Origin of the sequence: Pseudomonas sp. WSY_20, assembly GCF_043104335.1 — a bacterium.
Lineage (GTDB): Bacteria > Pseudomonadota > Gammaproteobacteria > Pseudomonadales > Pseudomonadaceae > Aquipseudomonas > Aquipseudomonas parafulva_B.
Genome location: NZ_JBICKP010000018.1, coordinates 112,891 through 167,905 on the forward strand (window position 1 = coordinate 112,891; position 55,015 = coordinate 167,905).

Annotated in this window: 56 protein-coding genes (2 of these 56 running past the window's edge); 20 read left to right on the top strand and 36 right to left on the bottom strand. The window is 62.2% G+C overall.

The window, feature by feature from the left end:
* The 4 genes from ACF8E5_RS04860 to ACF8E5_RS04875 all read left to right on the top strand — a co-directional run.
* Nucleotides 1–326: the final stretch of a LysR substrate-binding domain-containing protein gene (locus ACF8E5_RS04860; RefSeq protein WP_058603856.1), read on the top strand. It extends 595 nt beyond the left edge of the window; 326 of the gene's 921 nt are visible here — the last part of the coding sequence; its start codon lies beyond the left edge, outside the window; it ends in the stop codon at nt 324–326.
* 157 nt (nt 327–483) lie between these two features.
* The gene (locus ACF8E5_RS04865; protein ID WP_078478771.1) at nt 484–2,844 is read left to right on the top strand and encodes a DNA polymerase II; all 2,361 of its coding nucleotides are present in this window, start codon (nt 484–486) and stop codon (nt 2,842–2,844) included.
* 83 nt (nt 2,845–2,927) lie between these two features.
* Complete coding sequence (locus ACF8E5_RS04870) at nt 2,928–7,406, top strand: NEL-type E3 ubiquitin ligase domain-containing protein (RefSeq protein ID WP_392474968.1); 4,479 nt, start codon at nt 2,928–2,930, stop codon at nt 7,404–7,406.
* 210 nt (nt 7,407–7,616) lie between these two features.
* The gene (locus tag ACF8E5_RS04875) at nt 7,617–8,168 is read left to right on the top strand and encodes a DUF4174 domain-containing protein (RefSeq protein ID WP_145255305.1); all 552 of its coding nucleotides are present in this window, start codon (nt 7,617–7,619) and stop codon (nt 8,166–8,168) included.
* Nucleotides 8,169–8,248: 80 nt separating this feature from the next.
* Here ACF8E5_RS04875 and ACF8E5_RS04880 read toward each other — a convergent pair whose 3' ends face one another.
* The 3 genes from ACF8E5_RS04880 to ACF8E5_RS04890 form a co-directional block, all read right to left on the bottom strand.
* Complete coding sequence (locus ACF8E5_RS04880; protein WP_078479434.1) at nt 8,249–9,586, bottom strand: MFS transporter; 1,338 nt, start codon at nt 9,584–9,586, stop codon at nt 8,249–8,251.
* Nucleotides 9,587–9,744: 158 nt separating this feature from the next.
* On the bottom strand, nt 9,745–11,310 hold the full coding sequence (locus ACF8E5_RS04885; protein WP_197843956.1) for a sensor domain-containing diguanylate cyclase: 1,566 nt from the start codon (nt 11,308–11,310) through the stop codon (nt 9,745–9,747).
* A gap of 72 nt (nt 11,311–11,382) precedes the next feature.
* Nucleotides 11,383–11,862, bottom strand: a complete 480-nt coding sequence (locus tag ACF8E5_RS04890) for a hypothetical protein (RefSeq protein ID WP_058637347.1) — start codon at nt 11,860–11,862, stop codon at nt 11,383–11,385.
* 128 nt (nt 11,863–11,990) lie between these two features.
* On the opposite strand from ACF8E5_RS04890, the gene ACF8E5_RS04895 reads away from it, so the two are divergent.
* Both ACF8E5_RS04895 and ACF8E5_RS04900 read left to right on the top strand, forming a co-directional pair.
* Nucleotides 11,991–12,488 (top strand): GNAT family N-acetyltransferase, encoded by a 498-nt coding sequence (locus tag ACF8E5_RS04895; protein WP_145255302.1) that lies wholly within the window; start codon nt 11,991–11,993, stop codon nt 12,486–12,488.
* Nucleotides 12,489–12,610: 122 nt separating this feature from the next.
* Nucleotides 12,611–12,931: a hypothetical protein gene (locus ACF8E5_RS04900; protein WP_392474969.1), complete on the top strand. Its 321-nt coding sequence runs from the start codon at nt 12,611–12,613 to the stop codon at nt 12,929–12,931.
* 105 nt (nt 12,932–13,036) lie between these two features.
* Here the strand turns inward: ACF8E5_RS04900 and ACF8E5_RS04905 are convergent, their stop codons facing one another.
* The 6 genes from ACF8E5_RS04905 to lpxO form a co-directional block, all read right to left on the bottom strand.
* Complete coding sequence (locus ACF8E5_RS04905) at nt 13,037–13,816, bottom strand: ABC transporter ATP-binding protein (protein ID WP_058637429.1); 780 nt, start codon at nt 13,814–13,816, stop codon at nt 13,037–13,039.
* Nucleotides 13,817–13,821: 5 nt separating this feature from the next.
* On the bottom strand, nt 13,822–14,838 hold the full coding sequence (locus tag ACF8E5_RS04910) for an iron ABC transporter permease (protein ID WP_078478765.1): 1,017 nt from the start codon (nt 14,836–14,838) through the stop codon (nt 13,822–13,824).
* The gene (locus tag ACF8E5_RS04915) at nt 14,835–15,845 is read right to left on the bottom strand and encodes an ABC transporter substrate-binding protein (protein WP_197843955.1); all 1,011 of its coding nucleotides are present in this window, start codon (nt 15,843–15,845) and stop codon (nt 14,835–14,837) included. The genes ACF8E5_RS04910 and ACF8E5_RS04915 overlap by 4 nt, the downstream gene beginning before the upstream one ends.
* A 147-nt stretch (nt 15,846–15,992) precedes the next feature.
* Nucleotides 15,993–17,159, bottom strand: a complete 1,167-nt coding sequence (locus tag ACF8E5_RS04920; RefSeq protein WP_078479433.1) for a DUF1624 domain-containing protein — start codon at nt 17,157–17,159, stop codon at nt 15,993–15,995.
* A 140-nt stretch (nt 17,160–17,299) separates the two neighbouring features.
* Entirely contained in the window at nt 17,300–17,869 is a 570-nt protein-coding gene (locus ACF8E5_RS04925; RefSeq protein WP_058637342.1) for a GNAT family N-acetyltransferase, read from the bottom strand.
* 8 nt (nt 17,870–17,877) lie between these two features.
* Complete coding sequence (gene lpxO / locus ACF8E5_RS04930) at nt 17,878–18,777, bottom strand: lipid A hydroxylase LpxO (protein WP_023536108.1); 900 nt, start codon at nt 18,775–18,777, stop codon at nt 17,878–17,880.
* Nucleotides 18,778–18,935: 158 nt separating this feature from the next.
* Here lpxO and thpR point away from each other — a divergent pair, with 158 nt between their 5' ends.
* Entirely contained in the window at nt 18,936–19,517 is a 582-nt protein-coding gene (gene thpR, locus ACF8E5_RS04935; protein ID WP_058637341.1) for an RNA 2',3'-cyclic phosphodiesterase, read from the top strand.
* Here thpR and ACF8E5_RS04940 read toward each other — a convergent pair.
* On the bottom strand, nt 19,506–20,411 hold the full coding sequence (locus ACF8E5_RS04940) for an AraC family transcriptional regulator N-terminal domain-containing protein (RefSeq protein WP_392474970.1): 906 nt from the start codon (nt 20,409–20,411) through the stop codon (nt 19,506–19,508). The two genes, thpR and ACF8E5_RS04940, sit on opposite strands and share 12 nt — an antisense overlap.
* A 178-nt stretch (nt 20,412–20,589) precedes the next feature.
* On the opposite strand from ACF8E5_RS04940, the gene calA reads away from it, so the two are divergent.
* Nucleotides 20,590–21,642, top strand: coding sequence for a vanillin reductase (gene calA, locus ACF8E5_RS04945; RefSeq protein ID WP_027914670.1), 1,053 nt, complete (start codon nt 20,590–20,592; stop codon nt 21,640–21,642).
* Between the two features lie 51 nt (nt 21,643–21,693).
* Here the strand turns inward: calA and ACF8E5_RS04950 are convergent, their stop codons facing one another.
* A complete protein-coding gene (locus tag ACF8E5_RS04950) occupies nt 21,694–23,010 on the bottom strand; it encodes a hypothetical protein (protein WP_058637340.1) in 1,317 nt (438 codons plus the stop codon).
* 198 nt (nt 23,011–23,208) lie between these two features.
* Between ACF8E5_RS04950 and ACF8E5_RS04955 the strand changes: the two genes are divergently transcribed.
* Complete coding sequence (locus ACF8E5_RS04955) at nt 23,209–24,408, top strand: sugar transporter (protein WP_392474971.1); 1,200 nt, start codon at nt 23,209–23,211, stop codon at nt 24,406–24,408.
* A gap of 27 nt (nt 24,409–24,435) precedes the next feature.
* Here the strand turns inward: ACF8E5_RS04955 and ACF8E5_RS04960 are convergent, their stop codons facing one another.
* The 3 genes from ACF8E5_RS04960 to ACF8E5_RS04970 are packed head-to-tail and all read right to left on the bottom strand — an operon-like array spanning nt 24,436 to nt 26,888.
* Entirely contained in the window at nt 24,436–25,020 is a 585-nt protein-coding gene (locus tag ACF8E5_RS04960; RefSeq protein WP_058603872.1) for a LysE family translocator, read from the bottom strand.
* A 50-nt stretch (nt 25,021–25,070) separates the two neighbouring features.
* Complete coding sequence (locus ACF8E5_RS04965) at nt 25,071–25,901, bottom strand: AraC family transcriptional regulator (protein WP_145255292.1); 831 nt, start codon at nt 25,899–25,901, stop codon at nt 25,071–25,073.
* Between the two features lie 45 nt (nt 25,902–25,946).
* Nucleotides 25,947–26,888, bottom strand: a complete 942-nt coding sequence (locus ACF8E5_RS04970) for a LysR family transcriptional regulator (protein WP_145255289.1) — start codon at nt 26,886–26,888, stop codon at nt 25,947–25,949.
* Between the two features lie 102 nt (nt 26,889–26,990).
* On the opposite strand from ACF8E5_RS04970, the gene nfsB reads away from it, so the two are divergent.
* Nucleotides 26,991–27,644 (top strand): oxygen-insensitive NAD(P)H nitroreductase, encoded by a 654-nt coding sequence (gene nfsB, locus ACF8E5_RS04975; RefSeq protein ID WP_058637335.1) that lies wholly within the window; start codon nt 26,991–26,993, stop codon nt 27,642–27,644.
* 22 nt (nt 27,645–27,666) lie between these two features.
* On the opposite strand, the gene ACF8E5_RS04980 is transcribed toward nfsB, so the two are convergent.
* Together ACF8E5_RS04980 and ACF8E5_RS04985 are read right to left on the bottom strand one after the other, a co-directional pair.
* The gene (locus ACF8E5_RS04980; protein WP_058637334.1) at nt 27,667–28,821 is read right to left on the bottom strand and encodes a cysteine desulfurase family protein; all 1,155 of its coding nucleotides are present in this window, start codon (nt 28,819–28,821) and stop codon (nt 27,667–27,669) included.
* A gap of 173 nt (nt 28,822–28,994) precedes the next feature.
* A complete protein-coding gene (locus tag ACF8E5_RS04985) occupies nt 28,995–29,921 on the bottom strand; it encodes a LysR family transcriptional regulator (RefSeq protein WP_058637333.1) in 927 nt (308 codons plus the stop codon).
* Nucleotides 29,922–30,061: 140 nt separating this feature from the next.
* Between ACF8E5_RS04985 and ACF8E5_RS04990 the strand changes: the two genes are divergently transcribed.
* Nucleotides 30,062–31,291 (top strand): acyl-CoA dehydrogenase, encoded by a 1,230-nt coding sequence (locus ACF8E5_RS04990; RefSeq protein ID WP_078478761.1) that lies wholly within the window; start codon nt 30,062–30,064, stop codon nt 31,289–31,291.
* 23 nt (nt 31,292–31,314) lie between these two features.
* Here ACF8E5_RS04990 and ACF8E5_RS04995 read toward each other — a convergent pair whose 3' ends face one another.
* Nucleotides 31,315–32,112, bottom strand: a complete 798-nt coding sequence (locus tag ACF8E5_RS04995) for an OBAP family protein (RefSeq protein WP_392474972.1) — start codon at nt 32,110–32,112, stop codon at nt 31,315–31,317.
* 177 nt (nt 32,113–32,289) lie between these two features.
* Between ACF8E5_RS04995 and ACF8E5_RS05000 the strand changes: the two genes are divergently transcribed.
* Nucleotides 32,290–32,658 (top strand): histone-like nucleoid-structuring protein, MvaT/MvaU family, encoded by a 369-nt coding sequence (locus tag ACF8E5_RS05000; RefSeq protein ID WP_058603880.1) that lies wholly within the window; start codon nt 32,290–32,292, stop codon nt 32,656–32,658.
* Nucleotides 32,658–32,990 carry a hypothetical protein gene (locus ACF8E5_RS05005; RefSeq protein WP_078478760.1) on the top strand — a complete coding sequence of 111 codons (333 nt, stop codon included), beginning with the start codon at nt 32,658–32,660 and terminating at the stop codon, nt 32,988–32,990. The genes ACF8E5_RS05000 and ACF8E5_RS05005 overlap by 1 nt, the downstream gene beginning before the upstream one ends.
* On the opposite strand, the gene ACF8E5_RS05010 is transcribed toward ACF8E5_RS05005, so the two are convergent.
* The 7 genes from ACF8E5_RS05010 to ribBA form a co-directional block, all read right to left on the bottom strand.
* Nucleotides 32,941–33,975, bottom strand: coding sequence for a TerC family protein (locus tag ACF8E5_RS05010; protein ID WP_058637330.1), 1,035 nt, complete (start codon nt 33,973–33,975; stop codon nt 32,941–32,943). The two genes, ACF8E5_RS05005 and ACF8E5_RS05010, sit on opposite strands and share 50 nt — an antisense overlap.
* A gap of 198 nt (nt 33,976–34,173) precedes the next feature.
* A complete protein-coding gene (locus ACF8E5_RS05015; RefSeq protein WP_058637329.1) occupies nt 34,174–35,481 on the bottom strand; it encodes a substrate-binding domain-containing protein in 1,308 nt (435 codons plus the stop codon).
* Nucleotides 35,482–35,611: 130 nt separating this feature from the next.
* The gene (locus ACF8E5_RS05020) at nt 35,612–36,760 is read right to left on the bottom strand and encodes an ABC transporter ATP-binding protein (protein ID WP_078478758.1); all 1,149 of its coding nucleotides are present in this window, start codon (nt 36,758–36,760) and stop codon (nt 35,612–35,614) included.
* An 18-nt stretch (nt 36,761–36,778) separates the two neighbouring features.
* A complete protein-coding gene (locus ACF8E5_RS05025) occupies nt 36,779–37,588 on the bottom strand; it encodes an ABC transporter permease (RefSeq protein WP_023536057.1) in 810 nt (269 codons plus the stop codon).
* Nucleotides 37,589–37,593: 5 nt separating this feature from the next.
* A complete protein-coding gene (locus ACF8E5_RS05030) occupies nt 37,594–38,511 on the bottom strand; it encodes an ABC transporter permease (RefSeq protein WP_058603884.1) in 918 nt (305 codons plus the stop codon).
* Nucleotides 38,508–39,533 (bottom strand): ABC transporter substrate-binding protein, encoded by a 1,026-nt coding sequence (locus tag ACF8E5_RS05035; RefSeq protein WP_392474973.1) that lies wholly within the window; start codon nt 39,531–39,533, stop codon nt 38,508–38,510. The genes ACF8E5_RS05030 and ACF8E5_RS05035 overlap by 4 nt, the downstream gene beginning before the upstream one ends.
* A 185-nt stretch (nt 39,534–39,718) precedes the next feature.
* Entirely contained in the window at nt 39,719–40,837 is a 1,119-nt protein-coding gene (gene ribBA, locus ACF8E5_RS05040; protein WP_058637326.1) for a bifunctional 3,4-dihydroxy-2-butanone-4-phosphate synthase/GTP cyclohydrolase II, read from the bottom strand.
* 75 nt (nt 40,838–40,912) lie between these two features.
* On the opposite strand from ribBA, the gene ACF8E5_RS05045 reads away from it, so the two are divergent.
* The 5 genes from ACF8E5_RS05045 to ACF8E5_RS05065 all read left to right on the top strand — a co-directional run bounded on the left by ACF8E5_RS05045 (nt 40,913) and on the right by ACF8E5_RS05065 (nt 43,887).
* A complete protein-coding gene (locus ACF8E5_RS05045) occupies nt 40,913–41,206 on the top strand; it encodes a DUF1330 domain-containing protein (RefSeq protein WP_078478755.1) in 294 nt (97 codons plus the stop codon).
* Between the two features lie 48 nt (nt 41,207–41,254).
* Complete coding sequence (locus ACF8E5_RS05050; RefSeq protein ID WP_078478754.1) at nt 41,255–41,656, top strand: hypothetical protein; 402 nt, start codon at nt 41,255–41,257, stop codon at nt 41,654–41,656.
* Nucleotides 41,657–41,766: 110 nt separating this feature from the next.
* Nucleotides 41,767–41,988 (top strand): MbtH family protein, encoded by a 222-nt coding sequence (locus ACF8E5_RS05055; protein WP_028686977.1) that lies wholly within the window; start codon nt 41,767–41,769, stop codon nt 41,986–41,988.
* Nucleotides 41,985–42,704 carry a thioesterase II family protein gene (locus tag ACF8E5_RS05060; protein WP_058637325.1) on the top strand — a complete coding sequence of 240 codons (720 nt, stop codon included), beginning with the start codon at nt 41,985–41,987 and terminating at the stop codon, nt 42,702–42,704. Before ACF8E5_RS05055 ends, ACF8E5_RS05060 begins: the two co-directional genes overlap by 4 nt.
* A gap of 112 nt (nt 42,705–42,816) precedes the next feature.
* Nucleotides 42,817–43,887 (top strand): DUF1615 domain-containing protein, encoded by a 1,071-nt coding sequence (locus ACF8E5_RS05065; RefSeq protein WP_372239217.1) that lies wholly within the window; start codon nt 42,817–42,819, stop codon nt 43,885–43,887.
* 292 nt (nt 43,888–44,179) lie between these two features.
* On the opposite strand, the gene ACF8E5_RS05070 is transcribed toward ACF8E5_RS05065, so the two are convergent.
* The 9 genes from ACF8E5_RS05070 to ACF8E5_RS05110 all read right to left on the bottom strand — a co-directional run bounded on the left by ACF8E5_RS05070 (nt 44,180) and on the right by ACF8E5_RS05110 (nt 51,713).
* The gene (locus tag ACF8E5_RS05070) at nt 44,180–45,043 is read right to left on the bottom strand and encodes a metal ABC transporter solute-binding protein, Zn/Mn family (protein WP_392474975.1); all 864 of its coding nucleotides are present in this window, start codon (nt 45,041–45,043) and stop codon (nt 44,180–44,182) included.
* Nucleotides 45,040–45,939: a metal ABC transporter permease gene (locus tag ACF8E5_RS05075; protein ID WP_058637323.1), complete on the bottom strand. Its 900-nt coding sequence runs from the start codon at nt 45,937–45,939 to the stop codon at nt 45,040–45,042. The genes ACF8E5_RS05070 and ACF8E5_RS05075 overlap by 4 nt, the downstream gene beginning before the upstream one ends.
* The gene (locus tag ACF8E5_RS05080) at nt 45,939–46,685 is read right to left on the bottom strand and encodes a metal ABC transporter ATP-binding protein (RefSeq protein WP_058637322.1); all 747 of its coding nucleotides are present in this window, start codon (nt 46,683–46,685) and stop codon (nt 45,939–45,941) included. The genes ACF8E5_RS05075 and ACF8E5_RS05080 overlap by 1 nt, the downstream gene beginning before the upstream one ends.
* Nucleotides 46,682–47,584, bottom strand: coding sequence for a metal ABC transporter substrate-binding protein (locus ACF8E5_RS05085; protein ID WP_058637321.1), 903 nt, complete (start codon nt 47,582–47,584; stop codon nt 46,682–46,684). The genes ACF8E5_RS05080 and ACF8E5_RS05085 overlap by 4 nt, the downstream gene beginning before the upstream one ends.
* 15 nt (nt 47,585–47,599) lie before the next feature.
* Nucleotides 47,600–48,169: a DUF6162 family protein gene (locus ACF8E5_RS05090; protein ID WP_182139504.1), complete on the bottom strand. Its 570-nt coding sequence runs from the start codon at nt 48,167–48,169 to the stop codon at nt 47,600–47,602.
* On the bottom strand, nt 48,166–48,486 hold the full coding sequence (locus ACF8E5_RS05095; protein ID WP_058603896.1) for a hypothetical protein: 321 nt from the start codon (nt 48,484–48,486) through the stop codon (nt 48,166–48,168). The genes ACF8E5_RS05090 and ACF8E5_RS05095 overlap by 4 nt, the downstream gene beginning before the upstream one ends.
* Nucleotides 48,483–49,022, bottom strand: coding sequence for a hypothetical protein (locus tag ACF8E5_RS05100; protein ID WP_058637319.1), 540 nt, complete (start codon nt 49,020–49,022; stop codon nt 48,483–48,485). The genes ACF8E5_RS05095 and ACF8E5_RS05100 overlap by 4 nt, the downstream gene beginning before the upstream one ends.
* Nucleotides 49,019–50,212 carry a PepSY-associated TM helix domain-containing protein gene (locus tag ACF8E5_RS05105; RefSeq protein WP_392474976.1) on the bottom strand — a complete coding sequence of 398 codons (1,194 nt, stop codon included), beginning with the start codon at nt 50,210–50,212 and terminating at the stop codon, nt 49,019–49,021. Before ACF8E5_RS05105 ends, ACF8E5_RS05100 begins: the two co-directional genes overlap by 4 nt.
* A 166-nt stretch (nt 50,213–50,378) precedes the next feature.
* Complete coding sequence (locus tag ACF8E5_RS05110; protein ID WP_058637318.1) at nt 50,379–51,713, bottom strand: lysine N(6)-hydroxylase/L-ornithine N(5)-oxygenase family protein; 1,335 nt, start codon at nt 51,711–51,713, stop codon at nt 50,379–50,381.
* Nucleotides 51,714–51,878: 165 nt separating this feature from the next.
* Here ACF8E5_RS05110 and ACF8E5_RS05115 point away from each other — a divergent pair, with 165 nt between their 5' ends.
* Nucleotides 51,879–52,325 carry a hypothetical protein gene (locus tag ACF8E5_RS05115; protein WP_326384432.1) on the top strand — a complete coding sequence of 149 codons (447 nt, stop codon included), beginning with the start codon at nt 51,879–51,881 and terminating at the stop codon, nt 52,323–52,325.
* A 24-nt stretch (nt 52,326–52,349) separates the two neighbouring features.
* Here ACF8E5_RS05115 and pbpG read toward each other — a convergent pair whose 3' ends face one another.
* Nucleotides 52,350–53,276 (bottom strand): D-alanyl-D-alanine endopeptidase, encoded by a 927-nt coding sequence (pbpG, locus tag ACF8E5_RS05120; protein ID WP_058637316.1) that lies wholly within the window; start codon nt 53,274–53,276, stop codon nt 52,350–52,352.
* Between the two features lie 290 nt (nt 53,277–53,566).
* Between pbpG and ACF8E5_RS05125 the strand changes: the two genes are divergently transcribed.
* Nucleotides 53,567–53,755 (top strand): hypothetical protein, encoded by a 189-nt coding sequence (locus ACF8E5_RS05125; RefSeq protein ID WP_058637315.1) that lies wholly within the window; start codon nt 53,567–53,569, stop codon nt 53,753–53,755.
* A gap of 72 nt (nt 53,756–53,827) precedes the next feature.
* On the opposite strand, the gene ACF8E5_RS05130 is transcribed toward ACF8E5_RS05125, so the two are convergent.
* The gene (locus ACF8E5_RS05130) at nt 53,828–54,613 is read right to left on the bottom strand and encodes a DMT family transporter (protein WP_392474977.1); all 786 of its coding nucleotides are present in this window, start codon (nt 54,611–54,613) and stop codon (nt 53,828–53,830) included.
* Between the two features lie 233 nt (nt 54,614–54,846).
* Nucleotides 54,847–55,015: the final stretch of a response regulator gene (locus ACF8E5_RS05135; protein WP_196127601.1), read on the bottom strand. It continues 206 nt past the right edge of the window; only the last 169 of its 375 coding nucleotides appear in the window; the start codon falls outside the window, past its right edge — the gene reads right to left on this strand; it ends in the stop codon at nt 54,847–54,849.

Genomic DNA, 55,015 nt, shown 5'->3' on the forward strand with positions numbered 1-55,015 from the left:
GCGACTGGCGGCGCTGGTTGGCGCGCATGGATGCCCTCGATGTCAGCATCGACCAGGGCCAGGTGTTCGACACGCTCGATCAAGGTATCTCTGCCGCTCAGCAGGGCCTGGGCATCTCCGTGGTCGATCTGGTGTTGGCCAGTGCCGACCTGGCAGCCGGGCGCCTGGTCACGCCGTTCAAACAGGCCGTGGCAACTGGGGATGGCTACTACATGACCTGGCTGAAAAACAGCCCCAAGGCCCGTCAGATGCAAAAATTGCGAGATTTTCTCCTCGGTCAGGTGCCTCCCTTGGTGCTCAAGGACATCAACTACCTGTACAGCTGAGCCCGCTGTACCGCACACGGCAAGCGCAGCCACTTCACCGACGGTGGGCACCGTGGGTTTGGATGCCGGAGCATCTTGTCGTCTCACAGGCCAGGCCCGGTGCGCCGGGGGCCACCCGTTACACTTGTTATCATCAACGAATGCAGAGGGCGCGGCAGTGGATTTGCAGCAGGGCTTCGTCCTGACCCGGCACTGGTACGACACGCAGGCAGGCACGTGCGTGGAGCTGTGGTTGGCCACCGATCAGGGCCCTCGGCAAGTGAGACTGGCGCCCCAGGTCAACGTGGCGTTCGTCCCGCAGGCGCAACAAGCGCACGCGCAGCTGCTGCTGGCCGACGAGCCAGATGCAGAGCTGCGCCCGCTTGGGTTGAAGACGTTCGATCAACGCCCAGTGGTAGGGCTGTACTGCCGGCACTACCGGCAGCTGTTGCAGCTGGAACAACGGCTGCGTACCGCAGGTATCGACGTCTACGAGGCCGATGTCAGGCCACCGGAGCGCTACCTGATGGAGCGCTTCATTACAGCCCCTGTGCAGTTCGCTGGACGCCTGGACGAGCGGGGCGTGCTCTGCGATGCCCAGCTCAAGCCGCACGGCAGCTACCGTCCCTCGCTGCGCCTGGTGTCGCTGGACATCGAAACTACCGAGCGGGGAGAGTTGTACAGCATTGCCCTGGAAGGCTGCGGACAGCGCCAGGTGTACATGCTTGGCCCAGCCAACGGCGACGCCAGTGAGGTTGACTTCGACCTGCACTACTGCGCCGATCGCAGTGCGTTGCTGCACTGCCTGAACCACTGGATAGCGCGCCACGACCCGGACGCGATCATCGGCTGGAACGTGGTGCAGTTCGATCTGCGCCTGCTGCATGAACACGGCAAAAAGCTACAAGTGGCCATGGACCTGGGCAGGGGCGGGGCGCCCATGACTCTGCGCGCGTCAGGTAGCGGTGGCCATGTCTTCATCGATGTGCCCGGCAGGTTAGTGATCGACGGCGTCGAAGCGCTGCGCTCGGCAACGTGGAGTTTTCCATCGTTCAGCCTTGAGAATGTTGCGCAAACCCTCTTGGGTGACGGCAAGGCCATCAGCACTCCTTACCAGCGCATGGATGAAATCAATCGCATGTTCGCCGAGGACAAGCCTGCGCTGGCCCGCTACAACCTCAAGGACTGTGAACTGGTCACACGCATCTTTGCCCACACCCGGTTGCTGGAGTTTCTGCTTGAGCGTGCTTCGGTCACGGGCCTGGCGGCAGACCGCAGCGGTGGCTCGGTGGCTGCCTTCTGCCACTTGTACATGCCGCACATGCACCGCCAGGGCTACGTCGCGCCCAACCTGGGCAGCCGCCCCGAAGAAGCCAGCCCCGGCGGGTTCGTCATGGATTCCCGACCTGGGCTATACGATTCGGTGCTGGTGCTGGACTACAAGAGCCTGTACCCCTCGATCATCCGCACATTTCTGATTGACCCTGTCGGCCTCGCCGAAGGGCTGCAACAGCCAGATGACGCGCGTTCGGTCGAGGGTTTCAGAGGGGCGCGTTTCTCCCGCACACGTCACTGTCTACCGGCGATCGTCGAACGTGTGTGGCGCGCCAGGGAACAAGCCAAGCAGGATTGCAATGCGCCATTGTCACAGGCGCTGAAAATCATCATGAATGCCTTCTACGGTGTATTAGGCTCAAGCGGCTGCCGATTTTTCGACGCGCGTCTGGCCTCCTCGATCACGTTGCGCGGGCACCAGATCATGCGCCAGACCCGCGCCCTGGTCGAAGCCCGCGGGTATGACGTGATCTACGGCGATACGGACTCGACGTTCGTCTGGCTCAAGACCGGCCACGATGAAGCGGCGGCTGCGCAGATTGGCAATGCACTGGTGAGCGAGGTAAATCGGTGGTGGCGCGAGCACCTGCGCCAGACGCTTGGCCTGGAGAGCGCGCTTGAGCTGCAGTTCGAAACCCATTACCGACGTTTTCTCATGCCCACCATACGCGGCACCGAGGAGGGCAGCAAAAAGCGCTATGCCGGCCTCGTCCAGCGTGCCGATGGCACCGAAGACATGGTCTACAAAGGGCTGGAATCGGTACGCACCGATTGGTCGCCGTTGGCCAGAACCTTCCAGCAGCAGCTCTACCGGCGAATTTTTCGCGGTGAGCCTTACCGCGAATACGTACGCGAGTACGTCAGTCAGATGCTTGGCGGGAAGCACGACGCTTCGCTTGTGTACCGCAAACGCCTGCGCCGCCCGTTGGCTGAGTATCAGCGCAACGTGCCACCGCACGTACGGGCCGCACGGCTTGCCGATGACTACAACCGGCAACTGGGTCGCTCGCTCCAGTACCAGCGGGGGGGCTGGATCAGCTACCTCATGACCACCGCCGGGCCCCAGCCGCTGGAGAACCGTCGTGCCCCCATCGACTATGACCATTATCTTTCGCGCCAGCTGCAGCCGGTCGCCGATGCGATTCTTCCCTTTGTGGGTGACAGCTTTTCTGCGTTGATCGATGACCAGATGCTGCTGTTTTAACCCTGAGGTAGTACCCCGTCGCCACGGGTTTGTTCTTAGGTCTCGCTAACCTCCCGTGCACAATCATTTCACGGGATTAACTGATGGATACCGCACTCACTGATCTTCAACTGGCAGAGCAGGCCGGCCAGGACGGCCTGATCGCTGCTCGCTTGCCGGGCTGGCTCAAAGAGCTCGACAAGGCATTCGTCACCCAGGCAGGCCAAGCCCTCAACAGCAGCCTGACCTGCCGCCACCGTCTGGCGGCGCGGTGGGGATCGATCAAAGGCATCGACGCATTCGCCAAGCCCCTGCTGGAGAAGACCTTGAGCGCGCGCTTCGGTATCACCCAGGGCGTGGACCAGTTGTGGTTTCGCAATGCTTACGAGGTGCCGCTGGCCACGTACTTCCCTGTGCGGGTGCCCTTGACCAAGCGCGAGTACTACCTGATACCGCTGCTCGAAGCCGTATTGCGAAATTTTACCGCTCAAGAGATGCAGCCACAGATCTTGCCGCCCATGGCCGGCGTATATGACGCGGCAGGTAACGCGGTGCCGGGACTTAGTGCCGCTCGGTTTGCCCAATGGGTCCGGGAATTGGATCTAGGGGCGCTCTATCAGCAGCACTTGGCCGCCCATCTGACGTCGGCCTCCATGCAAGCGCTACTGGGCGAGCTGAACCGGCACGAAATGTTGCTTGATGCATTCAAGGCTGACGCCCAGGGCGTATTTGCCCCTGGGGAACTCAAACTGCTGGTCGACTTGTGGCAAAGCGGCAGGCTTGGACACCTGCACGGCGATCGGGTGATTCCCAAACGTCTGCAGATCCTGGACTGTCCATTGCAGCAGATTCTGGTGCTGGATGTGCGGAACGAATCGTTGGCACCTTTCTACACCTCGAGCAAGCGTGTGCTGGTGTATATCCCGGGTGACCCGTTTGGAGCCTGGAGCGTTGCCGATAATCTGGAGCGCTTTGAACGCACCGTGCTGAACAAACGCTTGCGCCAGCCTGCCTATCAGCAGTTTTTTGCGCGTTTCATCCGACGTCGTGATAGCCAACGGTTCTTCAGCCAGATCGCAACGGCGTTCTATGAGGACATGCCGGTCTGGGCCACGGCTGACCTGTACCCGGTGGCGAGCATCTTGTCGGAGCCTGTGTTCGAAACGCTCGCCAGCGCTCGCGCTCAACACGTGATGGACGATGCCGCGACGCTGGCGCCTCCGGTCAACGCTTTGGATCGAGCGCTCGAGCGTGCCCATGAGCAACGCCTGGCAGCCGAAGGCTGGACGCTGCTGGGATTGGCCAGCTTCTGGCTACCTGGGTTGGGCTTGGTACTGCTTGCCGTGACTGCTTGGGAGTTGCTGAAGGAGGTGTTCCATGGGGTGGACGCTTGGCATGAGGGCGAGACGGAGCAGGCCATGAATCATATGACCCATGTGGCCGCTGAAGTCACGCTGATTGGCGCTACCGCAGGGGCGGGTTATGGCTTGGCCAAGGCGTGGAAACGCTCGACCTGGGTTGATGGCCTGGTCCAGTCCGATGTGCAAGATGACGGCGCGCGCCTGTGGTCTGAGGACTTGTCGCCGTTTCGAAGCGCCCCGCCACCTGCTCAAGCGTTGACAGATCACGAGGGAATCAGCCGCCAAGGCACTGATGCATGGATCCGCATGGACGGCCACACTTACCCGGTGCAGCAACGGGCGACCGACGATCAGTGGCAACTGTTGCCGCGCGACGGTATGGGTCCTCTTTTACAGCACAACGGTGCAGGTGCGTGGCGGTTGTGGAGTGAATCCCCCCTCGATTGGTCGACAACCCATTACCTGTTCAGGCGATTGGGCGGGCCGATGGCAGAACTCGATGACACGCGCATCGAGCAGGTCATGGCCATTCACGCGCTCGACGACGACCAGCTACGCGGTTTGCATATTCGCGGCGCCGACCCCTTGCCAGCGCTGATCGACACCAGCAGCCGTGCGCATCTTGCTCAGCGTGTCGACAACCTGCTGGTGCAGTTGCGCACTGGCGTTGTAGCCGAGGATCAGAGCCTGCTGGCGCAGGTTGTCCAGCTGACCGGTGGCGAAGGGCTGTCCAATGTGGATCTAGCGGCGCAGCTCGATGGACAACGGTACGAAGTCATGCAGCACCTGTTGGATCAGCAAACGCCCCCTTCGAGCCAGGAAATCCAAGCCTTACAGTGCGTATTTCCACGCTTGTACCCTGCTGCGGCACAGACGCTGCTGGCCAATGCGAGCAGCGTCGACCTGCAACGTCTGCGTCAGACTGGCCGCGTACCCTTGCAACTGGCCGAAGCTGCCCGTCAGCGCAGCTCGTACATTCGGGTGCAACGCGCCCTCGAAAGCCTGTATTTGCGGACGTCCCAGGATACGGATTTGGCCAAGTTGGTCCTGGGGTTGCTCGCTTATCGAGCTGGCGGCATCGGTAATGTACGTTGGCGGCTGTTAAGTGCGCAGTCCAACGGCGTACAACTGGCCAGTGTTGGAGAAGGGGATGCCGAGCTGCAGCTGTTCCATGAAACCCAAGGCTACAGCGTGAGAAACGCCTTCGCGCAGGAGATCTGTCCTCCCGGCGACCTGTTCGACGCCATCGTGAGTGCCTATGATCAGGCACAACTGACCTCCATGGGGCTGCATCAGCCTTTCGCCCAATGTTTGCGCCAAGAAGTCGCTGCGCTCGCCCAGGTTCACCGGGCAGCATTGCCTGAGCTCCTGGGCATCACGACTCGCCGCCGCTGGCAATTGCCCACCCGCTTGGCCGACGGTCGCGTGGGGTACCTGCTCAGTGGACGTGGAGGGCGCAGGCCGAACCCCTACCTGCGAAGGCTGAGGTTTCTGTACCCCACTTATACCGATACCCAGCTTGACGCGTGGCTGGATGATGCGCGATCGGCCGCAGGGGGGATCGAAGCACGGTTGCGACGCCTGGAGGATCAGTACCGGCTCCTCAGCGCGCAGTTGCGCACATGGGCCAGGCAAGGATCTAGCCATGCCGAACGACAACGCCGCCGATCGCTTGGACGAGCCTTGCGCAATTGCTGGCAGCACGTCCTGGATGAGGACATGCACGGCGACAGTCTTATCCAAGCCTATCGTTGGGACATGATTGGCATTCATACCGAAAGCCTACCGGAGCTGCCGTCCCAGGTAGGGTTCGACCATGTGTATTCACTGGCACTGCGCGACGCCAGCATCCGCCATTTGCCTGAAAGCTTCCTGGGTGCATTCACCAGTGTTCGGTCGCTCGAGCTTCCCGATAACCAGCTCTTGCGGATTCCCCAGGCGCTCTTGCAGCTGGAACATCTGTGGACGCTGAACATGGCACACAACCAGATTGTGCTTGATGCGGGGCAGGCCACTATTCTGGCTTGCTGCAGCAACTTGCGTTACCTGGACCTCTCACGCAACCCGTTGGGCAGGCCGTTTTCGGTGGGCGGGCTGACATACCTGCACGAGTTGCGTATAGCAGGCGCCGGCCTGCGCAGCTTGCCTTACCAACTGCTCGAGAGTACATCCCTGCGGGTGGTCGATTTGCGCGACAACCTGCTCACGGCGTTGCCTGAGAACTTCTATGAATCGCGCCTGTGGGTGGAGGGTGAAGTCCACCTGGGCGGCAATCCGCTGTCGGCTGCTGAGCGTGAGCGGCTGGCGCAAGCGTTGCTCACGGCCGCTACCCGCGCCCGTGACCGAGCGATGGTACTGGTGCGACTGCGCTGGATGGATGCGATCGGCCTGGACCATCGCACCGAACTGGGCGCGTGCTGGGAACACCTGCAGGCCATGGAGGACGCCGGCGAGTTCTTCGGTCTACTCGAACGCCTCATGGAAACAGCCGACTTTCAACACCGCACCGGCGCGCGCTATCTCGCCGGCCGAGTACTGACCCTGTTAAGAGCCATGCGTGATTCGAGCGACCTGAGGGTGGCGATGTTCAGCGATGCCGAGCAACTGACCTGTCAGGACAGCGTGGCTCTGCGTTTCAGCGACCTTGAAGTGCGCCTGCGGGTCTGGCAGGCCGACGCCCAAGCGCAGCAAGGTGATCAGGAACAGGCTCTTTTGCACCTGGGGCGGCAGCTGTGGCGCTTGGATGAGGTCGAGCGTGTGGCCATGGATGACGTGCGCTGGCGCCAGGCCGATGGTGCCGATCCTGACGAGATCGAGGTGGTGCTGGCTTACCGCCTGGCGCTACGCGAGCGCCTTGACCTGCCCATCTTCACCAGCGGCATGTCATTCAGGGAGGTAGCCGGGGTTACCGAAGCGCATATGGAGCGGGCAGCCAGGCGCGTGCTGCAGGCAGAAACCAGCGAGCAACTGGCCAACTCTCTGTTGGATCGGGAGTTCTGGTGCAGGCACGTACGCAACGTGCATGCGCAGCGTTTTGAGGAGATGAACGCCCCTTTTCATGCACGGCTGGAGGCTGTGCAAGAGGCTCCTGATCTGAGCGAACAGCAGGTGTTGCAGCAGACAGAAGAAATTTCACAGCAACGCCAGACAGGCGAGCGCGCTCTTCTGCTGGCCATCACGCGTCAGGCGCTGGACAGCGCGGCCGAGCCCATCTCACCCTGAGGTGAAGCAGGCCGTCGTACCAGCGCAGGATAAGCGTGTTGAGCTATGCTCATAGGCATGCATGGGCTATCTAGGGCGCCACCTGGCAGGGTGGACACCTCCAGTTACTTTTGAGTTGCGCCTTGCCGGGTGGGTTGGTTTAGGCTCCTGCGTCGGACCTTTCTCCAAGGTCTGTAGTCTTTGTTTGATCGAGAGAAAAAGGAGATGCGCATGCTCGTCCGGTCACTGACCCTCGCCGCCTTGCTCGCCGCTGTGAGCCCGGCTTTTGCGGCTGACAATAATGGGCCACTGGCCCAGGAGCTGGGCAAGGCAAGGCCATTGGTCATCATCGCACCTAGCAGTGCCGACCCCACCCTCAGGGCCATTACCAAGGCCATGGAGGATCCGGCTACGCAGGCCGCCTTCAAGGAGCGTAACGTCGTGCTGTACAGCGTCGCCCAGATGATGGGGAAACAGGGCGACAAGAACCTTGAGCAGCAGACCACCATGGCACTGATCCGCGAGCTCAAGCTCGGTGCCAGTAAAGGCACCAAGGTCATCCTCGTTGGCAAGGACGGTGAGCGGCACATGCTCAAGGACGATGACACCGGGGAGGTTCTCGACCCCCAGGCCATCATCAAGGCGGTGGACGACCTACCTGCGAGTGAGAAAGCGATCAAGGCATCCGAACCGGCCGCGGCCGCGGCGCAGGAAAAGACCAAGGATGCAAAACCGGCCAAGCCCTCCAAGCCCAGTGCACCGCCCAAGCCCCTGGAAGATTGAGCGTTTTGTCAAGCAAGCGCCTGCGAAGGGCGGGCGCCATGCGGGGTTGCCGGTGCAGCCGCCGGTGCAGCCCTTACGGGTCAGGCGGTGGGTTGCCCGGCGCTGCCAGTCGCAACGAGAGTAGGGTCATCGTGCAGCGATATCCGCGAAGTTTCCGGCAATGCCAGCCCGCCCACTAGCGCTATCAAGGCAATGACGACCAGGTAGAAAGCTGGCGCCAGACTGCTGCCTGTCTGCCCGATCAGCCAGGTCGCGACCAGCGGGGCGGTGCCGCCGAACAGGGTGTAGGCCACGTTATAGGTAATGGCCGAGGCTGTATAGCGGGTACGTGTAGGGAAGCTTTCCGATAGCAGGGCCGCCGTTACAACGCCGCTGGACAATGCACCCACCGCCAGCAGCACCACACCTAGCAGGGCGCCGAACATCGACCCCGAGCTGGCCAGCCAGTAGGCCGGGAACACGCACAGCATCACCCACAAGCAGGTAAAGCCAATGGTTTTGCGCCGCCCGATGCGATCCGACACAGCGCCGGCAACCGGGCAACCCGCGGCGGCGAACAGCAGCGCAACAGTGGTCACCAGCAATGACTGGGCGCGAGTCAGGTTGCCCACCAGTTGCAGGTAGGTGGCAAAGTAGGTGGTGAACATATAGAACGACAGTGCGGTGAGGGAGATGAACGCGCCCAGGTTGCGTATCGCGCGTCCATGGTGGCGCAGCGTCTGCTTGAGGGGCGAATGCTCATGTTCCTTGCCTTGCGCCAGTGCTTCACGGAAGGCTGGCGTTTCTTCCATGCGCCAGCGCAGGTACAAACCCACCAGGCCCAAGGGTGCGGCGATCAGAAACGGTACACGCCAGCCCCAGGCGGCCATGGCTTCCGTGCTCAGGCTTGCTTCCAGGCCGTAGGCGATCACGGCAGCGCAGGCAAAGGCCGAGAACGTCGAGACCGGCACGAAGCTGCCGTAGAACGCGCGCTTGTCGTTTGGTGCATGCTCCATCAGGTAGGCACATGCCCCCGCATATTCACCTCCGGCCGAGAAGCCTTGCAGGCAGCGTGCAAGCGTCAACAGTACGGGGGCTGCCAATCCGATGCTGGCATACGTTGGGAGCAGGCCGATGAGGGTGGTGGAGCCTGCCATCAGCAAAATTGTCAGCGACAGGATGCGCTTGCGTCCCAGGCGGTCTCCCAGCGCGCCGAACACGATGCCACCCAGTGGGCGCAGGGCGAATGCCACGGCGAACACGGCGAAGGTCTTGAGCAGGGCGACGCTCGGGTCACCACTGGCGAAGAATTGGCTGGCGATGAGGGTTGCAAGAAAGCCGTAGACGGCGAAGTCGAACCATTCGACGAAATTGCCGATGGCCGAAGCGGCGATCACCCTGCGCAGGGTGGCAGGGGATACCTCGTGAGGTGCGGACATGCGGGTGCTCTCCGATTTTCCATTGGCAGCCATGACGAGCGTGGTGCGGTCGAGCCGCGCCATCATTTGTTGTGGTTGTCAGTAGATCGGCCCCGCTTATGGGTTGCTTTGTCGAGGACGACCTTTGGATGCCAGAAACGACCGGGGCGGTTGGAGCTCTAGGCCACGACAACGCGGTTGCGCCCACTCTGCTTGGCCAGATAAAGCGCTCTGTCAGCCGCGGCCAACGTGCCGGCCGCATCGCCTGTGCCTTCCCAATGCGCCACTCCAAGCGACACAGTCAGGTCGCCCACCGGAGCTATCGGGGTGTCCTCGATGATCGCGCGCAGGCGCTCGGCCACACTGGCTGCCACAGCCAGGTCTGCGCCAGGCAATAGCATCAGAAACTCCTCGCCGCCAGTACGGCAAAGCAAGTCGCCTTCCCGACAACAGCGGCGCATCGAATGGGCCAGTTGTCGTAGCACGGCATCGCCTGTGTCGTGCCCGTGGCTGTCGTTGATCCGTTTGAAATGATCCACGTCCATGACGATGGCTGAAAAACGCCGGCCTTCAGCCTCTAACAACGACAGGCTGAATTCCAGCCCGCGGCGATTGACCAGCCCTGTCAGGGGGTCGGTCTGGGCTTCGCGGTTCAGCCGGCCTATGCGTTCGTGTAGCAAATTCAGGCCGAACAACAACGCTCGCTTGAGCTCAGCTGCCTCGAAATACCACGCACGCACCCGGTGCAAATCTTCGGCCGTGTTGGCGCTGTCCATCCTCCTTGCACTGGCGGCGAGCTGCCAGAGCGGCCGAGCGATGACCAATGCCAGCCACCAGAGCAACAGGCTGCCGACCAGCGCCAGTGGCACCGATGCACCTATCACGTTGAGGACCAGGGTATTGAGCGGTGCCACGGTGCGTGACAGTGGCTGCTGGGCGACCACGCCCCAACGGGCACTGGGCACGGTGGCGAAGCCTGCTAGCATCTCGACGTTCTGGCTGTTGGTGAGTGCCAGGGTGCCGCTGGGCAGCGTTGGCAACTGGTCGATCAAGGCATTGCCCTGCACGACGGTACCGACACGCTGGTTATCAGGGTGGTAGAGCAGGCGTCGTTGGTGGTCGACTACATAGAGATATGAGCCGTCCTTGTAGAAATGCTCGCCCAGCAAACTGTTGAGGATGTTGTGTTCGCGCAGGTAGAGCGTGCCCCCTACGTAGCCCAGGTAACGGCCTTGCTCGTCGATGATCGGCTGCGAGAGGGTGACCACCAAGTTGTTGGCAGCGGAGACGTAAGGGGTAGAGACCAGCGCACGCCGCAGGTGCAGCGCTTCGTCGACCCCCGGGGAGTGCATGCGCCCGCCCACCAGGTGCCGCAGCGGCGCAGGGGAGACGGACAGCAACGTGCCGTCGGCATCGATCACGAAGGTGGAATTGAACGCCATGCTCTGCGCCAGCACGCGGTGTGTTTCAGCCTGCAAGGCCACGGCGTCACTCAGTTGCCGGCCTTGCACACCTGCGCTGAACTGCAATTGCTGCAAGGCGTTCCCGATGAAGGTTTCGGTGATGCTGGCCAGCTTGGTGGCGTACACCCGGTTCGCTTCCAGCGCGTGATCGATCAGCAACTGGCGCTGGACGCGGTAGCTGGCAAAATAGCTGGCGCACAGCATTACCAGTGCAGTGAGTGCACAGAGCACCAGAATGAGCCTGCGCAGGTCCAGTCGCAATCCATGCTTGGTGTTTGGCAATCCTGACCTCGAAATCATCAGATACGGAGAATGGCAAGCAATCCTCGATAGCCGTCGCGTAGCGCGTGACGCTCAGGGGGCGGGGTTTTCCAGAGCCTGGAGTTCTGCCTCCACGTCCTGCATGCGCTGTTCAGCCACCGCCTGTACCTTGGCATCTGCGGCGGTTTGCTGCATCAGTGCCGTGAGTTTTTCGCTCAACCGCTTGCCTTCAGGGGTTTTTTCCAAAGCGCGGGCCTTGGCGGGGTCCTGCAAGGCGCCGACGATACTGGCGAATTCGGCATCGGTAAAATTCTGTTCGCTGTACAGGCGGAACAGGTCCTGGCGCTGGTCGTCAACGGTCAGGTGTCGGCGCAGCACCTGTTCGATGCTGGCTTGGCTCACGTCCGGGTGCTTGCCTGCAAGGAGCACGGCCATGCGTTGAATGTTGTGGTCATAAGCCTCCTGCAGTGGCAGCTGGGCAACGATCTGTTCTTCACGCGTGGGCTTCTGGTCGCACGCCGTGACCGCGGCGATGAGCGCAAACATGAGCAGCAACTTCGAAGGGCGAGGCATGGCTTGGCCTGAGTGGGCTGTGGAGTAGGGCAATTATAGGGGTGCGCACGCGTCCTGGACGAGCGTTGCATTTGCCTTGCCGGGCTCGCTGCGGTAGAACCAGGCCCTTTCACTGCAACGGTTGCCCCATGCCTGAACTGATCCTGAGCCCCGTGACCCCAGAAACCCGTGAGGAGGTCGTGGCCTTTGTCGAGGCCGCGCGGCGGGACTTGTTTCCGATGCTTGCCAGCGCGCCCAAACCTGCGGACCTTGAACATTTTGATGATGTCTATCTGCAAGGCGCCGGCGCGTTCATCGAAGCACGGGCAGGCGCAGACCTGGTGGGCGTAATCGGCTACCTGCCCTATGACAATCGTTTTGCTCAGTTCGATTACGGTGACCAGCGTGTGGTCGAGGTCGTGCGTCTGTTCGTGTTGCCTGCCTATCGCCGGCACGGCGTTGCGGCGCGCTTGTTCGGGGCCTTGACGGCGCAAGCGGCAAGCGAAGAAATCGACCGTTTTTACCTGCATACCCATCCGTTTCTGCCGGGGGCCGTCAGCTTCTGGGAGCGACAGGGCTTCACCCTGCTGCAGGTCGAGGACGACCCGGTCTGGCAGACAACCCACATGGACCTGCGGCTGCGTTAAGCGCTCGGACATGTCCTACATTGACGTGGGCGTGATGGACCACGCGTTCATTTTCTTACAAGGCAGGTGATGATTTGCTTCCTCGTGCACGGACTTTTCACAGCCGCAGAGGGAGAGCGACAATGCCGCACATGGCCCTGTACAAACTGAAACTGCTGGATGAATTCGAAGTTCGCACAGACGGTTGGTCGTTCGACGATTTCCAAAACCGCCTGATGGACATATGGCGTGGCGCCACCTGCCAGGATGCCGCCAGCATCATCAATGCCGCGCACCGAGAGGGCCGATGGCCCAGAACGGTCAGGCAGTACCTGCTCAGTCGCATCGAGGTGGCCGGTCACGTCGAACCGGAACTGGAAGCCACCTTCATCGAACTGTCGGACTCACTCACCGGTCAGGAGCGGGCGCAATGGTGCCGCACGGCGACCGACACGGTTCACTGACCGCTGACATGGGCGCGCGGTGGCTTCGCTGCCGCCGCCCGTATTCAACACGCACGGCCGTCAGCCTACCCGCCGTCCACAATGCGCCGCGTGGCACGGAGGCACTCACGCGCAGCGAAAACGCAGTACCTGAGCGCCGTCCATCGGGTCGGTGAGCACGTGCGCGTGAACGCCGAAGGTGCTCAGCAAGCAAGCGGGCGTGAGCACATCCAGCGGTTTGCCCAAGGCGACCAGTCGCCCATTGTTCAACACCGCCACACGGTCGCACGTCAATGCCTGATTGAGATCATGCAGGGCCACGAGCGTGGTGACCGGCAACCCCTGCACCTGCTGCAACAGGGCGAGTTGATGCTGGATGTCGAGGTGGTTGGTGGGCTCGTCCAGCAATAGCACTGCGGGGCGTTGCGCCAGCGCCCGGGCGATGTGAACGCGCTGGCGCTCGCCACCGGACAACGACCCCCACAGGCGGCTGCGCAAATGCAGCGCATCCACATCAGCCAGGGCGTGCTCGACGATGGCCTTGTCGTCGTCACCGAGCGGCGCCAAGGCCGATAACCATGGGATGCGGCCCAACGCCACGGCGTCGAAGACTCGAATGGCATCGAGCGTGTCAGCATGCTGCTCGACAAGTGCCAATGCCCTTGCCACCGTTCTGCGAGGCAGACGCGAGAGCGACTTGCCCAGAAGTTGCACGGTCCCCGTGGCGGGCTTGCGAAGGCCTGCCAGCACCTTGAGCAGCGACGACTTCCCCGAGCCGTTTGGCCCGACGATGGCCAGGGTCTCACCGGCGTGCACCGTCAGGTCGATCCCGTCGAGCACCGGGCGGCCACCCAGGTGCAGGCTGATGCCCTGGCAATCCAGTGGGGCGAGCTGCATGGGCGCCATGGCGGTCACGCGCGTCCCCTTCGGGCTACCAGGATAACGGCGAACACCGGTGCGCCGATCAGGGCCGTGACCACCCCTACGGGGATGACCTGTCCGGCGATCAACGTCCGCGACAGGATATCCGCGGTGATCAAGAACAGCGCCCCGCCCAGGGCGCTGGCCGGTAGGAGCCGGTTATGACCGGGCCCGAGTAGCAGGCGCAGCGCATGGGGAATGACCAGGCCCACGAAACCGATCGCGCCGACGATGGAGACCATGACGGCGGTGACCAGGGCTGCACAGCTGATCAGTAACAGTTGAGTGCGCCGTACCGGCACGCCCAGGGATGCTGCCGAATCGGCGCCAAAGGTGAACGCATCCAGCGCACGGCGTTGCCACAGGCAAATCAGAAGGCCCAATAGGGCAACCGGCACGGTCAGCCAGACCGAAGGCCAGCGCACGCCACTGAGATTGCCCAGCAGCCAGAACAGGATGCCGCGGGCCTGTTCGGCCGTCGCCGACTTGGTGATCAGAAGCGCCGTCACAGCATTGAACAACTGCGAGCCAGCCACCCCGGCAAGGATGACGTGAGCCCCCGTGCTGCCTGGGCTCGCGGCGCGCGCCAGCAGCAGCACCAGTGCAAAGGCTGCCAAGGCGCCGATGAAGGCCCCAGCAGACATGCTCAGGGTCATGCTGCCCACGCCCAACAGACCCACCAGCACCGCTCCTGTAGATGCGCCCGCCGACAGGCCCAGCAGATAGGGCTCGGCCAGCGGATTGCGCAGCAGCGCCTGGAGGATCACGCCGCAGGTGGCCAGCCCGGCGCCGCAAGCCGCCGCGACGAGGCTACGGGTCAGCCGGTAGTTCCACACAACACCAGCATCGATGGGGTCGAGCGGGTAGCCCGCTTGCCAGGCGTGGTTGGCCAGCACCTGGCCGACCAAGCGTAATGACAGAGGGTTTTCACCGATCGCAGTACCCGCCAGCAGCGCACCCCCTAGGGCTACCAATGCGGCGCAGGTCACCGTCAGACGCTTGATCACGGGGCTGCAACGCCAGTGGAAAAGGCTGCCGCCAGCGTCTGCAAGCCGCGGAACAAACGAATGCCCGCCTGCATCGCCTCGGCATCGAGCACGATGATGCGCCCATGCTTGACGGCGTCCATGTGCTGGGTCACAGGGTCATTGCGCAAGAAGTCGAGTTTCTTCTGGTAGTCGTCGGCCGGAAAACGACGGCGGTCCATGCGTGCAATGATCAGCCAGGTTGGGTTGGCCTTGGCCAATGTCTCCCAACTCACGGTTGGCCACTCCTCGGTGGAGCTCACCACGTTGCGCACGCCAAGGGCACGCAGCATGAAATCCGCAACGCCCTGGCGGCCTGCCACGTACGGGTCGGTGGCCAGGTCAGCGCTGGAGAACCAGAACAGCGCCGAGGTATTTGACAGGTCCACGCCTGCCAGCTGCGCCTGGGCATTGGCCAAACGGCCCTTGAGTTCGTCATTGAGGGCGGCGCCACGGGCCTGCACATCGAAGACGCTGGCCAATTCGCTGACACTCTTGTAAATGCTTTCGACCTGGAAGGCCTGCAGCCGCGTGCCGTCGGCGCCTACCAGGTTGTCCTTGCCTTCGCAATCCGACGGCAGCACATAGGTGGCGATGCCCAACTCATCGAATTGCTCGCGCGTACCCACCGCGCCCTTGTCCCCGACCATCCATTCGAACTGGGCCGTCACCAGTTGCGGGCGCTTGCCCACCACCGCCTCGAAGCTGGGCTCGTTGTCGGCAAGCCGAGGGACCTTGGCGTCTTGCGCCTGGTAATCGGGCAATACGTCATTGAACCACAGCGATGAACCGGCGAGCTGGGCACCCAAGCCCAACGCGTACAGCATTTCGGTGCCCGCCTGACCGATAGTCACCACGCGCTGGGGTGCCTGGGTGAACACCTGGGGTTTACCGCAGTTGTCGATCGTCAGCGGATACGCGGTGGGTGCACCCTGGGCCAGGCCGGCGATGCCAAGGCCAGCGAGCAGGGTGGCGAAACGGGGCAGCATGCAGGACGATCTCCTGTGGGGCAGTTCCCGATGGCTCGCGCAAGACGAACGCGGGATTCCCTATTGATGTGAGGGTGGAAACCGGCGGCACGCATGGTAGACCATCGCGCCGCCGGGTGAAACGCTTTTAGGGTCTGGTTTAGCCGCCTAGAAGTACTTCAGCCACGCCAGATCACGCCGGCGCGCCTTCAGCCGGGCGAACCAGCGTACAGGCGGGTAGAGCATTAGCGGTAGCAGGGCCGACGTGAGCCAAACCGCGGCAATGGTCTGGAAACCAAAGTAGGCCCCCTGGTTGGCCCCCCACACACCTAGTGCGCTCAGGTACAGGAGCTTGAGCACGTAAAGGTGCAGCAGATAGAAAAACATCGGGGCTGCGCCAAACATCGCCAGCACTCCGATCCAGCGCGGGTGCCCTGCGCGCTCGAATGCACGCAGCAGCAGCAACCCAACGCCCAGGGTCAACGTCAGGAACACCAGTGACGGCGGGTATTTGGTGATGTTGAAGAAACTCATCAGCGTCTGCGCCAGCGCTGGGTGAACACTCCAGTGCGCTTCGCCATAGGCGTTGATCGCGCGCAGCGCGACAAAGCCCAACAGGGCGCCGCACCCAGCGTGTAGCAGCCGTCGTTGACGCAGTGCCGGTGTGCACGCACTGTGCAACCAGGGGCCGAGCCAGTAGCCAACGGCGATGACGCCGACCCAGGGCAGTACCGGGTAGGAGGTGCGCAAGCGCAGTGTGGAACTGACATCGAGCCAGGTACGGTCGTGAGCGATGGCCCAGGGCACATGCCAGGGGGATGCGGCGTCGAAGTGCACACCGTCAAGCAGGTTGTGCCCGGCGATGAGGGTCAGCCCAACGGCGAGCAGGCCAGCCCGGGGCAGCCATATCAAGGCTGACAGCGCCATCATGCTGATACCGATGGCCCAGATCACTTGCAGGTAGATCACAGTCGGCGGCACCTGGAATGTCCAGGCGAAGTTCACCAGGGTGAATTCCAGCACCACCAGAAAAAGCCCGCGCTTGAACAAAAACATCGAGACTTCGCCGCGACGCTGCCGTTTTTCGCCGTAAAGCCAGGCAGACAGGCCGGTGAGCAGCACGAAGACCGGCGCGCACAGGTGTGCGAGGGTGCGACTGACGAATAACGCAGGCTCGGTGGTTTCCACGGCCATCGGGTCACTGACCTGATACTGCATGAAAAACGTTTCGCGCACGTGGTCCAGCAGCATGATCAGCATGACGAAACCGCGAAGGGCGTCGATGCTCTGCAAGCGTTGGTGTGAGAGGGGAGGTAGCAAGGATGTAGGGGGCATGGGCATCACGGTTAAAGACGACGGACGAAACGTTATCTTATAACCCGAGCGCTGAGCAAGACTGCCTGTTTTGAACCGTCAGAATCTGGCGTGTACTGGCTCCAGGGCACGGGCATCAGACCCTGGAGCGCCAAGGCTGACTACCGACCCTTGCGACGCGATACACGCGCTTCGATGTTCTTGCGGCCAATGAGCAGCGCAGGCTTTTCCGTGACTGGCTCATCGGCCAGCCATTTATACATGACAAGGCAATCCACCAACCCCAGGTGTGCATGGCGATAAGCCTTGGGCAAGCGGCCGACGGTTTCGAAGCCCAGCTTGTGCCACAAGGCCACCGCCACTTCATTGCTGGCGACCACCGAGTTGAACTGCAGCGCCAGAAAGCCTTCCTGACGAGCCAGCTTCTGCGAGTGCTCGCACATCAAGCGCGCCACCCCGCGGCCACGTGCCTGCTCGGTCACCATGTAGCCACAATTGCCCACGTGGCTGCCTGGCCCGCCGGCGTTGGCCTTGAGGTAGTAGGAGCCCAGGAGCTCGCCCTGCGCTTCGGCTACCAGTGTATGCCGGGGCAGCTCGAGCCACATGTGGCGGGCCTGCTCAAAGGTCATGTCGGGGTCAAGGGCGTAGGTTTCGCGCGCCTGGATCACGCCCTGCAGCGTGGGCCAGAAGCGCTCGAAATCTTCTGGCGTCATGGGGCGGAGATTGATCATGTGCAGCCTCAGATGTAGATGAACACCAACACCAGCGCCGCCACCACTGCCCATTTTTCGAGGTAGTAACGCGTGCGGTTACGCTTCTTCAGTGCTTTGCCGCGTTCGCGGATGCGGTAGATGCGGGTGAACAGGCGGTTGATGGCGCCGGTCTTGTCCCCTGCATCGTTGGGCGCCGCGGCGGCGGCCATGACGTTGCGGCTGAACCAGCGATTGAACGCCGTGGCCCAGCGGTACTTGAGCGGGCGCTCCACATCGCAGAACAGAATGATGCGATTGTGCTCGGTGGTGTTGGCCGCGTAGTGGATGTAGGTTTCGTCGAACACAACGCCCTGGCCATCGCGCCACGAATATTTCTCGCCATCGACGTCGATGTAGCAGCCGTCGTCGTTTGGAGTATCCAGGCCCAAGTGATAGCGGTAGGAGCCAGCATAGGGGTCGCGGTGCCGAACCAGCTTGGCCCCAGGGGGCAGGGTGGCGAACATGGCGGCCTTGACGGTGCCAATGCCTTGCAGCAGCTGCGTGGTGCGCGGGCACAGGGTCATGGCCGACGGATGACTTTCGCCGTACCACTTCAGATAAAACCGCTTCCAGCCGGTCTTGAAGAACGAGTTGAAGCCCACGTCGTCGTAATTATCGGACTTCTTGATTTCGCCAACCTGGAGTAAGCGCTGGGCTTCTTCACGGATTTCCTGCCAGTGTTCCTGCAGCGGTTGTAGCTCAGGGAAGGCTTCGACCGGCAGGTAAGGTTTGGCCGGATGTTTCGAGAACAAGTAAAGGAAACTGTTGACCGGGGCCAGGAAACTGGAATGGTCACCCAGCTGGCGGGTCAGCTTGTGACGCACCCGGCCGCGCAGGTGAACGTAGGCGATCGAGAGGACGAATAGCAGAACGAGTGCAATTTTCATGGACGTTTACTTGTCGAAAAATGGCCATGCGCGATGGCATAAGCCCGCCAGCATAAACAATCGTCGCGGCAGTTTGTACCTATTGTTACGAAACTGTCCGGCCGGTTCGGTGTCGCGTTGCATCGTCCGCGACCCTGGTTTCACCTTCAGGAGATCTTATGGCTCAGGACACTCGCTCCACGGCCAGCCCGTTCAAGCGGCTGTTTTTCGCCCTGCCAGTCAGTGATGCCCAGCGCCGCGATGTCTCCCAGTGGCGACGCAGCCTGGCGCTGCGCAGCGGCAGGCCGGTGCCAGCCGCCAATTTCCATATCACCCTGGCATTCCTGGGCAATGTCGATGCGGCGCAGGTCCCATCGGTGTGCGCTGCCGTCGACCAATTGCTGCTGCCCGACAAGGCGCCGAGGCTGGTGCTTGATCGCTTGCAGGTGTGGCACAGGGCCGGTGCCCTGGTGCTTGAGGCGCAGCATACGCCTGCGCCCCTTCTTCAACTGGTCTATGGGCTGCAACAGGCGCTGCTGCCCTTGGGTATCGCCGTTGCAGACCGCACCTTTCGACCCCACTTGACGTTGTCCCGCGACTTTCACGGGCAGCCCCCTGAGGCCAGCACGCCGCCTGAGTTCTTTGTCAGCGCCCGGGAATGTGTACTTTACGAGTCTCGAAAGGGCGCCTATCAGCCATTGGCACGCTGGGCATTGGGGGATGGAGGCGCATTCATTAGCCCACTGGGCTCACACCGGTAGGCTCTGATACGGCAGTTCTTCGCCGGGGCTGCGTTCGAATTGGCGTTTATACTCGCGGCTGAACTGCGACGTGCTCTGGTAGCCCACCCGATGGGCGACCTGAGCCACGCCCATACCTTCGCCGATCAGCATCTGCTGTGCCTTGAGCAGCCTCAGGCGCTTGAGGTACTGCATGGGCGCCATGTCCGTGCAGCGCTTGAAATGCTCGTGGAAGGTGGAGACGCTCATGTTCGCTCGCCCAGCCAGAGCCTCGACGCTCAGTGGCTCGCTGTAGTGTTCGCGCAGGTGGGCCAAGGCGGCGCCGATGCGGGCGAAATGGCCCTGTTGCTCGACCAGCGCTCTGAGTACCCCGGCCTGCGGGCCACGCAGGGCGGCGTACAGCACTTCACGCACCCGGGCCGGCCCCAACACCTTGGCGTCCACAGGATCTTGCAGGCACTCCAGCAACCGCTCGACCCGCTCACGCATGGGCGCGTCCAGGGCGGCCGAGGTCATCGACTGGGGCGTCTGAGCCTGCACCGGGCCATCGGTGGCAAGGCCGCTGCTCTGCACCAATTCGCTCAGCGTGGCGCGGTCGATGGCCACTGCCACGCCCAGCAAGGGCACATCGGGCGTGGCGAAGGTTTCGCACATGAACGGTACCGACAGCGCCTGCACCAGGTAATGCCCCGCGCCATACTCGAGCGTGCGGGGCCCCAGGCGGGCCAGCTTGCTGCCCTGGGCCAGGATCATCAGGCTCGGCTCATAGATCTGCGGGCTGCTGGCCACGTAGTGGTCCCAGCTCAGCACTTGTACCAGGGGCAGGTGGGTGGGCACGAACCCTGGGCGAACCGCCAGACGGCGTATGAGTGCGCAAAGCGGGGCATTGGCGTCGACGTGACGGGTCAGTTGCATGGAGCACCGGGGCAGAGAATCGGACAGCATGGGTGGACGGATTATGCCCGCCGCGCGTTGGCTGCACCAGAAGCTTCGGAGAATCAGGCAAGGCTTCCGGAGAATCTGCGGTGGGCAATGTTCCTATCTGAGAACAAAATGCTTCACATGAACCGTTTCACTTAACCGCGAGGTCTCTATGTATACCGCTATCGGTTACGCCGCCCAAACCCCCACCAGCCCGTTGGCACCCATGACCTTCGAGCGCCGCAGCCCGCGCCCGGATGACGTGGCCATCGACATCCTGTATTGCGGGGTGTGCCACTCGGACATTCACCAGGCCCGCAACGAATGGGGCATTGCGGTCTACCCCTTGATGCCAGGCCACGAGATCGTCGGCCGCGTGACCGCGGTAGGCGCCCAGGTCACCGGCCACAAGGTCGGTGACCTGGTCGGTGTCGGCTGCATGGTGGATTCCTGCCGTCAGTGCGCGGCCTGTGCCAAGGACCTTGAGCAATACTGCCTCGAAGGCCCGACCATGACCTACGCCACGCCCGATCGGGTCGATGGCAGCAACACCATGGGTGGCTACTCCAGCAGCATCGTGGTGAGCGAGCATTTCGTGGTACGCATCCCCGAGGGCATGGACCTGCCCAGCGCCGCCCCTATCCTGTGCGCCGGTATCACCACCTATTCGCCGCTCAAGCACCACGGTGTAGGCCCAGGCCACAAGGTGGGCATCCTTGGCATGGGTGGCCTGGGCCACATGGGCATCAAGCTGGCCAAGGCGCTGGGTGCCGAAGTCACGCTGTTCACCCGTTCCGAGGCCAAGGCCGCTGAGGCGCGCCGCCAAGGGGCAGACCATGTGATTGTGTCCACCGACGCCGAGCAGATGAAAGCGGCAGCCGGTCGTTTCGATTTCCTGCTCGACACCATCCCGGTTCAACATGACCTCAATCCCTACCTGGAAACCCTGACGTTCGACGGCGTGCACATCCTCGTCGGGTTGATCGAACCGATCGAGCCTGCGCTGCATGCTGCCAACCTGGTCATGAAGCGCCGCGTGCTGGCCGGCTCGTTGATCGGCGGTATCGCCGAAACCCAGGAAGTGTTGGACTTCTGTGCCAAGCACGACATCCGGTGCGACATCGAGATGCTGGATATCCGGCACATCAATGAGGCCTATGAGCGCATGATCGCAGGCGATGTGAAGTACCGCTTCGTGATCGACATGGCGACCCTCAAGGCCTGATCGGCCGTCGACCTGCACCGGGATCAAACGGTGCAGGTCCTGTTGCTGGCCTTACCAGGCCAGCGGCTTGTCCCCACCTTTCCAGAACAGCCAGCGGCGGACCTCGCCATGCGGGCCTGTACCGATCTGCCAATCAGGTCGGCCACTGTCGAGCGCGATCACCGAGATGAACCCCGCATGGCTTGCGGCAACGAGGGTTCGACCATCCTCGCTGATGTCCATTGCGCTGATGGTAGAACCTAGATAGTGCTGCCAGCGTTCGCCACCGTCTTCCCCAAAAGCCCGTAAATAACCATAGGCATCGCCGACGATGTACTCGTCCTGGCGCGCCACGCCTGCGTAGATCCGTGCGCCTTCCTGCACCACCGGCGTGCGGGGGTCCTGGCTGTAGTAATCCGTATCCAGGCCCTCCAGGTCGCTCACCCTGACGGCCAGCGACGCACCGCTGTAGAAGTGACAGGCATTGAGCAGCAACTGGTCCCCGGTACGGTTGAACAAGGCGTAGTGCGGGTATTCGCTGGCCGGTCCGATACTGGCAACAGGCGTTAACTGACGGTCCAGCACCTGGTGTCGGTTGGCTTGCTCGCCTACCACGACCCATTGCCCGTCGGGCGATACAGCGCCATGGGCCATGCTCAGGCCCAGGATGATGTCATCGGGGTCCGTGCCCTCTGCCAGCGCTTGCTCGACCTGCTCCTGGCGCGGCAGCAGCCGGCTCGCGCCCTGCTCAGAGAGCACGAAAATGCCCTCGTCGCTGATCAGCAGCACCTGTTGCCCATCGGGGAAGGGTATCAATGCAGTCGCAATGGGGGGCAGGTCGAAAGGCTCGAACGGATAGCCTTTGGGCAACCCCTCCAAACCGGTAGGCCACGCCAGCCGCCGCACCTGTGGGCCGCCCCATCCATCGGTCACGCGCACACCCTCGGCGTTGGCCAGGGCGAAGAAGCGTCGAGCCGGGCAACGGCCGAAATGCTCGACGCCGATGATGGGTGTCACGGTATAACCATCGATACGCACCACCTGGCCTTTCTCGTGGGGCATGCCGATCCGTGCGAGCAGGCTCCCGTCATCGAGCAGCAGCAACGTGGCGATACCCTGACCATGGGTGTCGAGCAGGGGCAACAAGGGCGCATGGGCTGGCGGCCAAGCCTGGCGAAATGCCTGGCGCTGGTGCTCCTCGACGGTCGGCTGGTTGACCTTGCGCAAGGCGGCGCGCCAGGCGTCCAGCAAGTGTTCGGTGGCAGGGTGCCGGGGTTCTTCGAGCTGCTCCCAGCCGTGCGCACTGCCTTGTGCGACATAGTCGTTGACCGCCTGGGCGTAGGTGATAACGGCCTGCTGCCATTGCTGCTGGGGATGCTGCTTGTCCATGAGTGGGTGGAACTCCTTGATGTGCGCCAGTATCCGAGATTGCGCATGGTACGCCTTCGGTACGGCGGTTGTGAGGCCCGAGCATGACGCGTACCATGCCTGCGTCCCCAATTTTAATAAGACACACGCTCATACTGCTCCTTGCCGGGGCCGGACGTGCGTGGTCTTGCCTTGCCTGTGGAGAACCGGTTTCACGCCATGAACGGACCCTTACCTGACCACTTGCCGCCCACAGTAGGCGGCGGCAGCTGGCTGAGCGTCATCGCTCTGGCGTTGGCTGCCTTCATCTTCAACACCACCGAGTTCGTGCCGGTGGCGCTGCTCAGCGACATTGGCCGCAGCTTCGACATGACCACCGCGCAAGTGGGGCTGATGCTGACCATTTATGCCTGGGTCGTGGCATTGGCGTCACTGCCGATGATGTTGATGACACGCAACATCGAGCGGCGGCGCCTGCTGTTGTTCGTGTTTCTGGTGTTCATCGTCAGCCATCTGCTGTCCTGGCTGTCGCAGAGTTTTGCGATGCTGCTGTTCAGCCGTATCGGCATAGCCTTGGCGCATGCCGTGTTCTGGGCCATTACTGCCTCGCTTGCGGTGCGCGTCGCGCCCCCTGGGCAGCAGGCCAAGGCGCTGGGCCTGTTGGCCACCGGCACGACGCTGGCGATGGTGCTTGGCATCCCCCTGGGGCGCGTGGTGGGCGAGGCACTGGGGTGGCGCGTCACCTTCCTGAGCATCGCTGGGGTGGCGCTGGCGACCATGCTGTGCCTGATGAAGTCGCTGCCGTTGTTGCCGAGCCAGAACTCGGGATCGTTGCGCAGCCTGCCGATACTGTTCAAGCGGCCTGCGCTGGTCATCACCTACCTGCTGGTGACGCTGGTGATCACGGCGCAGTTTACCGCCTACAGCTATATCGAGCCGTTCGCCCTGCATGTCGCGCAGATCAGCGGTGAGCGCACCACGTTGGTCTTGCTGTTGTTTGGCGGCGCAGGTGTGGTCGGCTCGTTCCTGTTCAGCCGCTACAGCGACCGTTTTCCCCAAGGTTTTCTGGTGGGCTCGATCGGCATGCTGGCAGTCTGCTTGCTGCTGCTCTTGCCATTGTCCGGCAGCTTCCATGCGTTCGCCGTGCTGAGCATGTGCTGGGGCGTGGCGATCTTGAGCTTCAGCCTGTCATTGCAGTCACGCACCTTGAAGCTGGCCTCCGACGCCACGGATGTGGCCATGGCGTTGTTTTCCGGCATCTACAACATCGGCATCGGCGGTGGTGCGTTGCTGGGCAGTATCGTCAGCAGCTACCTGGGCGTGGCCACTATCGGCCTGGTCGGGGGCAGCGTGGCAGTGGTTGGCTTGTTGCTGGCAGTGGGCAGTACCCGCCGCTTTCGCGATGCGCTGACCCATTGATTCTGTCTTTGCGAGCAACAAGGCTGCTCAGCTCAATACCGCAGCCCACGCTGAGAGCAAGAGCAGGCCGCCCAGGGCCTGGTTGAACACGCGCAGGCGGCGTGGCGTTTGCAGCCAGGCCGCACTGCCTGCGCCCAGCACCGCCCACAGCGTCATGCACGGCAGTGCGATCACCAGGAACACCAGTGCCAGTTGCCACACCGCCAGGCCTGGCGCGGCAAACACGCCGATTACGGACACGGCCATCAGCCACACCTTGGGGTTGATCACCTGCAGCGTTGCCGCGTCCACTGCCGTGAACACCCGCGCCTGGGCTGGCGCGCCGGTAACGCCAGTGCTGCGCAGCAGTTGCCAGGCCAGCCAGCTCAACCACAACACTCCGGCCCACATCATCAGATGCTGGGCTTGTGGGTGGCGCGTCAACCATTGACCCAGCCCCATGCCAACCAGCAACACAGTGGCCGCAGCGGCCAGGCATGCCGCCAGGATGGGCACCAGCGTGCTGCGCAGGCCATGTCGGGCGCCTTGGGCAAGGATAAGCAGATTGGTCGGTCCTGGGCTGATGCTGGCAACCAGGGCAAATGCAACGAATGGCAGAAAAGAATGCGTCATGTGCTAGGGCTCCTTTGGTGTCAGCCCCAATGCTCGCCATTTGCATCGCCTCAGTCTGGAAGGATTGAGCAGCGCTTGCGGTAGTATGCCGGGGTGAGCTGATAGGCCCGCCGAAACCAGCGGCCCAGGTGGCTCTGATCGGCAAAGCCCAAGGTGACAGCTACGTCTGAAGGGCTGGCCCCGCTGGCAAGCAAACGCCGGGCCCTGGCCAGGCGCAGCTGGATGAGGTACGCATGCGGGGCGAGCCCGAATGCTGCCTTGAAGGCTCTGGTCAAGCGGTAACGGTCGATGCCACAGGCAGTCGCCAGCTCTTGGAGGCCAACATCCCGTGCGAGGTTGTCATGCAGATAATCGCGGGCCCGTTGCGCCGTGAGCGGCAAGCGCGGGTCTGGATCGACTCGCTTGCGCCAGTGCAGGTGGCGTGTGAGGCAGGCGAGCAAGGCGTCGATGGCTGACTGCCTTACGATGAGCAGTTCGTGTGCATGCAGGGCATTGAAGGCAAACGCGGTGGCTTGGCCAAGCTGCAGGTCCTGGGTCAGCGTGTCGGCGAAACGGGGCAAGGCATCACGCGGCGCCTGTTCGAATAGCAGGCGCAACTGCTGCTCCAGCCAGTCCGGCTCCAGGTAGAGCGTGGAGTAGGTAAAACCTTCTTCAGTGGGCGCGAGCCCGTCGTGCAGGTCCCCAGGTTCAAGCATGAAGACTTGCCCCGGCACACTATGGTGCCTGACCCGCCGGCAATTGAATTGCTGGACCCCTTGCTCGGTGACGCCTACCAGAAAGCTCTCGTGCCAATGGGGGTCGTAGGCATGACCGACGAAATGGGCGCGGATCGACTCGATGCCGGTCTCGGCGTCCTGCTTGAGGTCGATCCAGTTACTCATGGGGGCTCGCTGTGTGCATGCTGATGCTTAGGCTGTACAAGAAGCCTAGCGCCCTCGGCTACAGGTGTCTGGAAGATTTGTGCAACTGCCGAGCCTGGCTGCCGGCTGCAGTGCATCGAACCGCTGGCGCAGCCACTGGTGCAGTTGCGTGACGGCGGGGGTGAGCTGCTTGCGGTGCGGGCATACCAGCGTGACAGGTGTCGGCTCGCCCGGCCATTGAGGCAGGACGATTTCCAGCCTGCCGCAGGCGAGGTCATCACTGACATCCAGCCACGACTTGTAGACGATTCCCTCGCCAAGTACCGCTAGGCGGCGAATCACATCGGCGTCATCACTGATCAGTGGCCCTTTCACGTGCACCGTGCGTTGGCCAAGTTGCCACTTGTCGTACACCCGACCGTGCTGCATGTACAACAAGCAGTCATGGGCATGCAGTGCCTCGGGCGTCTGCGGTCGGCCGTGGCGGGCCAGGTAATCGGGGGAGGCGACCAGGACGCGCTGGTTCCAGTCGGCCAGGGGGAGGGCGATGTAGTTGGCGTCCTGGTTCAGGCCGTAACGCACGGCAACGTCCACCGGATCACGGTTCAGGTCGGCAATCTGGTCGGACAGCATGAACCGCAGGTGCAAGGCCGGGTGCGCCCGGCGAAACGCGCTGAGCCAGGGCAGCAGCATGTTGCGGCCCAGGTCCGAGGGTGCTGAAACCTGTAAGGTGCCGCGCAGGGCGGTGGTATTGCCATGCAAATCGTCATGCCCGCGACGCAGGCTTTCCAGCACGTTCACGGCAGTCGGCAGGTAGCGCTCGCCCTCGGCAGTCAGGCGCAGGCTGCGGGTAGTGCGAACGAACAGGCGTACGTCCAGATCACGCTCCAGCCGCTTGATGGCGGCCGCCACCTGGCCGGGCAACAGGTTCGCTTCGATGGCAGCTGCGGTGAAGCTGCCCAGCGCGCTGCTGCGCACGAACAGTTCGAGGTCGGCAAGACGCAACATTGTCACTCCAGAGGTGAAAGTGTTGCTCGATTGTGCCGGTTTTTATTTGTGGCAGGAAAGATACCATGGGCATTCCTTTTCTCTCGACGTCCGGAATTGCCCATGGATACCGTCTCGCTGGCCAAGCGCCGCTACACCACCAAAGCCTACGATGCATCGCGTCAAATTCCCCAAGCCACGGTCGATGCCTTGCTCGAGCAATTGCGTCACAGCCCATCTTCGGTGAATTCCCAGCCCTGGCATTTCGTCGTTGCCCAGAGCGAAGCTGCCAAAGCCCGCCTGACCATCAGTACCGACACCGACTACGCCTACAATTCGCCCAAATTGCGCGATGCTTCCCATGTCATCGTTTTTTGCACGCGCACCGACATGACCCAGGCGCACCTGGAGGCCGTGCTCGCCCAGGAGTCACTCGACGGGCGTTTTCGCGATGAGCAGGCCAAGGCGGCGCAGGACAACAGCCGACGCCACTACGCCGACCTGCATCGTTACGAGCGCAAGGACCTGCAGCATTGGATGGAAAAGCAAACCTATCTTGCCTTGGGTACAGCCTTGCTGGGCGCCGCTGCCCTGGGCCTGGACGCTACCCCCATCGAAGGCTTCGATAGCCAGCGCCTGGATGCCGAGCTTGGCTTGCGCGAACAAGGCTTCACCAGCGTAGTGCTGCTGAGCCTGGGCTATCGCAGTGAAACCGACTTCAATGCCGGGTTAAGCAAATCGCGGCTCCCGGCATCCAAGGTATTCACCTTCCTGTAAAGGCATGCCCGGCTGGCGTGGTTCACCAGAGTGCAGCGCTGGCCGTGGTCAGTGCCGAGGCCAATACCGCAATGGCCTTGTCGACTTGCGCCTCGGTGGTGAACCTGCCAACGCTCAGGCGAATGCTGTTACGGGCACGGCGCTCGTCCAACCCCAGCGCCAGCAGGACGTGGGATGCCGCATTGTTCGCTGAATTGCAGGCCGAGGTGGTCGACAGCGCCAGTTGTGTGGCGAGCGCCGCGCTGTTAAACCTTGCCTGATCGATACACAGGTTCAGGGTATGCGGCACGCGCTGGGTAGCGCAGCCGTTGAGCGTGATGCCGGGCAGGGCCAATAGGCCCTCGCGCAGGCGCTTGGCCAGCTGCGCCAAGCGCTGGTACTCGCCATCGCCTGGTTGGCCGGCCAGGGCAAACGCGCTGCCCATGCCCGCGATCTGATGCGTGGCCAGGGTACCGGAGCGCAAGCCTTGCTCATGACCCCCCCCATGCAGTTGGGCACGCATGCCGGCGCGCGCGCGCGGGCCAACGAACAGCGCACCGATGCCTTTGGGGCCATACACCTTGTGGGCGGAAAAGGACATCAGGTCAACGGGCAGGCTAGCCAGGTCGATGGCCAGCTTGCCTACCGCCTGAGCTGCGTCCACGTGGAACACGGCGCCGTGCGCCCGCACCCGCTCGCCGATGGCAGCGATGTCGGTGACTGTGCCCAATTCATTATTCACCGCCATCAGCGACACCAGGCGCGTATCGGCACGCAGCGCGTCCTGAACCATGGCCGGATGGATCAGGCCTGATGGATCAGGTTGCAGTCGGGTCACCGCCCAGCCTTGGCGCTCCAGTTCGGCTGCGGTGTCCAGAACGGCTTTGTGCTCTAGCTGACTGGTAAGCAAATGCCCAGGCTGGCCCAGTCCCTGCGCGACGCCTTTGAGCGCCAGGTTGTTGGACTCGGTAGCCCCGGATGTCCATACCAGTGACGCCGGCGGCGCCCCCACGCGTTCGGCCACCTGCTCACGGGCCAGTTCGACTGCATCGCGCGCTGCCCTGCCATAGATATGCCCGCTCGAGGCCGGGTTACCAAAATGGGCATGCCGACCGAGGCATCCAAGCATGGTCTGGATCACTCGATCGTCGACCGGGGTAGTGGCAGCGTAATCGAAGTAGAGAGGGGCGTCAGACATAAGCAGGTCCATTGGCAAGAGAGCGAGGGTGCCTGAACAAGATTAACTGCGTCACGAAGAGACTTTTGCTCTAAATCAGGGCGTTTTAAGACCATTTTGCAAAAGCATTCTCCGGATCGGGCATAACGAAAAAAATATTCTCACCCTTATCTCGACACTCAGACGGTCTTTTCTCATTGACCATTGAGAGTCCGTTCCTCTTCGCTGACTACCCGCTCGCACAACTCGGTAATCTGCTCGCGCATCCAGCGGTTCGCTGGGTCCTGGTCAGTGCTTTCATGCCAGTACAGGTGCGTCTCCAACGCCGGCACCTCCACAGGCAGGGGCTTGTAGCACAACTGATGACGGCGGGCGAAACGCTCTGGCACGGTCATCACCATGTCGGTTTGCTGCAGTACTTGCGAGGCCATCAGGTAATGCTGTGAGCGCAGGGCCACCTTGCGCTGCACGCCCATCTTTCCCAGCGCAAGGTCCACATAACCCAGCCCGTTGCGGCGGCTGGAAATGTGGATGTGGGTCATGCCAAGGTACCCATCCAGGCTCAATGCCCTGTCGGCCAGCGGGTGACCTTGGCGCAGGGCGCAGACGTAGCGGTCCTGCATCAACTTGATGTGCCGCACTTGAGGGTCGGTGTTGAGGGGGGCGTCGATGGCGAAGTCCAGTCGCCCTGCGGCAAGCTCCTTGGTGGTTTCCCGGCGCTTGCACAGGAAACTCTCGATCAGCACCCCAGGCGCCAGGCGACGCAGGCGTTGGAACAGCGGCGGCAGGATCACAGCCTCGGTCAGGTCGGTCATGCTGATGCGAAACGTCTTGCTCGCTTGCAGGGGGTTGAACGTCCGGCTTTCCTGCACCGAGGTGCGTAGCAATGCCAGCGCGCTGCGGACCGAGCCGATGATGTTCTGCGCCATGGGTGTTGGCACCATGCCCTGGGCGGTCCGTACGAACAGCGGGTCGTTGAAGGTTTCACGCAGCCTGGACAATGCATTGGACACGGCAGGCTGGGTGATGCCGACGATCTGCCCGGCACGGGTGAGGTTGGCTTCGGTGTAGATCGCATCGAAGACGATGAACAGGTTGAGATCGACCTTGCTGAGATTCATGAGCGCCGCTCGTTCTTGGAATTATCGGCCGATCATATATCGGTTATGAATGTTAATACACGCCGAAAATAGACTAGGTGGATGACCAGCGCCTGCCCTAGGCTTGCCCTAATGTCATTCGACCCTGAAGGAACCCGCCAATGGATTTCGCCTATTCGCCCAAGGTGCAAGCGCTGCGCGAGCGCGTGACTGCCTTCATGGATGCCTACGTCTATCCAGCCGAGTCCGTATTCGAACGCCAAGTTGCCGAAGGCGATCGTTGGCAGCCTACCGCCATCATGGAATCGCTGAAAATCAAGGCACGCGAGGAGGGCTTGTGGAACCTCTTTCTGCCTGAATCCGAATACGGCGCAGGGCTGACCAACCTGGAGTACGCCCCACTGGCCGAGATCATGGGCCGTTCATTGTTGGGCCCGGAGCCGTTCAACTGCTCGGCACCGGACACAGGAAACATGGAAGTGCTGGTGCGCTACGGTACGGCCGCGCAGAAGCAGCAGTGGCTGGAGCCTTTGTTGCGGGGTGAAATCCGCTCGGCATTCGCCATGACCGAGCCCGATGTGGCGTCTTCGGATGCCACCAACATGGCGGCTACAGCAGTGCGCGAAGGGGACCAATGGGTCATCAACGGCCGCAAGTGGTGGACCTCCGGCGCATGTGACCCGCGGTGCAAGGTTCTGATCTTCATGGGCCTGTCCAACCCGAAAGGCCCGCGGCACCAACAACACTCGATGGTTCTGGTGCCGATGGATACACCCGGTGTGAGGGTGCTCAGACCTCTGCCGGTATTTGGCTACGACGACGCCCCCCATGGCCATGCCGAGGTGGTGTTCGAAAACGTGCGGGTGCCGTTGGAGAACGTGCTGCTAGGAGAGGGCAGGGGGTTCGAGATCGCCCAAGGCCGATTGGGGCCTGGACGCATCCACCATTGCATGCGGTCCATCGGCATGGCCGAACGGGCCCTGGAGCTGATGTGCAAGCGCGCGGTTGCCCGGACTGCGTTCGGTCAGCCACTGGCGCGGCTGGGCGGGAACGTCGACAAGATTGCCGATTCGCGCATGGACATCGACATGGCACGCCTGCTCACGCTCAAAGCGGCCTATATGATGGACACCGTGGGCAACAAGGTGGCCCGCAGCGAGATCGCCCAGATCAAGGTGGTAGCACCGAATGTTGCGCTGCGCGTAATCGATCGGGCGATCCAGTTGCACGGTGGTGCGGGGGTGAGCGCTGATTTTCCGTTAGCCTACATGTACGCCATGCAGCGCACCCTGCGCCTGGCCGACGGGCCCGATGAAGTGCACCGGGCAGCGATCGGCAAGTACGAAATCGGCAGGTATCTGCCTGCGTCAGGCTCAGCGGCCCAACGCTGATTGCTGGATTCATGCCGCCAGGCTCAATGGGCCGAGCGGCTGTTGGTATCGGCAGGCGTAGTGGTGGCAGGTTTGTGCAAATGCGCGCCAGTCGGGTCATCCAACTGAATGATGACGCCTTTCTGCCAACTGTCGGCGTCAGTGTCGGGCGTAGGAATGTCAATATCAGCGCGCTGCTTGCGCGTCTGGGCGGTATCGATGCTCAGGCGACGGTTGCGCTGCTCGACCATCGTCGGGTCTGCCTGACCGTCCGCAGTGAAGCCCATCATCAGTTGCGGCACGCCCATCGGCAGTGACTTGTCCTGGTCGGTATGCCAGGTATGCCACGTCTTGCCGTAGGTGGTGGCCAGGCGTTTCATCAAGGCATGTTCGGCAGGCGCAGGGATACCGGGCGCCACCAACTGGCCAGAGGACACTTCAAACCCGTGGCTGTGCCACAGCGCTTTTTCCTTGGCGGGTAACCGGGCGAACAACTTCTGATCGATGATGTACTCCACGCCCATGATTTTGGCCGTGGCCGTGCTGCCATCGTAGATCACGCACTGAATGACGTCTTCGTTGAGGATCGCACAGTAATGATGCGCTTCCATTTGAATATCCGGATGGCCGTTATAGAAGTGAAAACCATCCAGGTAGGCATTCAGTGCGTCAATAGGTGGTTTGGCCTGTAACAGCGCCGCGCCTTTTTCAAGCCATTGCGTGCCGGGCTTTATTGGGGCGCCGGGTGTTTGCACAGGCGATGCGGTTTTGGCCCCTGAGCAACCCGCGAGCAGGGCGCTGGCCAAACATAGGCCAAGAAGGCCAAGGGAAGGGTTGGGCATGATTGAGTCTCCGCAGGGTGTGCGCAACAGACCGCTTGCCGGGCACTAACATTTTCTTTGACGGACAGACGGTAATGCTGTCTAGTTAGTCAAGCCGGTTGAACCAAGCCTATGTTCGACTGCACTAACAAGTTACTGAAGTTTCATTGCCCGTCGTACTGAAAAGGAAACGTCCCCATGTCTCGTCTTGCAGAGTTTCGTCAACTGGAACAGAAATTGGCTGCCCAACTTGCAGAGCTGGAAGCCATGAAAGGTAGCCCTGAGCTGCAAAAAGAAATCGAGTTTGAAACCAAACTGCGAAATCTGCTGGCCAAGTACGAATACAGTTTGCGCGATATCGTCAACCTGCTCGACCCGAAAAACGGTCAACGGCCCGCTGCGCCTGCTGCGGCCCAGAAAGCGCCACGTCGTGCTCGGCAGGTCAAGCAGTACAAGAACCCACACACCGGTGAAGTCATTGAGACCAAAGGTGGCAATCACACCAAGCTCAAGGCATGGAAGGCCGAACACGGCGCTGATGAAGTGGAAAACTGGCTGGCCAAGTAATGCCCACCCAACGTTATCCCACTACCCCGGACGGCCGCTATTTCGTTGTCCGGGGGCGCTTGTGGCGCTGCACCGATCCCTCCCTGTCCGACGCTCTGCGTCAGCACTGGGTGCATGCCCTGATGGACGCGCGCAGAGCGGTAAAGGACGCAAAGGCCAACGACGAACCTGATCAGCTTGCTCGCGCCCGTGCCCAGGTTCAGGCGGCAAAGGTCGCGCTGGGGGAGCGTGGCCCCGTCTGGTGGGGCGACGGGAGCCCGGACTTCAACCGGCGCATGGCGGTCAATACTCCTTATGCCGAGTGGTTTCAATCGCTTGATCCGGCTCAGTAACCGGGGCCTTGGCTTGACCGCGGGTTTTTATCAGCGACACCAGCACACCGCCCAGCAACAGCCCGAACGTGACGCCCAGCGACAATAGGGCGGGCACCTTGCCCACCATGCCGTGGTAGAAGATCTTGCAGCCGATGAAGATCAGCACGAGCGCCAGCGCATACTTCAAGTACACGAAACGGTGCATCAGTGCCGACAAGGCAAAGTACAGTGAACGCAGGCCCAAGATGGCAAAGATATTGGATGTGTAGACGATGAAAGGGTCCTGGGTGATGGCGAATATCGCCGGGACGCTGTCCACGGCAAATACGAGGTCAGCCAGTTCAATCAAAACAAGCGCAAGAAACAGCGGCGTAGCGTGGCGCACGGCATTGCTTTCCCCACTGGGAGTAACGTGCACGAAAAACTTCGAGCCGTGGATTTGATCGGTTACCCGCATGTGCCGCCTTACAAACTTCAGAATCGGATTGTTGGCCAGGTCCGGCTGACTGTCTTCCCTGGATAGCGCCATTTTCACGCCGGTAAAAAGCAGGAAGGCGCCGAAGAGATAAAGTACCCAGGCAAAGTTCTGCACCAAGGCCGCGCCGACGCCAATCATGATCGCGCGCAACACCACCACGCCGAGAATCCCCCAGAACAACACGCGGTGCTGATAGCGTCGGGGAACGGCGAAATAGCTGAAGATCATCGCCATCACGAAGACGTTATCCATCGACAACGACTGCTCGACGAGAAACCCCGTATAGAACTCCAGTGCCGGTTGCGCGCCCAGGTAGTACCAAACACCGACGCCGAACAGCACGCCGAAGCCGAAGTAGCCTGAATACAGCAGCAGGCTTTCGCGCATTTCGATTTCGCGGTCATGGCGATGCAGCACGCCCAGGTCGAGCACCAGCAAGCCGACGACGATGGCGACAAAAACCAGCCACAGCCAAGCGCTGGTGCCGAGAAAAGGTGTTGTGAGAAAGGTGTGCAGAGCTGTCATGAGCCCCTCCTGATCGGTCGACGTTGCGTGGCAACAGTGATCCGACATGGCGGCTGGCAACCGTCAGAGGGGCCCGGTATCACTTAGGCTTGAGCGTAGATCCGTTTGCGGGGCACGCCGAATGAGCAGCTGTTACATTTTTTTGCGAAGGGCTTGGGATGCGCTGACCCCTCCAGTCTTGACGCCGTGCGGCAAGCCTCAATAGACCCAGACCTCGACGCGACGGTTGCGCAAGCGGCCCTGCTCCATCTCGTTACCCGCCACCGGCATCTGGTCACCTAACCCCGCCACTTCCAGCACCTCGATACCCCCGCGCGCCAGTGCCTGGCGTACCGCCTCGCCGCGCAGGCGCGAGAGCAGGGCAGCGCGCCCCGGTGTGTCCTTGGGGTCGCCGAAGCCCACCAGTACGGCCTTGCGGTGCGGCTTGCCGGCCTGGTTCAGGTACTCGATGACCCGCTGCACATCCTGGGTAGCCTTGCTGTCCAGGGCGGCACTGCCCGGTTGAAAGCGCAAGTTCACGCTCAACCGCTGAGCGTGCTCTGCCAGCGCCCGATACTGGGCAGGCATGTTCGCAACAGGCGCCACGCGCTGGGCCACGATCTGCTGTGACACAAAGCCTTGCTCGGCCACGATAGCCTGACCGGCGGGGCTCTGGATGAAGTCGATCAATGCAGCGGCCTGAGGGCTTGGGGGAGTGGGCAGATACAGGAACAGGCGGCGTGACAGCGGATAGACCTCACTGGCCACCAAGGCGCGTTCGGGCAGCAGCGCCGCAGCGGTGCCATCGGCCACTGCCAGTACCTTGGTCCCGTGGAGGGTCGAAAGCCCGGTAAACCCGATGGCCTGGCGATCGACTGCTACTTGGGCGGCCAGACGATCGCCGGCTTCAAAACGCCTGGCTGTCGGCGCCAGGTTGACCTGCTTAGGCGCCAGGACCCGTGACCTGAACGTTTCGAACGTCCCGGAGCGCTCGTCCCTGGCGTACAGGTGGATGTCGCCACCGGCCACCCCGAGTTGCTCCCAGCGCCGTACCTGCCCGCTGAAAACCTGCGCAATTTGATCCAGGGACAACTCAGACAAGGGGTTGGCGGGATTGACGAGGATGGCGACACCGTCCAGCCCGATGACATGTTCAGCTGCAGGGGAGCGCAAGTCGCCAAATGCCTGCAACTGCCGTGCTTCGCTGTCACTTATCGGGCGAGAGGCGGCGATCAGGTCAGCCTCGCCCCGAGCCAAGGCATCAAAGCCCGTGCTTGAGCCATGCGCCGCGATATCGACCTGAATGTCTACACCGTCAGCGCGGGTCGCCGCGATCACTGACTCGTTGTCCGCCTTACCGCTGTGGACTTGCACCTGGGTAGCGTGCTCGGCGCGCAGCTGCGCCCGTACCAACGCCGGTAGCAGGGCACTCCCCAGGGTGTTGGAGCCTTGGATGCGCAGGTGCACGGGCTCGGCCCAGGCCATCATCGGCAGCACGGTCAACAGGAAGACGAGCAGGCGGGCCATGCTGATTGGGCCTTCACGGTGGGAATGGCCGCAGCGTAAGGCAGTGGCGTGATGGTGTGATGACAAGGCGGCAACGTCGCCAGGCGGCCGTGCGCAGGCACTTGCGCACGGACGATCAGCGGCGCCTGGATCAGTGAGCGCCGGCCGATTTGCTCAGGTCACTTTCTGCCCACTGGGTATAGATACACGCATCGGCCACCGCCCAGCGTACCTTGACGGTGTCGCCCGGCTGCATCGGCATGCCTGCCGCCGACAAAGCCTTGACCGTCAACGAGGTACCGCCTGCGGTGACCACATGACAGGTTTGGCTTTCACCGAGGAACAACACCTCGCCGACCTTGGCGCTGACTTCGTTCCAGCCGGCAGGCAACGGTTGCTCGGCAGCTTGCTGTGCAGTCAGGGCAAGGGCTTTCTCAGGCCGCACCATGATCAGGGCATCCTGATCTTGGCCCAGGCCTGGGGTCAGGCGAATGGCGACGCTTTGGCCTTCGAAGCTGCCTGCGCCATTGCTGTTGGCCTTGATGCGCAGGAAGTTGGAGTTGCCCAGGAACGAGGCCACAAACGCGTTGGGCGGGTTCTGGTAAAGGTCGTAGCCACTGCCAAGGCCCACGATTTTGCCATGGCTGAAGATCGCGATGCGCTGGGACAGGCGCATGGCCTCTTCCTGATCATGGGTGACGTAGACGATGGTAATGCCAAGACGCCGGTGCAACTGGCGCAGTTCATCCTGCAGGTCTTCACGCAGCTTCTTGTCCAAGGCACCCAGCGGCTCGTCCATCAGCAGGATACGCGGCTCGTAGACCAGCGCCCTGGCAATGGCCACGCGTTGCTGTTGTCCGCCGGACATCTGCGAGGGCTTGCGGTGAGCGAAAGGCTCCAGTTGCACCAGCTTGAGCATGGCATCGACACGCTTGCGTGTTTCAACCGTACCCAGCTTGCGAATGGCCAGGGGAAAGCCAATATTGTCGCGCACGTTCAGGTGCGGAAACAGCGAATAGCGCTGAAACACCATGCCGATGTCGCGCTTGTGCGGCGGCACGTTGACCAGCGACTGGCCCTCAACGAGTATCTGGCCGCTGCTGGGAGTCTCGAAGCCAGCCAGCATCGACAAGGTGGTGGACTTGCCGGAGCCGCTGGAACCCAGGAAGGTCAGAAATTCGCCTTCCTGAATATCCAGGTCCAGGTTGTCCACGGCGGTGAAGTCGCCGTAATGCTTGTTCAGGCCGCGCAGGCTGACCAGGGCCTTGCCACGCGCGTTGTCTTGGATCACTGCACTCATGGGTTAATCTCCGCGCGCTCAGGCGTTGGTTTCGGCACGCCGGCGCAGGGCGGCGGCAAGGAACATCACAAGCAGCGACAGACCGATCAGCAAGGTCGATGCCACGGCGATCACCGGGCTGAGGTCCTGGCGCAGGGTGGTCCACATTTTTACCGGCAGTGTCTGCAGGTCGGGGCTGGCCATCATCACGCTCAGCACCACTTCATCCCAGGACACCAGAAACGCGAACAACCCGCCGGCGATCATCCCAGGCCGGATGGCCGGGAAGGTCACCTTGAAGATGGCCTGCAGGCGCGAGGCACCGCAGATGACGGCGGCGTCCTCGATCGACTGGTCGAACAGCTTCAGGGAATTGATGATGGAGATGATGGTGAAGGGCAGGGCGACGATCACGTGGCTCACCACGAAGGCGAACAAGGTCCCGGTGTAGCCCAGCTTGAGGAACAGGGCGTACACCGCTACGGCGATGATCACCAAGGGCACGATCATCGGCATGGTGAACAGGCCGTACAGCAGCTCGCGCCCCGGGAAGCGCCCGCGCACCAGGGCGAAGGCCGTGGGCAGGCCCAGCAGCACTGCCGCAACGGTGGTGAGCACGGCAACTTTGAGGCTGGCCAGGGCTGCGTCCATCCACTCAGGGTTGGAAAAGAACTGCCCATACCATTTGAACGTCCAGCCGGGCGGTGGAAACACCAGCCATTGGGACGAACCGAACGACAGCAGCACGATGAAGACCACCGGCAGCAAGAGGAAGGCGGCAATTACACCGGTGGTCAGGTACAGGCCGGTGCGAAGCGGCCGGCCCATGGCATTGGGAGACAAGAGCATGTGGTTTACCTCGCAGTGCCAACCGGGGATTCCGGCTGCAGCTTCAGGTACAGGTAGAACAGCACCAGGGTGATGACCACCAACAAGGCAGCCGCCGCGCTGGCCAGGCCCCAATTGAGGAACGACTGCACCTGCTGGATGATGAATTCAGGCAGCATCATGTTCTGCGCCCCGCCCAGCAACGCCGGGGTGACGTAGTACCCCAACGACATGACGAACACCATCAACGCCCCGGAGAACAGCCCCGACCGGCACAGCGGCAGGAACACCTTCCAGAAGTTGGTCCACGGGCTGGCACCGCACACCGAGCCTGCCTGCAGCACCATCGGGTCGATGGCATGCATGGTTGCCTGCAGCGGTAGCACGATGAACGGGATCATGATGTAGCTCATGCCGATCACCACGCCTGTGAGGTTGTGCACCATCTCAAGTGGGCTGTCGATGATGCCCATGGCCATCAGCATTTTGTTGATGACCCCCGAGCTTTGCAGCAGCACCAGCCAGGAGTAGGTGCGCGCCAGCAGGCTGGTCCACATCGACAGCAGGACGATGTTAAGCAGCCACCGGCCCCAGCCCTTGGGTACCAGCGTGATCACCCAGGCCAGCGGAAAACCCAGCAGTACGCTGATCAGCGTGACCAGCCCTGCCACCGAAAAGGTGTTGAACAAGACCCGGGCATAGGCCGAGTTGGCGAACAGCTGTTCATAGTTGCCAAGGCCGGGCGTAGGCTCGAGCACGCCGCGCAATAACAGGCCAACCAACGGTGCGAAGAAAAACAGGCCCAGGAACAGCAAGGCTGGCAGCAGGTTGCGGCTGCCCTTCCAGCGCTGGCTCAGGGAGGCGCGCCGTGGCCTGGCTCCGGGAGCACCGGTGCCCGAAGGGGCACCTTGGGCGTTATGCAGGGCATTGATCGCGACTTTCATTTGACCAGCCACTCATTCCAGCGGGCCGCGATGGCCTGGCCGTTCTTGGCCCAGTAGGCAAAGTCCAGGGTAACCTGATCCTGCGCATAGGCGGTCGGCAGGTTCGGGGCCAGGGCCTTGTCCAGCTTGGCGACGCTGTCGGTGTTGACCGGGGCGTAGGCCGTCTTGTTGGCGAATTCGGCTTGGCCTTCGGCGCTGCTGGCGTTGGCCAGGAACTTCATCGCCGCATCCTTGTTCTTGGCGCCTTTGGGAACGACCAGGAAATCGGCCATGACCAGGTTCTGCTTCCAGCTCACCCCTACAGGGGCGCCGTCTTGCTGCAGGGCGTAGACGCGGCCATTCCAGAACTGGCCGAGGGAGGCTTCACCCGAGGCCAGCAGTTGTTGCGACTGCGCGCCGCCGCCCCACCAGACGATGTCTTGCTTGATGGTGTCGAGCTTCTTGAAGGCGCGATCCAGGTTCAGCGGGTAGAGCTTGTCGGGCGCCACGCCATCGGCCAGCAGCGCCAGTTCCAGTACGCCTGGGCTTGGCCATTTGTAGAGGGCGCGCTTGCCGGGGTAGGTCTTGGTGTCGAACAGTGCGGTCCAGTCGGTTGGCTTGCTGGCCCCGAGCTTGCCTTCGTTGTAGCCGAGCACGAAGGAGAAGAAGAACGAACCCACGCCATGATCGGAAACGAAGCGCGGGTCGATCTTGTCGCGCTGGATCTGGGAAAAGTCCAGGGGCTCGAGCAGGCCTTCGCTGGCGGCGCGCAGGGCGAAGTCAGCCTCGACGTCGACCACGTCCCACTGCACGTTGCCGCTTTCGACCATCGCCTTGAGCTTGCCGTAGTCGGTCGGGCCGTCCTGCACCACCTTGATGCCGGTGGCCTTACTGAACGGGGCTGCCCACGCTTGCTTCTGAGCATCCTGGGTCGTTCCGCCCCAGCTTACGAAGTTCAGGCTTTCAGCCGCCTGGGTGGCCTGGCAGGCCAGTGTCAGGAGGCTGGCCGACAGCACTGCGGTTACACGTTTGCTCAACAGCATGATTACGCCCTCGTTGCTTTTTGTTATTCGAGGCAGGGCTTGTGGTGCGCCCGCCAACAGTATTCGGGGAGCAGCGGTTACACATTCAAGGTCTACGGAATGTCATATTATGGTATTCCAAACTTTTCGCAAGTAGCAGCAGGCTACCGGCCATCATTTGGTTGATGGCCATGCAGGCGCTGCAATCAGCCGGTCATTGGCTCGAAGGGTATGTTTTGCACCACTTCCAGTTCGTAGCCCGCCAAGCCTGCATATTTCAAGGGCGGACCCAGGTGGCGAAGCTTGCCCACGCCCAGGTCTTGAAGAATCTGCGCACCGGTGCCGACCTCCGAGTACACCTTCGACTGCCCGCGCTGGTAGGGGCGCTGGGGTTGGGTCAAGTGGGGCACACGCTCGAGCAGCGCCTGGGAGGACTCGTGGTTGGCCAGGATCACGACCACGCCTGTTCCTTGCTCAGCCACTTTCTGCAATGCCGCCCACAACGTCCAGTTGGCCGGGCCCGCCCACTCGGCGCCGACCAGGTCGCGTAGCGGATCGATCACGTGCACCCTCACCAGCGTAGGCGTTTCACGGCGCAATTGGCCCATGACCATGGCCATGTGCACGCCGCCGTCGATACGGTCTTCATAGGTGACCAGGCGGAAGGTGCCATGCACCGTGGGCAGCTCACGCTCTCCGATACGCTTGACGGTCTGCTCAGTGCTCAGCCGGTAATGGATGAGGTCGGCAATGGTGCCGATCTTGATGCCGTGGCGGGCCGCAAAGGCCTCAAGTTCAGGCCGACGTGCCATGGTGCCGTCGTCGTTGAGCACCTCGACAATGACCGACGCCGGGCTCAAGCCTGCCAGGCGGGCCAGGTCGCAGCCGGCCTCTGTGTGCCCTGCACGGGTAAGGACACCGCCTTCGCGAGCGCGCAACGGGAAAATATGCCCAGGCTGTACCAGGTCCTCCGGGCAAGCGTCAGCGGCCATGGCAGCTGCCACGGTGCGTGCGCGATCGGCGGCGGAAATGCCCGTGGTGACACCGGTCGCAGCCTCGATCGAGACGGTGAAGGCGGTGCTGAACATGCTGCCGTTGGCCGGAACCATCTGTTCCAGGCCTAGGCGCTGGCAATGCTCATCCGTCAGCGTCAGGCAGATCAGGCCACGGGCTTGCTTGGCCATGAAATTAATGGCTTGCGCGTCGCAGTATTGGGCGGCGATCAGCAGGTCGCCTTCGTTCTCCCGATCTTCGTCGTCCACCAGCAAGACCATCTTGCCTTGCCGATAATCCTGGAGAATTTCATCGATGGTATTGAAAGGCATGTCAGGTGCTCGTGCTGAGATTAATTGTTTATGGTATACCATCATACACAAATGCCCAGCGCAGGAGACAAGCGAATGAAAGCCTACTGGATTGCCCATGTGGACGTGACCGACCCGGTCCACTATCAGCAGTACACACAGCGTGCTCCGGCGGCCTTCCAGGCCTACGGCGGGCGCTTTCTGGCCAGGGGCGGGCGCAGTGAGGCCATGGAAGGGCGGCCTACGCCGCAACGCAGCGTGGTCATCGAATTCGACTCCTATGACCAGGCCGTGGCCTGCTATCGCTCCGACCTTTACCAGCAAGCCTGCGGCCTGCGCCAAGGTGCGGCGTGCGCCGAGGTGATCATCGTCGAGGGCGTCGCGCCCTGATGCCAACGGGCCTGGAGCAGGCGCCGCAATTCTGGCTATGCTTGGGCAATGACCATCCCTGTCCCGTTGCGCCAACCTTGCCCGCCCGGTGCCTGCATTTGCGGTCGCGATCAGCTGGCCACCGAGTGCGAGCCGGCCCGGCGCATCCTGCTGCTCACCCGGCAGGAAGAAAAGCGCCTGCTCGAACGCCTGGAGAACCTTCAGGACATCGAGGACCTCTATCGCCTGCAACGCCGGCTGTATGACAACCTGGGCATCCGGCTGCATATCGCACCGGGCCACCATGAAGTGCGCACCATGCGCGGGATCGTCATCGAACTGGACGATCAGCCTGGGTTGTGCCGCAAGACGCGCCAGGCCATACCGGCGGCCATTCGCAAGGGGCTCGAACGAAATCCGCAGGTTGCCTTCCGCCTGCTCGATACCCACGATCTGCTGCGCGATACCTGACCGAACCGGCCTCACCCAGTCGCCTAATTTTTTCCACGCCCTGCACGTCTACTTGAAAGTTCCCCTGCACCGCGTGCGCAGGGGTAATCCCACTCAAGGAGGCAGGCAACATGACTTCAGTTTTCGACCGTGAAGACATCCAGTTCCAGGTCGTGGTCAATCACGAAGAACAGTATTCGATCTGGCCGGAGTACAAGGCGATTCCCGAGGGCTGGCGGGCGGTGGGCAAGGCAGGGCTGAAAAAGGACTGCCTGGCCTACATCGATGAGGTGTGGACCGACATGCGCCCACTCAGCCTGCGTCAGAAAATGGCTGAAGCTGGCGCCCAGTGACGGTGATCAATCTTCTGTGCCTGCCGTATTCGGGGGCCAGTGCGATGGTGTACAGCCGGTGGCGCCGCGCGCTGCCGGCGTGGTTGCAGGTTCGTCCAGTGGAATTGCCTGGGCGCGGCGCACGCATGGCCGAGGCGCTGCACACCGACATGCAGGGACTGGCCCGGCAGCTGGCCCAGGAGCAGCGGTTGGCGACCAGTACGCCCTATGCCTTGCTCGGCCATAGCCTGGGCGCACTGCTGGCCTTTGAACTGGCCCATGAGCTGCAGGCGCTTGGTTGCCCGCCACCGCTGGCGCTGTTCGCCTGCGGCACTGCCGCGCCTACTCGCCGGGAAGACTACGACGGCCAGCGCTGGCGCGAGCCGAAGTCCGACACCGAGCTGATCGATGAATTGCGTGAGCTGCAAGGCACGCCAGAACAAGTGCTTGCCAATGACGAATTGATGAGCCTGACACTGCCGATACTGCGGGCCGACTTCCTGCTGTGCGGGACCTATGCGTATCGTCAGCGGCCCGCGCTTGGCTGCCCGTTGCTCGTACTGGGTGGCGAAGAGGATCGGGCCAGCCACGAGCAGCTACAGGCCTGGCAGCACGAAACACAGGGCTCCTTTTCGCTGCAGATGTTTCCTGGCGGTCACTTCTTCATCCATGACCATGAGCCAGGCGTGCTGGCGGCATTGACCAGCGCCCTGGAACCGCTGCGGCTGACGGGTTGATTGACGTCTTGCCCAGGGTCGGCGAGGCTAGGGCATTTCAACCCTCAGGACAGACCATGCTGATCGATCCCTCTGTGCGCACGTTGGCAGGAGCATCCCTCTGAAAGGGCGCATGCTGGTCGCAGGCGTTCTGGCCTTGACCATGTTGCAAGGGTGTACGGGTCACCGAGCGTCCGTACCCCAAGCTGACCCTGCGCAGGTGCGCGCCGAACTGATGCGGCTATTGCCCGCCAATGCCGGTGATCGCGCTGGCTGGGCCGCTGATATCCAGAAGGCGTTCCAGGCACAGGGTATCGAGCCCTCCAGGCGCAACCTGTGCGCGGTACTGGCTGTGACCGAGCAGGAGTCCACCTTCAACGCCGACCCCCAGGTGCCCCAGCTGGGCCGTATCGCCCGGGAGGAAATCAATCGGCGGGCTGCCCGTGTGCATGTGCCCAGGATGCTGGTCGACGGCGCGCTGCAAACCCCGTCAGGCAATGGCAAGACCTATGCACAGCGCTTGCAGGCAGTGCGCACCGAGAAGCAGCTGAGCGAACTGTACGATGAAGTGATCGCGCGGGTGCCTTTGGGCCGTACCTTGCTGGGGGGGCTCAACCCGGTACATACCGGCGGCCCGATGCAGGTGAGCATCGACTTTGCCGAGAAACATGCGCAAGCCTATCCCTACACGCGCGAGGGCAGCGTGCGACAGGAAGTGTTCACGCGCCGTGGTGGCCTGTATTTCGGGATTGCGCATTTGTTGGGCTATCCCGCCAACTACGAGCGTCAGCTCTATCGGTTCGCCGACTTCAACGCCGGTTGGTACGCCAGCCGGAATGCGGCGTTTCAGGCGGCGCTCAGCCAGGTTACCGGGACAGACCTGGCGCTGGACGGTGACCTGATTGCGCCTGGGTCGATCATGCCCGGCACCACCGAAAGGGCAGCACGTCAGCTGGGTCGTCAGCTGGGCCTGCGTAACCCGCAGATTCGCAGTCAGCTGGAGCAGGGAACTGAACTGGATTTTGAAGATACCCGGCTATACCGGGAGGTGTTTGCCCTGGCCGATGCCAAGGCCGGCCGTGCATTGCCGCGGGCCGTGCTGCCGGGCATCGAGCTGAAAAGCCCCAAGATCACCCGCAAGCTGACCACTGCCTGGTTTGCCGAGCGGGTGGATGGGCGTTATGAGCGGTGTATGCGTCGGTGATTGGGTGTGGGTGGCTCACTGCGGTGCGCGCTCGATAGCTAAATAGCGATCACTTGACAAGTGCAAGCTGTAGCGCCGTGTAGGAGCGGTCTTGTACCGCGATGGGCCGCATAGCGGCCCCAGCTATATAAGGTGCGAAGCTGAAGTCCTGGGACTGCTGCGCAGCCCATCGCGGCACAAGGCCGCTCCCACGTGGGTACTGCGTTACAGCTTGGACTTGTGAAGTGCTCGTAGAATCCCGCATAGCGGTCAAGCCCAAATCCAAGTCACCTTCGCCTGTCCGCAGACCCCTTCAGCCTTGACCCAATGCCTCGACAATCTGATCAACGCTGCTCTTCAGCCCAGCCAGTGTGTCCTCGTTATCGCTCTGCACGACAACCAGTTTCGCGCCGCTGTCTTTGATTACCTGCGCCACCGCAGCCTCTGGTTGCCGATGATCCAAGACCAGGGCCACATCCTGGTTTTTGAGGTTATCGGCCAAGGCTTTGAGCGCAGCCGCATCCCACTCGGTGGGCAGCGGCTGATCTACCAGGTCCAGGTTCAATCCGCTGGCCAGATAACCCAGTCGCTCCGACAGGCTGACGGTGGTCAGGTTTTCCACCTTGGCCAGGCGCGTCTGGCTATCGGCGGCCAGTGCCAATACTTGCTGCTTAAAGCCGGCAAGGTTGGTCTGAATGCGTGCCTTGTCCGCGGGCGACAGCCGCTCCAGATCATTAGCCACCACATCGGCCATGCGTCCCAGATTGGTGGGGCTGAGCCATGGGTAGCCGGCGTAGGCATCAGCCCCCGTCACGGCGATGCCTGGCAAAGCGCCATCGACCGGGCGAGCGGCGTCGATTTCGACAATGCGAATATTGCTGCGGCGCGCCACCGGGTAAAGCGGATCATCTCGCCAGATCGAGCGTACGCCGATCACCGCGTCAGCCTGCTGGGCCGCCTTGTGCAGGCTGGCTTCGCCACGGCCACTGAAATACGACGGCTGGCGGCTGGCAGGCAAATTCGCCGGCGCAGCGCGTTTGAGCTCAACCGAAGTGCCTTCGAGCAATGTGTTGGCCAGGCTGTGGGTGACCGGCAGCGTGGTCAGCACTTGGGTGGCCGAGGCCAGGGACGGCAGGCTGGTAAGGGCGAGGGCCAGACACAGGCGTTTGAGGTTCATGCCGGGTTTCCTTGCAGGCGTGGGACGAGCGCACGGGCCAGGGCGGCCAGGGCGAAGCAGAGACCGGCGACCAGTATGATCGCGGCGCCGGACGGTACAGGCAGGTCGAAGACGATCGGCAGCAGAATGCCGAACAGGGTACTCAGGGTAGCGATAAACACCGAGATGAAGAAAAAGCCTTTCAATGACTGGCTGACCAGGCGCGCGGCAGCGGCGGGGATGACCAGCAACGCACCCACCAAGATGGCGCCAATCACCTTGACCGCAGCCACCGTGACCAGGGTCACCAGCACCACGAACAAGTAGTCCAGGGTCTTGACGGCCACCCCGCGTACAGCAGCCAATTGCGGATTGAAGCTGGCCAGCATGATGCGGTTGTAAAGCGGCAGCGCCAAGGCCAGCACCAGCACAGCGACGATTCCCAGCACGACCAAGTCCTGACCGCTGACGGTCAACACCGAACCGAACAGCACGTTTTCCAGAATGTGCACGTTGATCTTGCCTGCCAGCATCAGCAGCAGGCTGGCCCCCAGCGCCAGGGACACCGACAGGAAGACCCCAATCAGCGTGTCAGGTGACAGGCCGGTGCGGTTACGCAGGAAATTCAGCAAGATACCGAACAACAGGCAATAGCCGAACAGGCTGCCGTAAGGGCCGGTGTAGGGTTCGCCCAACAGAATGCCGATGGCCACGCCGGTCAGCGCCGCGTGGCCGACTGCTTCGGAGAAGAAGGCAAAGCGCTTGACCACCACCAGCGTTCCAAGGCCACCGAGCACCGGCCCGATCATCAACCCGGCCAGCAAAGCATTGACCACGAAGCCGTAGGCCAGCGCCTCGGGCAAGTAGCCTTGAACGGCCCATTGTTGAACCAATTCACGGAAGGATTCGAAACTCATCAGGCAAGGCTCTCGCTGCGCGGATGGACGGAGAACAGGCCGAGCAGACGCTCAGGGGTGAGCGCCTGGGCAGGCGCAGCATCGAACAGCACGCGGCGACTCAGGCCGGTGACCCGGTCAGCCAGGCGCAGCACGGCTTCAAGATCATGTTCGATCCACAAGACAGTGGTGCCGGATCGGCGCCAGCTGGCCAGCAGGTGCTCGAACACGCGAATACCCGCTTCGTCCAGCGCCGACATGGGTTCGTCCAGCACCAGCAGTTGCGGCTCGGGAATCAGCCCTTGCGCCAGCAGCACCCGCTGACGCTCACCGCCTGACAGCGCGCCCATGCGCCGCTTGCGCTTGTCGAGCATGCCGACGTGGGTCAGGGCTGCCTCGATGGCCGGCTGGACCCGCTTGGACAGCCCTAGAAAGGCGGGCTGGCGCTGGCACATGGCGGCCATGAAGTCGTCTACGGTCATGGGCAGGCCGCGGTCGAACTCCAGCGCCTGCGGCACGTAGCCGATCACCTCCCGCTCGCTGGGCCAATGCATGGCCAATCGACCCTGATGCGGCATCTGCCCCAGCAGTGTCTTGATCAGCGAGCTCTTGCCGCCCCCATTGGGCCCGACGATGGCATGCACCGAGCCGGCCGCGACGCTGAAACTGACCTGCTCGAGAATGCGCGTACGGCCCAGTTCGAGATTGATCGCCTCGAACTCGATGCGCGGCCCACAAACCGGCAGCACCTGGGTGGCGGCGGTCATGCGCGGTTCTCCTCGATGGCGCGCACCACCGTGTCGAGGTTGCGCTTCATTTCGATTTCATACTTGTCCTTGGTGTATTCGCCATAGGAAATATGCGTCAACGGGTACAAGCGCACGCCGGATTCGCGCTGGATCGTTTCCACATAGGCAGAGGGGAAGTCCATCTCCGAAAAAATGACCCGCACATCCAGCGCTTTGAGTTGGTCGATGGTTTTCTTCAACTGAGCGGGGCTGGGCTCGATACCGTGGGCAGGCTCCACCACGGCGGTCACTTCAAGGCCAAAATCACGCACGAGATAATCGTAGGCAGCGTGGATCGTGGCCACACGGAAGGTGGCGCCAGGTGCTTGACTCACCTTGGCCAGGGCCTCGGCACGCAGGGCGCGCAGACGCTTGGCATAAGCCCGCGCATTTTGCGTGTAGAGCTTCGCGTTTTCCGGGTCCAGCTTGCCCAGTTCTCGGGCAATGTTGTTGACCTGTGCAATGGTGGTACTGATGGACAGGAAGGTATGCGGATTGACGACCTTGCCAGCGCCGCGTGCGGCAATGCCGGTTGCCGCGAGCAGAGGCACGTTCTGGTTCGATTCGATGGTGGCGATGTTCGGTTTTTCGCTGGCCGCGATCATGCGGTCGGCAAAGTCGTCATGACCGACGCCGTTGAGCACGACCACATCGAGCGTCCCGATGCGCTTGATGTCCTCGGCGCGAGGCTCGTAGGCATGGGGGTTGAAACCAGCCGGGATCAACGGCACTACCTCGGCCTTGTCGCCAACGATATTGCTCACATAGCTGTAGTAAGGGTGCAGGGTGATGCCGATACGCAGCGGCTTGCCGGGGTCGGCCAGGGCAAAGGCGGGCAGGGCACAGGCCAGGAGCAGGGCGAGGGCGGAGCGAAGCATGGGGCGTTCCTTAAGTCAGTGACGGTGGTCGCGGGTGACACCGGCGTCGTAGTGGCTGACGACCTGGCGCCAGCCTGCGGCGATCAGGCTTGCCGGGGCAAGGTCATCGACCGATGGGCTGGGGTTGCCTCGGTAGAGCCAGACCTGGGCCTCGGCGCCACCTTCGGAGGGCTGGATCATCAGCAGGTGGCCGGCGATTTCCGGCGCCTGGCTGCGGCCCAGGTAGGCGCCGTCCGCCAGCAACGACCATTGGTGATCGCCACGGCTCTGGCTACCGGCATCAATGACGAAAGGCGGCAGCCCCTCGGCCGCCAGCGCCTGCACCTCGGGCACGGCGCCCTGTTCATCGCGCAGGTACTGAATTTCGTCGAAAGCCACCCGCAGGTCGGTGTAGAGGCCTTGCTCAGCTGGAGTCAGGTCCCGGCGAGCATCGATCTGATGGCTGGCGATCGGCTGATCGTCGACACGCTCCCCGCGCACCAGTACGACGCTGGCTGCCAGGGCCACGATCAATGCACTGACCAAAAGCACATATAGCGTTTCATGCCCGGCGCCGGCCGGGCGAATCACCTGGACCCGGCTCATGGTTGCGAAATGTCCGCGTAGTCGACTTCGACCACATGGCCTGGGCCTGCGTCGAACAACACGTAGAATTCGCCATCCGGGCGCTTGAAGGTGAGGGTGGAGTCATCCCCGAGCTTACCGCCGACCAGCACCTGCTCGTCGTAGCCGATCACATCCAGGGTGACCCCGGGTGCACCGCTCCCGTCCGAAAAGCCGCCGGTGCATTTGATCTGACTGCCCGGCACTTCCTCACACTCGCACATGGGGTTGTGGGCCATGGCAGCCGTGGCGGTTAACAGCAGTGAAGAGAGCATGAGCCTACGCATGAGGTGTTTCATTTGTTGCCTCCTTGTTTCTTGAGCCAGGCCACGGTGGCTGGCGATGCCTGGGCCAAGGGCACCGAGGCTTGATGCATGCTGCCGTCCCAGCCTTCGAGGGTGATCCACACCTGGGCATCTGGCCGAGTACGCGGCGCAATCGGAAGGGAGGTACCCATGTGGTAGGGCGCCCCGAAGAAAATGGTGCCGGCGGCGCGCAGGCTGCGCGGCTTGCCGATGCGCAGGTAGGTGGCTTTCACCTCTTGGGCGCAGCCTTTGCAGAGGGCGGCATTGAACACCTTGAAATAGCCGGCCGGGCCATCGGCCTGGGGCGCTTCGTCACGCATTTCAGCCAGGTCCAGGCTGTAGGGCCCTACCTTGATATCGCGTATGACGTTCGCGCCGAGCCCGGCTTCGCCGCGAAACAGCTTGGCATCGGCAAAGTACTGGGGCATGAAACCCAGCGGGATCAGGATCAGCAGAATGTTCAGGTGAAAGCGCCACTTCAACCAGAACTGTTTCAATGGCCGTTGCGCGAGGGTGTGTGCCTGGCTCATGGTTGGGTCTCCAGGGTAGGCTCGCGCTGCGCGACGCGGGGCGCACGCTCGCTGCGCTTGAGGGCGGCGGCGGTGGCCTGGGCGGTGCGCTTGGTCCAGACGAGCAGGCCGCTGAACACCATCAAGGTCAACACCAGGCCGAAGAAGAACCACACCAGCTTGATCGGCAACCCGCCGAAGTCACCGGTGTGCAGCGGACGCATGGATTCGGTGACGAACTCCAGGGGCGTGCGGTCGCTGATGCGGAACTGGCTGTCGACCTGGCGCGTGTAGGGGTTGACCGAGGCATTCTGGAACATCAGCGGGTACCAACCCGGCCCCGAAAGGCTGATGTGGCTGTAGGCCGTGGCGGGCAATATCACGAAGCTGACCTCAAGGCCTGGCACCGCGTGCCCGGCAATGCGCACGGCTTCGTCCAGGTCGATGCGTGGTGCGGGGGTGCCGTCAGTGGTCTGCGGCACGTCTTCGCGTGCAATCACCGGCACGATGGGCCGTGTGGAAATCGTGACGTGGTTATCGCCCAGAATGGCTTGGATCAAGAACCAGGTACCGGTAATGGAAATGACGGCAATGAACCAGATGGACCAGACGCCGGCCAGGCGGTGCACGTCCCCCCAGAAAATCCGCGAGCCGTGACCGGTGCGCACCGGCTTGAAGAACCCTCTCCAGAATTTCTTGTACACCACAAGCCCCGTGACCAGGGATGCCAGCATGGGCAGGCCCAACAGGGAAACAAGGTACCAGCCCCAGCTGTAACCGTTGGTGAACGGCACCAGCCACCATCCATGCAAGGCACGGGTGAAGGCTTCGAAGTCGAAGTCGGGCGTCTTGCCCTGGATCGCTCCGGTGTAGGGGTTTACATACAGCGTAGGGCTGGTGCCGTCGGGCAGGGTAACGTTGGCAACGACCGCGAAGTGAGAGCCGTCGGGCTGGCGAAGCATGTCCACGATCATGTCGGGCTCAGCCTTGTGCAGCGCATCGAGCACTTGCTGGAAACTCAGGCGGTCCACGTCGGCATCGGGCTTGTTGGCGCGCACCGCAGGGTCGGCCAGCCAGACGATCTCCTGGCTGACCACCGCGAGCATGCCGGTGAAACAGACGATGAGAACAAAGAACCAGATCGGCAGCGCGAGCCAGCTGTGGACCAGGAACCAGAGCCTGGACTTGGATTTCTTTGAAGTTTTGGCCATCAGACGATCTTCACAATAAGGGGCCGAGCTTAAGCCCAACCCTGGAGAGCTGTATTGATAAGGACGAATGAGAATCGAAATTCCGTCGATTTAAATGCAAGGAAATGTTTCAGGCTGGGGAGCCGGCCCCTGCGCCTGAAGCTGGGGGCCGGTGGCAAAGCGTCTGTCAGGCGCGGGACAGGACCGCTTCTGGCAGGGGCAGGGTGCGCAACGAGGGCAGGTCTTGATAAAGCGCACGGCCAATCTCGGCGGCCCGCGAGGGCAGAACTGACAACAGGGTGTCGCTCAGGCCATGGCTGTTCTCGCAGAAGCCTTGCAGGTACACCGACGCCTTGAGGTCGGGGCTGGTCAGTACGCGGTAGTTGCGATCAACGTTGAAATCCTCGAGGTAGCCAGCCAGCGGGGCCAGCAAGTCCCGGTGCGAACGGCGCTCGTAGCCGGTAGCCAGGATGACGGCATCGTAGCGGTGGGTCTGTTGTTGGCCGGTGGCCAGGTCGCTGAGCGTCAGCTCGATGCCCTCTGCGTTGCCCACCACGGCGTCTACCTGGCGCCGGCACAGCACATTGTGGCGGAACTGATGGGCCACTTTCTGCCGATAGAGGATGGCGTAGATGCGCTCGATCAGGTTCAGGTCGACCACCGAGTAATTGGTGTTGTGGTATTCATCGAGCAACTTGCTGCGTTGATCGGCCGGTTCGTTATAGACCAGGTCGGTGTAGTCGGGTGCGAAGATCTCGTTGACGAACGGGCTGTCGTCGGCCGGCTTGAGTGCCGAGGCGCGCAGGATCATGTCCACCTTTACCGACGGGTAGCTGTCGTTGAGGTCGATGAACGCCTCGGCTGCGCTCTGGCCTGAGCCGATGACCGCGATGCGCATCGGTTTGCCGGCGTTGCAGGGCAGCTGGCTGAGGCTGCTGAGGTAGCGGGAATGGTGGAACACCCGCGGGTCGTTCTTGAAGGCCGCGAACGTTTCCGGAATCTTCGGTGTACCGCCGCTACCCACTACGACCGAACGGGCCCTGCGGCTATATTCCCGACCTTCGGCATCACGGGACACCAGGCGCAGGTGCTCGACACGGCCCTGGGTGAGTTCAGGTTCGATGCGCAGCACTTCTTCACCGTATACCGCCTGGGTCGCGAAGTGTTCGGCAGCCCAGCGCAGGTAGTCGTTGTATTCCAGTCGGCACGGGTAGAAGGTGCCCAGGTTGATGAAGTCGGCCAGGCGCTGCTTCTGGTGCAGGTAGTTGACGAAGCTGTAGGGGCTGGTGGGGTTGCGCAGGGATACCAGGTCCTTGAGGAAGGAGATCTGCAACTCGCTTTGGGTGGCCAGGGTTTCACCGTGCCAGCGATAGTCTCGCTGCTTTTCGATAAATAGCGCGTCCAGGGCACGCCCTTGGCTTTCGGCCAGCTCTTCCAGGGCGATTGCCAGCGCCAAGTTGGACGGGCCGAAGCCTACGCCGATCAGATCTTTGATGGTTTCCTGCTGTGAGGCTTGGGTCATGGCCGCGATTCCATAAGGTCGATGTGGACGCTCACCGGTGATCCGGCTACCGCGCTGGTACATCTTCTGGAACGAGCCAACCGAGAGGGAATTTAGCAGGGCTCAAGACCAGGCCGTTGTAGCCGATAAAAGGGGCACGGACCGGTTTTGGAGCAGGGAATCATCATGGTCGCAATCACCTCCAGCAATCTGTTGATCAACGGCGTCTCAGCCCAGACGCTGCGCGTTGACGCTGCCGACGAGCGCGAACGGCGCGTGCAGGCGGGCGAGGCGCCCGGCCCGTTGAGCATCGCCGGTGACAGCCTCAAAACCACGGCCACAGGCCAGGCACAAGCGGCCCAGGGCGAGGACAGCGACGAGCCAGAGGCGGTCAAGCAGTTGCGCGAGTTGATCAAGGCGTTGCAGAAACAGCTGGCAGAAGAGCAGAAACAACTTTCAGCGCTGATGAACAGCGACATGGAAGAGTCCGCGAAGATGGCTGCCATCAGCACCAAGCAGAGCAGCATTGCCACGCTCAGCAGCCAGATCATCGCGGCCTCGGCACAATTGCTGGAACTGTTGCAGCAAAGCGGTGGTGGCAGTGCCGGTGGCCTGGTCAGCACCCGTGCCTAGCGGGCACTGACCAAACCCTGGGAATCAGTCAGCGGCCAATCGCGCCTTGTGCCGATCGGCCTTGTACTGCATGGCCACCGCCGGGGCCGGCTTGGTCGCGCCCGTTTCCAGCCACTGGCGCATACGGCTGGCGTCGGCGAAGTGGGTGTACTTGCCGAATGCATCGAGAATGACCATGGCGACCGGCCGGTTGTCCATGCGGGTCAACAGCACCAGGCAGTGCCCAGCCTCGTTGGTGAAACCGGTCTTGGTCAGCTTGATGTCCCAGTTGCTCTTGTTCACCAGGTGGTCGGTGTTGCGAAACCCGAGTGTGTAGTTGGGCTTGCTGAACGCTACCGTTTTCTCACGGGTTGTCGACAGCGTACTCAACAGGGGGTACTTGCGCGACGCCATCAATAGCTTGGTCAGGTCGCGTGCAGTGGAGACGTTCTGAGTCGACAGACCGGTGGGTTCGATGTAGCGGGTATGGCTCATGCCCAGGCTGCGTGCCTTGGCGTTCATTGCCTTGATGAACGCCGGGTAACCGCCAGGGTAGTGGTTGGCCAGGGTGGTCGCGGCGCGGTTTTCCGAGGACATCAGGGTGATCAGCAGCGTCTCGCGTCTATTCAGCTGGCTGCCGAGCCGAACCCTGGAGTAGACGCCTTTCATGTCCGGGTTGTTGGCGATGGTCATGGTCAGCATTTCGTCCATGGGCAGCTTGGCGTCGAGCACGACCATGGCCGTCATCAGTTTGGTCACCGACGCGATGGGCAGCACGCGGTCTGGGTGACTGGCGTACAGCTCCTTGTTGCTGTTGAGGTCGATCAACAGGGCGCTGCCGGAGGCCAGGTGCAGCTTGGCAGGGTCACGTTGCAGCTGGGCGGTGGGCTGTGCAGCGACAGCGGCGCTGATGGGGGTCACGGTACCTGTGAGCAACAACAAAAGGCTGAGGGTAGACAGGATCGTTTTCACGTTGAGGCTCACTAAAGGGGGCTATGTCGTTGGCATTGCGAGGGTTTTCCCCAAGCCGGCGCATTCTGGAGTATGGCTCAAGCCGTGTCGATTGCCTTATCACCAATGGGCGCAAGGTGAAGAGAATTTAATCCTGCGGGAAGGGCTACAGCCATTTGGCTGCCCCGACTCTGTCCAGCCCCTACGGCCCTTGGTCGCCCACCGCCTAGAGCCGCTTGGGCTGTTTTACTGATTTGAGGTGAACTCAATGGGACCCAGCCCTGTCACCTTTGAACACGGAGGATCCAGGCATGGTTGTGAAGTTGAGGACGTATCGCGGAGACGACATCCCGGAGTGGTATCAGCGTGACGATCTCGATGAGCTCTACGAGGTCGAGGATCAGCAGGGGGATGTGCAATTGCTCGAAGATGACGAGGATGCAGTGAAGCTCGTCGTAGACCTCACCTATGAAGATGAAGATGCGCCCAAGCCTGAGTGATGGGAATCAGATGATGCCTCGCAGCGGGCCCAGCACCCACAGGCCCGCTGTTATTTGCGTATCGCAAAAGCCTTAGGACCTGCGCCAGGCAAGCCAGGCAATGCCTGTGAGTCGAAGCTCTGTCACGGCCAGCCCGACCAGGATCAAGCCTGCGCCGGCCAGGCGCTCGGCAGGTAAGCGATCACCGGCCAGGAAGTAGCCGAACAGGCCACCGAAAATTGGCTCGCATATCAATATCAACGCCACCTTTTCTGGAGCCAACACTGCCTGTGCGCGGTTCTGGATCGCGTAAGCCAAGGCTGTTGCCAGCAGCGCCAATGCCAGGAGGGTGGCGGTGACAGGCAGCGTGGTGGGCACGGAGAACGCGTTGTTCGCCACACTCCATATCAACGAAAGCACGCCGACGACGCCCAGTTGAATCGAAGCCGATGCCATGGCCAGCGCTGGCGTGGTGAACGTCGATACCATCACGATATGCAAGGCGAAGCACACGGCACACCCCAGCACCAGCAAGTCACCGTAGTGCAGGGTGAACCCGTCCAGGCTCAGCAGGCCAAGTCCGAACACCGCGATCCCGGTTCCGATCCCTTGCTTGAGGCTCGGGCGACCCTTGCCCATGAGGTAAAGCAGCACCGGTGTAAAAACAGTGCACAGGCCCGTGATGAAGCCGGCATTGGAGGGCGTAGTCAGCGCGGTCCCGGAGGTCTGCAGCGAAAAAGCCATGAACAACACGACCCCGGCCAAGCCCGCATTCAACAGCGTGCCTAGGTTCATCAGTCGAAACGAGCGAATCGAGAAGGGAAACAAGGCCGCTGCTGCCAGGCTGAACATCCACGCATTCAAGGTGGAGGCAGCCATGATGGTCAGCGTGTCGTGTTAGGCCACGAAGCTCCAGCCCCACACCGCCGTGACAGCCAGAAGCGAAATCGACCACAGGGTATTTTTCGACATGACGAATCCTTGGGCAGGCATTTATACCGAATGCCATGCCGAGCAATTTTCGTCAGCGGTACCCAAAGAGCGCAAAGATAATTCAGCACACAGGCAATGGCAATTGTTCTATTCGCCACCCAATTCCCCCTCGCAGGCGATCAGCGGGTGCCCGAATCCGATGTAGTACAGCGCATCAATAAGCAGATCATGTCGTCAATCGACCAAGGCTTGCCAATGAACGCTGCGGTGGGAGGCAGCGGCATATCGATCTTGCTGTAGCCACCACTCGTCACGATCACGGGCAGGGATGGACACTGCTCGTAAGCC

Coding starts and splice junctions, on each gene's coding strand:
- ACF8E5_RS04870 (WP_392474968.1), top strand. CDS start 2,928: ATGGATACCGCACTCACTGATCTTCAACTGGCAGAGCAGGCCGGCCAG.
- ACF8E5_RS04875 (WP_145255305.1), top strand. CDS start 7,617: ATGCTCGTCCGGTCACTGACCCTCGCCGCCTTGCTCGCCGCTGTGAGC.
- ACF8E5_RS04880 (WP_078479434.1), bottom strand. CDS start 9,586: ATGTCCGCACCTCACGAGGTATCCCCTGCCACCCTGCGCAGGGTGATC.
- ACF8E5_RS04890 (WP_058637347.1), bottom strand. CDS start 11,862: ATGCCTCGCCCTTCGAAGTTGCTGCTCATGTTTGCGCTCATCGCCGCG.
- ACF8E5_RS04895 (WP_145255302.1), top strand. CDS start 11,991: ATGCCTGAACTGATCCTGAGCCCCGTGACCCCAGAAACCCGTGAGGAG.
- ACF8E5_RS04900 (WP_392474969.1), top strand. CDS start 12,611: ATGCCGCACATGGCCCTGTACAAACTGAAACTGCTGGATGAATTCGAA.
- ACF8E5_RS04905 (WP_058637429.1), bottom strand. CDS start 13,816: ATGGCGCCCATGCAGCTCGCCCCACTGGATTGCCAGGGCATCAGCCTG.
- ACF8E5_RS04915 (WP_197843955.1), bottom strand. CDS start 15,845: ATGCTGCCCCGTTTCGCCACCCTGCTCGCTGGCCTTGGCATCGCCGGC.
- ACF8E5_RS04920 (WP_078479433.1), bottom strand. CDS start 17,159: ATGCCCCCTACATCCTTGCTACCTCCCCTCTCACACCAACGCTTGCAG.
- ACF8E5_RS04925 (WP_058637342.1), bottom strand. CDS start 17,869: ATGATCAATCTCCGCCCCATGACGCCAGAAGATTTCGAGCGCTTCTGG.
- lpxO (WP_023536108.1), bottom strand. CDS start 18,777: ATGAAAATTGCACTCGTTCTGCTATTCGTCCTCTCGATCGCCTACGTT.
- thpR (WP_058637341.1), top strand. CDS start 18,936: ATGGCTCAGGACACTCGCTCCACGGCCAGCCCGTTCAAGCGGCTGTTT.
- ACF8E5_RS04940 (WP_392474970.1), bottom strand. CDS start 20,411: ATGCAACTGACCCGTCACGTCGACGCCAATGCCCCGCTTTGCGCACTC.
- calA (WP_027914670.1), top strand. CDS start 20,590: ATGTATACCGCTATCGGTTACGCCGCCCAAACCCCCACCAGCCCGTTG.
- ACF8E5_RS04950 (WP_058637340.1), bottom strand. CDS start 23,010: ATGGACAAGCAGCATCCCCAGCAGCAATGGCAGCAGGCCGTTATCACC.
- ACF8E5_RS04955 (WP_392474971.1), top strand. CDS start 23,209: ATGAACGGACCCTTACCTGACCACTTGCCGCCCACAGTAGGCGGCGGC.
- ACF8E5_RS04960 (WP_058603872.1), bottom strand. CDS start 25,020: ATGACGCATTCTTTTCTGCCATTCGTTGCATTTGCCCTGGTTGCCAGC.
- ACF8E5_RS04965 (WP_145255292.1), bottom strand. CDS start 25,901: ATGAGTAACTGGATCGACCTCAAGCAGGACGCCGAGACCGGCATCGAG.
- ACF8E5_RS04970 (WP_145255289.1), bottom strand. CDS start 26,888: ATGTTGCGTCTTGCCGACCTCGAACTGTTCGTGCGCAGCAGCGCGCTG.
- nfsB (WP_058637335.1), top strand. CDS start 26,991: ATGGATACCGTCTCGCTGGCCAAGCGCCGCTACACCACCAAAGCCTAC.
- ACF8E5_RS04980 (WP_058637334.1), bottom strand. CDS start 28,821: ATGTCTGACGCCCCTCTCTACTTCGATTACGCTGCCACTACCCCGGTC.
- ACF8E5_RS04985 (WP_058637333.1), bottom strand. CDS start 29,921: ATGAATCTCAGCAAGGTCGATCTCAACCTGTTCATCGTCTTCGATGCG.
- ACF8E5_RS04990 (WP_078478761.1), top strand. CDS start 30,062: ATGGATTTCGCCTATTCGCCCAAGGTGCAAGCGCTGCGCGAGCGCGTG.
- ACF8E5_RS04995 (WP_392474972.1), bottom strand. CDS start 32,112: ATGCCCAACCCTTCCCTTGGCCTTCTTGGCCTATGTTTGGCCAGCGCC.
- ACF8E5_RS05000 (WP_058603880.1), top strand. CDS start 32,290: ATGTCTCGTCTTGCAGAGTTTCGTCAACTGGAACAGAAATTGGCTGCC.
- ACF8E5_RS05005 (WP_078478760.1), top strand. CDS start 32,658: ATGCCCACCCAACGTTATCCCACTACCCCGGACGGCCGCTATTTCGTT.
- ACF8E5_RS05010 (WP_058637330.1), bottom strand. CDS start 33,975: ATGACAGCTCTGCACACCTTTCTCACAACACCTTTTCTCGGCACCAGC.
- ACF8E5_RS05015 (WP_058637329.1), bottom strand. CDS start 35,481: ATGGCCCGCCTGCTCGTCTTCCTGTTGACCGTGCTGCCGATGATGGCC.
- ACF8E5_RS05020 (WP_078478758.1), bottom strand. CDS start 36,760: ATGAGTGCAGTGATCCAAGACAACGCGCGTGGCAAGGCCCTGGTCAGC.
- ACF8E5_RS05025 (WP_023536057.1), bottom strand. CDS start 37,588: ATGCTCTTGTCTCCCAATGCCATGGGCCGGCCGCTTCGCACCGGCCTG.
- ACF8E5_RS05030 (WP_058603884.1), bottom strand. CDS start 38,511: ATGAAAGTCGCGATCAATGCCCTGCATAACGCCCAAGGTGCCCCTTCG.
- ACF8E5_RS05035 (WP_392474973.1), bottom strand. CDS start 39,533: ATGCTGTTGAGCAAACGTGTAACCGCAGTGCTGTCGGCCAGCCTCCTG.
- ribBA (WP_058637326.1), bottom strand. CDS start 40,837: ATGCCTTTCAATACCATCGATGAAATTCTCCAGGATTATCGGCAAGGC.
- ACF8E5_RS05045 (WP_078478755.1), top strand. CDS start 40,913: ATGAAAGCCTACTGGATTGCCCATGTGGACGTGACCGACCCGGTCCAC.
- ACF8E5_RS05050 (WP_078478754.1), top strand. CDS start 41,255: ATGACCATCCCTGTCCCGTTGCGCCAACCTTGCCCGCCCGGTGCCTGC.
- ACF8E5_RS05055 (WP_028686977.1), top strand. CDS start 41,767: ATGACTTCAGTTTTCGACCGTGAAGACATCCAGTTCCAGGTCGTGGTC.
- ACF8E5_RS05065 (WP_372239217.1), top strand. CDS start 42,817: ATGCTGGTCGCAGGCGTTCTGGCCTTGACCATGTTGCAAGGGTGTACG.
- ACF8E5_RS05070 (WP_392474975.1), bottom strand. CDS start 45,043: ATGAACCTCAAACGCCTGTGTCTGGCCCTCGCCCTTACCAGCCTGCCG.
- ACF8E5_RS05075 (WP_058637323.1), bottom strand. CDS start 45,939: ATGAGTTTCGAATCCTTCCGTGAATTGGTTCAACAATGGGCCGTTCAA.
- ACF8E5_RS05080 (WP_058637322.1), bottom strand. CDS start 46,685: ATGACCGCCGCCACCCAGGTGCTGCCGGTTTGTGGGCCGCGCATCGAG.
- ACF8E5_RS05085 (WP_058637321.1), bottom strand. CDS start 47,584: ATGCTTCGCTCCGCCCTCGCCCTGCTCCTGGCCTGTGCCCTGCCCGCC.
- ACF8E5_RS05090 (WP_182139504.1), bottom strand. CDS start 48,169: ATGAGCCGGGTCCAGGTGATTCGCCCGGCCGGCGCCGGGCATGAAACG.
- ACF8E5_RS05095 (WP_058603896.1), bottom strand. CDS start 48,486: ATGAAACACCTCATGCGTAGGCTCATGCTCTCTTCACTGCTGTTAACC.
- ACF8E5_RS05100 (WP_058637319.1), bottom strand. CDS start 49,022: ATGAGCCAGGCACACACCCTCGCGCAACGGCCATTGAAACAGTTCTGG.
- ACF8E5_RS05105 (WP_392474976.1), bottom strand. CDS start 50,212: ATGGCCAAAACTTCAAAGAAATCCAAGTCCAGGCTCTGGTTCCTGGTC.
- ACF8E5_RS05110 (WP_058637318.1), bottom strand. CDS start 51,713: ATGACCCAAGCCTCACAGCAGGAAACCATCAAAGATCTGATCGGCGTA.
- ACF8E5_RS05115 (WP_326384432.1), top strand. CDS start 51,879: ATGGTCGCAATCACCTCCAGCAATCTGTTGATCAACGGCGTCTCAGCC.
- ACF8E5_RS05125 (WP_058637315.1), top strand. CDS start 53,567: ATGGTTGTGAAGTTGAGGACGTATCGCGGAGACGACATCCCGGAGTGG.
- ACF8E5_RS05130 (WP_392474977.1), bottom strand. CDS start 54,613: ATGGCTGCCTCCACCTTGAATGCGTGGATGTTCAGCCTGGCAGCAGCG.